Genomic DNA, 42,025 nt, shown 5'->3' with positions numbered 1-42,025 from the left:
GTCCATGTTCATCAAAGAAGATTCGTTTTAGCACGTTCGTCTCCATATCCTAACCTTACCAAAAACAAAAACGAGGCGGAAGCCCTGCCCACCCCAAAATTTTATAAATTCTATAATGTCAAAAAAAGCATTGGATCAAATCCAATGCCCGTGGGTCATCTTCAACCGCGTCGCTCGGACCGCCCCATGCTTTCCCGGACAAACCGGCGGTTCACTGCGTCTCGAGATATCGCAAATCCGCATGGACGAACGTATCTCATCATCGCATCGGAATCGCTCCTAAATCCGCCTGCTTACGAAAATCCCCCGGGGCTATCCTGTACAAAATACAACATTTTGCATCTTTTTCATGCGGCCAAGATGCCTATGCTGTAGTTTTTACAACATTTCGGGGTCAAAACGGGCCATACAGCCGTTCTACTAACGAAATTGTAGTAAATTGTACAACATAGCGGCCCATTTCGCCTTCTGCCCCGTCATCATGTTGTATTCCGTACAACTTGGACAGCACTGTGCCGGGAACGAAATTTCTCCGGTTTGAGCGCGCTCCAGGTCGCCGATCATTGCTTCGGGATCGATTGTCCTTCAATCCCAAGTAGACGACCGCATCCTCCTTGGCATCGAGCATGTAATAGCTTTCGTCCTGAGTGTAGTGCATACCGAATTGCTCGTAAATATATTCGTTCACGGATGAGCCTGAAGGCTCAAATTTTGTCCGCCCATCGTATCGAGGAAGTCGAACCGGATCGGAAATTCGGCGCCGAATCGCGTGTACAGATTCGACATAAATCCGAAGACGCGATCGTCGGTGGAACATGAAAAAGCGGCAGTTCACAGAAACTGCCGTTATTTGCTTGGTACCGTATGAACTTTAACGCCCGCATTGACGATTTGCTCGACGATATCCGCCGGAGCGGCATCGTCCGTAATGACGGCGTCGACTTCCTTCAACTGGAACGAAGTTAAGGAAGAGCATACGCCGAACTTGGTCGAATCGATCATCATGACCGTCCGTTTCGCGGAAGCTTTCATCGCCCGCTTGACTTGGCTTTCCATCAATTGGACACGATCTTCTTCAACGCGGAGGCGGTGTACAGGCCGTTCGTCACAATCAGCAAATCCCGGTATTGCCCGAGAAAGCCGGCCATGCCCGTTACGGTTGTGCCTCCCTCCAGGAAAATGACGCTGTCGTCGCGAACGAAACGATTGGCGGCATATTCGGCAATCCGCTCTTTCAAATCCAAATGCGCCCCTCGTTTCTCGTCAAAGGGCGGCTCCGGGTTCGGCGTTTGTACGAATACGGCTCCGCCATGCGTGCGCCATACGATGTCTTCCTTCTCCAATTCCTTCAAATCCCGGCGAACGGTCATCTCCGACACGTTCAGCAATTCGCTCATATTCGTAATCGTGCCCGCCCTTGTTCGTTTTTGTTAATTTTCGAGATCCGGAAGCTGCTTCACATAACTGTCCGATATATGCAGCAACTGCAGCGCCCGTTCATATTCGTCCCGGTACCGCTCCAATTGCTCGGCCAATCTTTGCTTTCCGAGCTCTTCATCCGTCTTCGCGCCGTCCCGATCGCCGGCTCCCGCCAGAACGCGGTCCCGGATTAAATGCAAGTCACCGTCCTCCACGCCTTCGCCGGGAATGAACACTCCTTCATCGTTAATAAACGAGCCCGAGGGCAAATAATAGCGCTCCGGCAAAATGTTATGCTTATTATTCAGCAAATTTTGCCCGAAGAACGTTCGCCCTTCCATCGGCATTCCCGCCAAATGAGCGACCGTCGGCATAATATCGACTTGTCCCCCTACTTGGTCGAACGCTTGCGGCGGCGGCCCGTCCGGAACGGAAACGATGAGCGGAATATTCAACATATCGGTATAAGAATAATCTCTTCCCAACATTTGCCGAAGCATCGCCAATTCCGGCTCGTTGAGCGAGTACATCGGAAGCCCCAAATGATCTCCGTAGATGACGATCATGCTATTTTCCCAAATATGGCTTTGCTTCAATTCTTCGATAAATTGGCCCAGCGCGGCGTCGGCATAACTTTGGGCACGAAGATAGTTGCCGACGAGCGTGTCCTTCATCTCATCCGGAATCGGCACGGCGTATTTGTCTTCCGGCAAATCGTACGGGTGATGCGCCGACATTGAGATGACATGCGCGTAAAATTTCTGCCCTTCTTCTTGATACTTGGCAAGCTCCGCCGCCGTTTTGGCATATAACACTTCGTCCGAAGCGCCGAAAGCGAGCTGATCTTCCTCGCCGAAAAACGCCCGGTCGTAATATCGGGTGAATCCCAGCGCCGGGTACATTCGGTTCCGGTTCCAGAAGGTCACGTCATTCGTATGGAACGTAAACGCTTTGTATTCATGCTCGCGCACCAGCTTCGGCAAGCTGGGCAAATCTTTGCCCGTATAGATATCCGCGGCGGCGCCGTTCGGCGGAATATAGAACGACGTATTCGTAATGAACTCGGCATCGGACGTATTGCCTTGTCCGGCTTGTTGATACATATGAGGAAAATAATAAGCTTCCTTCGCCAACCGATTTAGTACCGGCGTCACTTCATGCCCGTCCACCGTCAATCCGATCAGGAAGTTTTGAAACGATTCGAGTTGTATGATAACAATATTTTTATCTTTGGCCGCACTCCAATAAGGCCCTCGATCCTCGTTCCCGGACGCGATGCCTTTCAGCGTTCTGATTTCATCCCGGTCGATCGTATCGGGCGGGTCCAGCTCTTCTTTTTTCATATCCGCGAGTACGGTATAGACTTGATAATTAAGTATGCCCATCTGCTCGGCCTGCTTTATTTCGTTGACAATTCCGCGATTCATCCAAATGGTGGCGAGACAGAACAACAACGAAGCGGCGAGCATGATCGGAACGATGCGGCGCCCGGAACGTTCGAGCTCTTTGCCCCACCCGCGAATGTTCTTCGAGAACAGGAACATGACGAGCAGAACGACCACATCGAGATAGATGAGCAAATAGTAGGGATGCATTAAATCGAATACGCTGCTCTTGACTTGGACGACTTGTTTCGCTTGCTGCAGCGCGCGGTAATTGACAATGACGCCATAATATTTGTAATACATAATTGCCGCAAAATAAACCGACGTCATCGCGAAATTCGCAATCATATAAAATAAAATTTTACGTTTCTTAGCGAGCAATTCGATCAAGCCGAACACAACCCAAACGGACGGTACGCTGACAAGAAGAGCGGTTCCCGTATCCTTTGCGCCGAATATGACTAGCCAGGACAAGTTGATTTTCAGTACCATGAATACTGTAAAAACGAAGAACGGCCGGCTCATCCACCGTAATATCCCTTGCAAAACGATTCCCTCCCCTTTCGCGTTCAACAGTATATCACATGAACATGAAATGCAGCTTAAAACGTCACAAACTATATTTTACTACAAAACGATTGCAGAAGGTAATGGGCATGTTTTGTCGAATTAATGGTAAGACATTCTACCTAAACAATGCGAGTTCAAAAGTCAAAATGAGGACTTTTTGAACTACCTCTATTAAGGGACGGTGACATCATGTATTTCATCTTCGACCTCGACGGGACCATTTGCTACAAGGGGCTGCCCGTATCCCCGCAATTGACGAACGTTTTGCTTCGTCTCGAATCGCTTGGGCATCGGATCGGGTTCGCTTCGGCCAGACATTGCCGCGACATGTTGCCCGTATTGGACGACAGGCTTCACGGCAAGCTGCTCATCGGCGCGGGGGGAGCGATGACCCGCTTCCGCGGCGAAACGGTACGCATCGAAGCGTTTCCGCAGCCTGTGGCGGAATCCGTTCTCGCTCTTCTGCGCGATTGCCGCGCCACGGCACTAATCGACGGCGATTGGAATTATGCTTGCCTCGGCGACTCCGGCCATCCGTTTATACAACAGATCGATCCGCTGGGCTTGGCGGACAAGACGGAAATCGAACGGTTGGAACGAATCGTGAAAATATTGGTCCTCGACTGCGACGACGTGCCGACACTTCATGCAAAGCTCGAAACGGCCGGCGTCTCCATTCATTCCCATGCCGGGGAAAAAGTAGTGGACATGACTTGCCGCGGCGTTAATAAAATGACCGCATTGGAACATTTCGGCATACAGGAAGGGGAGTTCGTATGCTTCGGCAACGATATGAACGATATCCCGATGTTCGAGAAGGCGCGCCATTCCGTTGCGATCGGGGACCACGCGGAACTGAACGCGATCGCCAAAGAGCGCATTCCGCTTGACGGGCATGTCGAGGAACGAATAATAGCGAAGCTGGAGGAGCTTGCAAAAGCGGGTACTAGCGTATAAAATCCGGGGACTGAAGCCCCGGATTTTTTTTCGGCTTCAAGCGGCGCCCCCGGAAATGGTTGCGATGCAAAATCCGGCGTAGCGGTTGAAGCGCCGCGGGATCATTTCTGTTATTATGGAAGGATAAGCTTTTTCCGAAACGCCACATTTCCATAAAAGAAAGGAACCAGCTATGGGCATTCAGATGACGGAACGACTCATCGCGTTATTATGCGGTCAAATTTCATATAAAAAAGGAAAAGCCTTTAACAAGGCGGGGAAGGTGTCTTTTACCAAATTTGACGCCGAATCGCAAGTTTATGAAGCCGACGTTAAAGAAAGCTCCGTCTCCCGCGTGTCCGTCCACGTCGAGCAGGGCGGACGCGTGCATGCGGAATGCACTTGCCCCTCCCTTTCTTCTTATGACAAATACTGTTCGCATATCGCCGCCGTGCTGCTCGCCATCCGGGATCGCGAGCATGCCGGAACGGCGCCGGTTCGTTCGGGAGCTTCCCGGGCGTCCGCGGACGATTTGCGGCTTACGGACGACGTGCTGGAATTGTTCGACTACAAACCGATGCGCCCAAGCGGCGCGGGAATCGTCTACGATACCAGGCAACCGCTGAAAGTATCTTTTACATGCAAATGCCTGCCCCTTCGAGACGGAAAGCAGTTCTTCGCCATCGAAATCAAGGTTGGGCCGAAGCGGCTGTACTCGGTTCGCCGGATCGCCGATTTTCTCGATCGGGTTCAGCGGCGGGAAACCTGCGCCTTATCCAAATCGTTCACCTACGATCCGGAGGTGTACTGCTTCCAGAAAGAAGACGACGCGGTCATTCGGCAGTTAATCCGGATTTCGCAGCATGACCGGATGTATCGCGACCATTCGGAGCCTTATCCCGTCCATGCCGGACTTGCGGGAGGCGAAAGCGCCCTGCCCGTCCCCCCGGTGTCATGGGAAAGCCTCCTTCCTTTGCTCGTTCAGGCTCCCAGCACCCAGCTCGAACATGCAGGCGGCTGCTTTGACGGAATCCGCATATCCGACGAAGCGGTCCCGGTTCGCTTCGAGCTCGGCCAAGCGCCGACCGAAGAGACCCCGGAATATCAAATGGACGTGCAAGGATTGGAGAACATTACGGTGATGGAATCGTATGAAGCCGTCCTGACGGAAGGAAAGCTGATTCGGCTGCCGTCCGATCCGTGCAGGCGGCTCTCCCGGCTGAAACGGATGCTGGAAACTTCCCGTACGCATCGCATCCGGATTCCGCCGGAGCGGATGGAGCCGGTGATGGAACAGGTCGTGCCCGGCTTGATGAAACTGGGCAGCGTCCGCATCGCCCAATCGGTTTCCGATCGCATGCTGCAAACGCCGCTGCAAGCCAGGCTGTATTTGGACCGGGTGAAGGACCGGCTGCTTGCCGCGCTGGAATTCCAATACGGGGACATCGTGATCAATCCGTTGGAGAGCGGCGCCGGCAGACGCAACGGGCCCATCCTGATGCGGGACGGTGATCGGGAAGGACGGATTCTGGAACTGATGGAGCAGAGCTCCTTCGCTCGGACGGAATCCGGTTATTTCATGGAGGACGAAGAGGCGGAATTCGAATTTTTGTATCGCATCGTGCCGCAATTAGAGAAGCTGCTTCAAGTCTACGCAACCTCCGCCGTCAAGATCAGGCTTCATACCGGATACGTTCCGCCAAAGGTAACGGTGGATACGGACGAACGAACCGATTGGCTGGAAGTTCGTTTTGACATTGACGGCATTCCTCCGTCGGAAATCCGCGATTTGCTTCGCTCTCTCGAGGAGAAGCGCACCTATTACCGGTTAAGAAACGGTGCGCTGCTGCCGCTGGAAAGCGCCGAATTCCAGGAAATCGCCCGCTTTATTAACGAAACCGGCATGGCCCGAGGAGATGTGCTTGGAAACGAATTTCGCCTCCCCATCGTGCGCGGGCTCCGTTTGATCGACGACCCGCAGCAAGGAAGGGCCGTCAAGCTGGGCAAATCGTTTCGCCGGCTGCTGGAAAACATGCGAAATCCCGATCATTCCGATTTCCCTGTCCCGCAAAGCCTTGCTTCGGTGCTCAGGGAATATCAGAACGAAGGATACCAATGGATGAAGACGCTTGCCCGTTACCGTTTCGGCGGCATTCTCGCGGATGAAATGGGGCTTGGCAAAACAGTGCAAAGCATCGCATTTATCGCTTCCGTGCTGACCGAAATCAGAAGCCAAGGCCAGCCGGCGCTCGTCGTTGCGCCCGCTTCGCTCGTATACAACTGGTTGAATGAACTGAAGAAGTTCGCTCCGGACATCCGGGCGGTGATCCCAAGCGGCGGCAGTACGGAACGGAACCGGATGTTGACGGATGCCGTCCGGACGAACAGCGCCGACGTCGTGATCACCTCCTATCCGCTGCTGCGCAAAGATATGAAACGCTATGCCGAGCATTCGTTTCACACGCTTATTTTGGACGAAGCGCAATTTTTCAAAAACAGGACGACGCAGACGGCGCAAGCGGTCAAGCGAATTCAGGCCAAGTATCGGTTTGCCCTTACCGGCACGCCTGTAGAGAACGCATTGGAAGAATTATGGTCCATCTTCGACGCCGTGTTCCCGGAATTATTCCCGGATCGGCAGGCTTTCGTCGAATTGCCCCGGGAAACTGTGGCCAAGCGGATCCGTCCGTTTCTTATGCGCCGCTTGAAGAGCGAGGTGCTGAAGGAATTGCCGGACAAGATCGAATCCGTGCAAGCCTCGGAGCTGCTTCCGGAGCAGAAGAAGCTATATGCGGCTTACTTGGCCAAGCTGCAAAAAGAAACGTTGCGGCATCTGAACGAGGACGGTTTCGACAAAAACCGGATTATAATTTTGGCCGGGCTGACAAGACTGCGCCAGTTATGCTGCCATCCCGCCTTATTCGTCGAAGGATATGCCGGCGGTTCGGCCAAGCTGGAGCAACTGCTCGACATTATCGAGGAATGTTTGAGCGCGGGAAAACGCATGCTGATCTTCTCGCAATTCACCGAAATGCTCGGCATCATCCGGCGGGAACTCGGGTATCGGGGCGTTCAGCATTTCTACCTGGACGGCCAAACTCCCGCTTCCGAGCGCGTTGCGTTATGCAACAGGTTTAACGGGGGCGAACGCGAGTTGTTCCTTATTTCCTTAAAAGCCGGCGGAACCGGGCTCAACTTGACCGGAGCCGATACCGTCGTTCTATATGATCTTTGGTGGAATCCGGCCGTAGAGCAGCAAGCCGCCGACCGCGCCCACCGGATCGGGCAGAAGAGCGTCGTGCAAGTGATCCGCCTCGTCGCCCAAGGCACCGTGGAGGACAAAATGTACGAACTGCAGCAGAGAAAGAAAAACCTGATCGACGAAGTGATCCGGCCGGGCCAGGAATCGTTATCCTCGCTGACGGAGCAAGAGCTGCGCGACATTTTAATGATCTGACCGGACGGTCCCTCCTCCATTAAGGCCAAGCGGGATTCACTAATAAAGTGCTGTGCCAGCAATTACTGATGCATATTTTGTGCGAATTACGGAAAGGCGGCGAGAAGAAACCGACGGAGACCCGAAGCAATCAAAAGACCGTGTCGAAAATGATCCTAGTCAAAAATTATCTTGTCGATCATTATCACGAGAAAATCAACATGAAGGATATCGAGGAAATTTCCGGCTTGAGTAAGCGGATTGAAAAAGCGAAAGAACTCGCCATGCAGACCGATTTGTCTTTCGGCGAAATCGCGGAAAAGGTCGGTTATTCGGACATTCATACGTCCAGTAGAATTTTCAAGCGGAAGACCGGCAGCAGTCTGAGCCAATTTGCTCTTCCGTGACGACGGCCCGGGATCTTTAATCGGTCGAGGATAGCACCGACTTCCTATATTTCTCCGGAGACAAACCTGTTTGCTGTTTGAACACGCGGCTGAAATGAGCGAGATGCTTGAAACCGAGCTTGAAGCAGACCTCAGTCACCGACGCCTTCGGATCGAGCATAAACTCGATTTTCGCCTGGTTGATGCGCCGCCGGTACACGAATTCAAAGATGGTCACGCCGGTAATTTCTTTGAATATTTTCGCCAAATAATATTTGCTCAAGTGCAAATGCCGTTGAAGATGCTCCAGATGTAAGTCTTCCATGTAGCTGCGCTCCAGCAAAGAAATGATCCGCTGCACCGTTTTTTCTTTCTCCGAGAGAAGCTCCCCTTTGTCTTGCAACGGCTTGCGGCAATGTTCGTAAATGAAATACAGCAAGTCCACAAAAGCAAGCTGGCATCGGTTCATGCCGATGCGGTCGCCGCGCTTGTATAACACATGCAAATAATCGAGCATTCGCTCCATCTCCGCTTTGTCTTCGCCCCGCAGGCCGATTCTGACATTGCCCAATTCCTGAAAGGGCTGAAGGACGTTTAACGAATGATGAGGCTCAAGATACGGGCGCAATCCAGCCGGTTCGAAATGAATGATGGAACGGACGTATTTGACGTTCGGATCGATTTTCGGACAATGCAGCGTCATGCCGTTCATCAAGATGAGATCGCCGGGGGATAGAAAATAAATTTTGTCGCCGATGAGGTAATTGCACTTTCCCTCGACAAAATAGTAAATTTCGTAATGGGAATGGGAATGAAAAACAGGATCGATCGGGCTGTCGTTGCGATAGATAAAATCGATAATGCTCGGATGCGCGGCAGTTAGGGCGGACATTCGCTCTCCTCCTTCGTAGCTCGTTGTTCAAAGCATACCACGATCCTTCGAAAGAGTGAACCTGTCCCCTCCTCTTCCTTTTGTGGCGGATAGCGTGCGTTCCTTTTCGCGTTGTGTTATGCCGGACCACGATATCTGCTTTTTTCCGCCTTCGATTTCGAGTGATGCCAGACCATGGCGGTATCTGTTTTTTCCGCCTTCTGTCGAAATCCCGCTCGCTCAGGTCAGAAGTATCTGTCATGAATCTCTAGTGAAGTTAAAAAGTACTCTCACGGGCTCGAAGCTAAAAAATGTATTTCGAATGAAGTTGAAAAGAGAAACGAACGCACCTGAAAAGTGGTGCAAATCATACGATAATGCAAGTTAAATGAAAAAAACATTACCCTATCACAAACGTAACTAGAACGATGCATTTAGGACGCGATTTTATAATGAGTCATACCCGATTCGGCAGCACTGCCGACAAGCTCCCGATAGGTAATCGTTCGTGACTGCACACAGCTATTAAACAGCGGTTTGAGCAGAGACTCTCGGAAATGATTAAACATATAGCAAAATTGATTTAGATAAGCTTGCAAATGTTTGCTGCCAATGCCTCCAAACACAGCAGCCAACCACTTCTCAGCTTCCCACGCAAGTGAGATCAATCTGAGGTTGCGCCTGCGCCCCGTACAGCGCGTTACAACGGCATGGGCTGCCGCTTTCCTTTCCACATGACGATCGATAAAACCTTCAACCGAAAAAGGCGTATAGGGGTCTTTGATTTTTTCTTTCTTTTGCTTCTCTATTTTCAACTTGAGGATGGTTCCGTTGTCGTCCGTCGAGACACCGACCAAAAGAGGTTGTTCCGGCACATGCCATGACCAAAAGGGCCGCGTAAACCTTCTCGCGTAGATGGCTTCCGAAATGCGAACCAGCCCCGACAACAGCTCCGCTGATTCGATTTGAGACATGGCATGCCGCAGCTTATGGCAGATCAGCCAAGCTGTTTTGTAAGTAACCTCAATGATCCGGGCTAATTGGACAGCGTTGACGCTCTCCGGCCTGGCATGTAGATAGATCGCCTGAAACCATTTGCGCAACGAAGTGCGGCTGCCTTCCATGACCGTCCCCGCAATGAGCGAGGTCTGCGCCCTGCAGCTTTGACACTCATATAAAGGAAGCCTGCGGGTCTTGATAATGTAAGCGTTAGGATGCTGACACCGGGGGCAGCGAAAGCCGTCCGGCCATCTCATATCGAACCATGCTTGTACACACGTCTCTTCCTTCTCATAGTAAGTGGAGAACGCTTCAAAGGATAACAACTCGGACATGGCAATACCTCCCGAATCACCAAAAACAAGAACCTATGTTTGCATTTATTTTACCAAACATATGTTCCTATTTCAAGTATCATTTTTATTTTTTTGAAAAGTATAAAGCCTTTTTCCGTTCGAATCTGCAATCGTCCCTGAAGGAAGTGAATTTTTGGCATATACCTCTTACCTCTGGAAATAAACCTTGCTTCTGAACAAGAGGGATTTCGACAGAAGGTTTGAAAAAAAGATGTTGGTAAAAGGATCTGAATCAAAGGGATTCTGACAGAAGTCTGAAAGAAGGGGATATCGACAGAAGGGCTGAGCGAGAGGGATATCGGCAGAAAGATAGGAACAGCAATGGTGCCACAATGAATAGCGCTGCAACGGCTGCCATCCATTATAAGAGAGGCTCCTTCGGAGCCTCTCTCGAAAGTAGGTCCACCTTTGGGGTCCGAAAAACTATAACAGGCTGCGCAAATAAGCTGAGAACCGCATAAGCATGTCTCTCGACGCATATTCGCCGCTGAAGTCCTCCACGCCCAAATATCCGTCGTAGCCGACCGCCTTCAAGTCCTCGATCACTTGACTCCAAGGGACGATTCCACGCTGTATCGGCTGCCAGGAGACTCTCCAGGCTGCGCTCGCGTCGGACGCTTCCCCGCCAGGTTGCCATACGGCGTTCTTCACATGAACATGAGCCAAATACGGTCCCAGCAATTCCATACCCATGCGGTAGTTTTCGTAGCCTTCATGGACCATGTTGCCGGGATCGTACAGCACTCCGACCGTATCCGGGTCGAATTCCTCCACCAAGCGCAATGCCGCGCTGGCACTGGCCGCAATCGTACCGTGATGCGTTTCGAGCAAACCTTTGACGCCGTACCGTTTGCATAGCGGCGCCGCCTGCCGCAAATAGGCCAGCTCCTGCTCCATCAGTTCGCGCACATGCTTCGTCCGGTCGTAGCCAGGGACGGCAAGGCGGATGAAACTCGCTCCAAGCCGGCTCGCGGCCTGCAAGACGCGTTCCGTTCCTTCCACGTCGCCTACCGTCAAATACGGGGTTACGCTGACGGATACACGTCCATGCGCGGCGGCGGCCTGTCGGAATCGCTGCAGCAGTTCGTCGTCAGCGCGCGTAGAAATCGAGCAGCGGTTGTTGCGCCAATAGGACGGCGCCTCGTCCTTCGCGTCTTCCGGGACGTCTTGAAATCGCCATTCAATGCCTTCTATGCCCGCCTCTTGGGCCGCCAACGCCAATTCTTCCGGCGTCAAATCGGGGGTGGAAACGGTAAAAACGGATAGTTTCATACGCCTAACCCTCCAATGCTTATTCCGCTCTAATCGCCTGCTTCTGCGCGAGCAAGCATAGCTCCGCCGCCTTGAACGCATGCTCTTGCGTCATTGCGATTTCCGTGCGGTTGATACAGTCGAGAATCAGTTCGCCGAAATACGGATAACCGACTTGACCGCTTAATTCGTAATGGCGCTCGCCCGATCCGTTGACCAAATAGAGGTGGTCTCCTTGGGGATCGCGGGCGATATCGATATATTTGCGCAATTCGATGTAGCCTTCCGTGCCGAGAATGACGGTCCGCCCGTCGCCCCATGTGCCCAATCCGTCCGGCGTCAGCCAATCTACGCGGAAGTAATGGGTTGCCCCGTTATCGCCCAGCAGCGTCGCGTCGCCGTAATCCTCCAGCTCCGGATACTCCTTGGAACGGTAATTGGCAACTTTGCTATGCAGCACCTTGGCGTCTTTGCATTCGCTGTAATACAGGAACTGCTCGATTTGATGACTGCCGATATCGCATAATATGCCGCCGTACTTCTCGCGCTCGAAAAACCACTTCGGCCGCGAAGCGGCGTTGAGACGATGCGGACCGAGGCCAAGCACTTGGACGACGCGTCCGATCGCCCCTTCCCGAATGAGCGTGCCTGCGAACACGGCGCTCTCCACATGAAGGCGCTCGCTGTAATAGACCGCGTATTTCCGCCCGCTAGCTGCAACTGCCGCCTTCGCTTCTTCCAATTGTTCGAGCGTGGTGAACGGCGCTTTATCGGTAAAATAGTCTTTGCCGTGCCGCATCACTTCCACGCCGAGCGGTCCGCGTTCCACGGGAACGGCTGCCGCCGCGACAAGGCTTACCTCGGGATCCTGCAATATTTGTTGTGCCGATGTCGCCGCCTTAACTCCCGGATAGACGTTGCAAAAATTTCGGACTTTGTCCGGATCCGGGTCGAATACCCATTTCAACGTCGCCCCCGCTTCTACAAGCCCGTTGCACATCCCGTAAATATGCCCGTGATCGAGCGCCATTGCCGCAAAGACGAATTCTCCGCGGCTCACGACCGGCTGCGGCTTTCCTTTTGGGGCGTAATTCATTCCGTCTTGTTTTTGCATGTCCTTTCCCCCCTTAGTATGTGCCGCCGACATCCAGCGTTTTGTATTCGCCGGATTGGCCGGACGAGGCGGAAGTGCGTATTTTTTCCTGCAAATGTTGATAGAACAAATCTTCGTCGATCGGCAGATCGACCCAATCGTCCGTCCAAGTGGAGAGAAGCATCGCATTGGACAGCATCAATCCTTTGATGCCCTCTTCGCCCGGAGCGAGCAAAGGGGTACCGTGCAAGATCGCATTCGTCCAATTTTGCGTGATGCCTTGATGTTGCGGGTTATCCCCTTCCACCGGCACTTCGCATTTCCAATGCTCGGGCTCGCCGAATCCGCCCTGGAATGTTCGATTGAATTCCGGCTCGGAGACCCGCAAACGCCAAAACGTCAAACGTCCGTCTTCAATGACGACCTTGCCCCGTTCGCCGGTAACCTCGAACCGGTTCGTTCCCGGAGCTTCGCAGGTCGATGTCACGAATACGCCTGTCGCTCCGTTGTCATACTCCGCATAGGCGGTCACTTCATTCTCGACCTCAATGTTGCGATGCTTGCCGAACGAGCAGAACGCCCGAATCCGCTTTGGCATCAGACCTGTCGTCCATTGCCACAGATCAAGCTGATGCGGATCTTGATTGATAAGCACGCCTCCGCCCTCCCCAGCCCACGTCGCCCGCCAGCCGCCGGAATCGTAGTAGCTTTGCGAGCGGTACCAGTTCGTAATAATCCAATTCGTCCGCCGAACCTCGCCAAGCTCTCCGGAGGAGATGAGATCTTTCAATTTCGCGTAAAGCGGATTTGTCCGTTGATTGTACATAATGCCGAATACTTTGCCGGACTTCGCCGCCGCTTCGTTCATTTCCCGGACTTGCTTCGTATAGACTCCGGCCGGTTTCTCGACGAGCACGTGCAGGCCGCGCCGCAAAGCTTGAACGGCTTGTTCGGGATGATCGTAATGCGGCGTCGTAATCAGCACCCCATCGACCTGTCCGGAATCCAGAAGATCTTCCGCGCGCACATACCGTTTGACCCGTTCGCCCAGATTTGCTTCCGCCCACAGCAGCCGTTCCGGCCGATTGTCGCAAACGGCGGCAAGCTCCGCTCCCTTCACTCCATTCTCAATCAAATATTTCGCATGTGCCGTACCCATATTTCCTAGCCCGACGATGCCGATGCGCACTTTTTCCATAGCGGTAAATTCCTTTCATTAGCAATTATTGTAACATGTTTCGCTATGTTCATCGTAGCATGGCGGGGGTGCGATCTCTTCACTCACATTAACCAATGTTTCTTAAAAATTTAACTCTGGTTGTCATTTTACTGTTATTGATCCAAAATCGTATCGGGCAAGCTAAGAAATACGTCGACGTAATATTTGTCGAATTGCGTACCGCTATTGTTCCGCAGTTCATCCTTCGCCTGGCTTAACGACAGCCGTTTCCGGTAAGGACGATCCGAACGCATGCTCTCGAAAGAGTCGATAATGGCGCAAATCCGGGCGAACATCGGAATATCCGCTCCTTTTAAGCCGTAGGGATAGCCATGTCCGTCCCATCGTTCGTGATGGAATTCAACAATGTCGATAATATCCTGATCCACATTCGATCGTTTTCGCAACAGTTCGGCTCCAAGCGAAGGATGGCTTTTCATCGTCTCCCACTCGCTCGGCTCGAGTTCTTCTTGATTGCGCAATATGGTATCCGGAACAAACAACTTTCCGATATCATGCAAACAACAGCCGTTGTAAAGCAGACGCGTTCGCTTCTGGTCCAAATTCAAGTGAAACGCCATACTTAGCGCGAGTTTGCCTACTTTAAGGCTGTGGCGGTATGTATCGATATCTTTTTCCTTTAACAAGTCCAACTCTTCGAAGGTTACAATACTTTGCATATGACCCCTCTTTCGTCGCGTTTATGGCGACATTCCTATCAGACGAACAGGTAAAAAACAAGAAAATCCTCCGAAAAAACAGAAGGATTTCCTCTTCATTTCGGTAACTGGCTAGCATAACGTTTCCATGCGGACAACGCCTTAACCCCTATAGCTTTGCGACCCTATCTTTCGATAAGTGTGCCTTTTCGGTTATGCGATTTAATTAGGATGATCTTTTTCCCGTTTATAGTATTCCATAATTAAGCCGTCTAATTGAACGCTAACGTCGTAAACGCCAGAGTCCGACAGCGTACCCCCCCGCCGCTCCGCCAAATGAAGCTTTTGCCTCGTTTTCTCGATTTTTTTACGCAAATTGCGACGATTCCGGTCGGTATTTTTTTCCTCCTTCCCCTTCATCTCCAAACCCCCTCTTTTTTGAATTTCTCGTGGTAAAATATAGTTCGTACAATTTGCGTTGTTCGACAATTAACGATAAAATACTCTTTATTTCTACAACTTATTACCAATTTGTATTATAGTAAAAATGGACCAAATTAACAACTCTTTCCTCGAGGAGATCTAGGAACTAGTGCCTAGATCTTTCCCTTTAAGCAATCTTCGACATAGTCGGGAGCTGCTTTTTGAATTTGTTGTACCGTGTGAAGATAACGTTGTGTAGTGTTGATATGCGTATGGCCTAGCGATTCTTGGACTTGCTGCAACGACGCTCCGCGCAACAGGGCCAATGTGGCGTTTGTATGCCTAAGCCAGTGAGGGGTTACTTTTTTGCCTAGACCGCTGCGGTCGCGCGCTTTCTGGATGATTTTCTCTATTAACCGAACGGAATAGGGAAACAATCTTTGATTCGAACCTTTCCCGTATATTGGATCCTCCGTTGCCGAATACTGACCTAGTAAGTCCCATAACATCTGCGGTACTTTTACCTCGCGCTGCTTGTCCCCCTTGCCGTGTACCGTCAGCCAAATCGAAGTTTCCTCCGGATCGGTATGGAAATCTTCCCATTTTATAGCCGTCAGTTCGGAAACTCTGAGCCCCAGGAGAACGAGGGTTAGTCCGATAATATAATCCCGAAATCCTTGTTTTTTCAAATGCTCGAACAGTATAACGACTTCACGAACCGTTAAATAATGATTTTTGCTGGTCACCTTAATTTTCGGCGTACGAACGCAAGTTGTCGGATTGTGACTGAATATGCCGATGTTCGGATCGCTCCCCCAACTATACAGCGAACGCAAAGGAGCTATATGTATAGCTATAGTCGCAGGAGATTGAGGCTTGTTGTCTTTACTGAGATACCCTTCCATTAAACTAATCTTGTAAACCTCAATTTCCCTCCATGTCACATCTCTTAATCTTTTATTCGCGATAAACATGCGAAATTTATTAATGGCGTTACGATAATTTCGAATCGTATATTTGGAACGATTACCCGTGGAGATAAACATATTCACGATCTGGTCGTCGGAATACGACTCGCTGTTCGTCGTGTGATTAGGGAGATGAGGTAAGATTGCTTGAAGTTGCATGAGTAGTTCTGCCTCCTTTATTATTTCAAACAACGCAAATTGTACGAACACCATTATTTGCATTTTCAGGATGAAACAACCTTCGGTTATGTAACCGCTTATACATTCAGGACATCATATTCCCATTATTCCCATCCACTCTACCTCCGTCGGTTGCTTTTCGCTCTAACAGCTACCATTATACGTTAAAAAATGACCCAAAGTAACTCTATTTCCGATAAACTATGCCTTCGGTAGTAACCTTTCCCCAACTTAAGGCCAGTATGAAAAACCGCCCGGGGTCCGTTTCAAGAAAATCTCTCCGGCTCTACAATAAAGACATAAGAAAACAACAACAACGTTTAACGATAAATGAGAAGGAGACGATTCGAATGAACAAACTATATCGTTCAAGGATGGACAGCAAGCTGACGGGGCTGTGCGGAGGCGTTGCGGAATGGCTCGGCGTCGGTTCCGGCATCGTAAGGCTTCTTGTAATTATATCCGCGCTCTTCAGTTTCGGAACGGTCGCGCTGATCTACATCGTTGCCAGCTTGATTGTCCCGAAAGCGCCGTATGGGGAACCGTTCTATACGAATGATTACAGATACTATTAATTTCAAGCCCATTGTAAATATAAATGAATAAAAGGAGTGGAACAACATGGGAGTATTGAATAGATTGGTGGATTTGACGAAAGCGACGGCGCACGAGGTGCTTGGCAAGCTTGAAAATCCTGTCATCATGATGAACCAGTATCTTCGCGATATGAAAGGCGATATCGACGAGCTCAAACAATCGCTTCTGCAGCAGCAAGCGACGGAGAGAGCGATGGAGCAAAGAATCGTAGAATTGTCCCGGCTTGCGGAACATAGCGAATTAAAGGCCATGGAGGCTCTCCAAGGAGGTCAAGAGGCGGAAGCGCGGCTTGCGCTGGAAGCGAAAATGAATTATTCGGAAAAAATAACGGAATATACGGCTCGCCGCGAGGACGCCAAAGTGCAATCCGTAATGCTTGCCGAGCAGTTGGAAGCGGCAGAGACGGAATATGCCAAGCTGCAGGAGAAACGGACGGAATTGGCCGCGCGCCTGCAAAAAGCCGAAGCGCAAACGGCTGTGTCCAGTTTTTCGCGAGGGCTCGAAGGCGGAACGGCCGCGCGCGGTTTCGAACGAATCGAAGAGAAAATTATGCAGTTGGAAGCTCAGCATGAGCTAAGCAAGTATGCATCCGCGCATGCGGGAATCGCGCCGATTCCGGCTGCCGGTTCCGGCGAGCAGACGGAAGCTGCCGCGAAACGGGAAGCTTACATCGAAGAGCAACTGGCGCGGCTGCGCAACAAACTGCCGCAAGCGGAGTAATATACGGAAGGCTGCCTGACCCGTCAAGGTCGGCAGCCTTCTTGTATTCGATCATGTTCTTTTGCGCCCGTAATCAATTCATGATAAAATAAAGTCCCGCTAAAACGATACCGAATACTGCGGTAAATATTAGTGCGTTTCTTACATCGCGCACCATGATCATTTGCGCCTTATCCCATTCCGCCTGTTCGTCGTGATGCCTCCCGCGTTCGGTTACACCCTTTTTAACCGTCGGTTCACTATGCAGACTCACAACTTTTCATCCTCTCATATTATGATTCGATCCTTTTCTTACAGGTTTATCCCACTTAAACACTTTGTTCAGCAATTTATAGACCATTTTCGATTCCTTGGTGAGGAGCGGCCCTAATATAGCCAGAATCAAGACGTACAATGCCGCAAATGGCTGTAAAATTTCGAGCAGTCCGCCCGCTTTGCCCAAATTGGCGACAATAATGGAAAATTCGCCGCGGGATACGATGGTGAGCCCGATATTGGAAGACGCTTTGCCGGATAATTTGGCGCTTCGTCCGGCCAGCATCCCTGCCACGAAGTTCCCGACCAGCGTCAACGCTACCGCACCCAACGTCATCCATACGGCGCCGCCAAGTTCCAGCGGATTAATGGTAAGTCCGAAACTGAAGAAGAAGACCGCCCCGAAAAAGTCGCGAAACGGTAAAATAAGATGCTCGATCCTTTTCATATGTTCCGTCTCCGCCAGCACCAAACCGACAAGCAGCGCGCCGATCGCTTCCGCGACGTGGATCGTCTCGGAGAAGCCCGCCACGACGAACAACAGTCCGAAAATAACGAGCATAAAGACTTCGTTCGATCGTATATTAAGCGCACGGTTCAAAAGAGGAACTGCTTTGCGGCCAATAATGAGGAAAGCGAGCATAAATCCGAGCGCGATTCCGGCGGACAACAAAACCCCGCCTAAAGAAGAAGAACCGCTCAATACGAGGCCGGACAATATCGAAATATAAACGGCCAGGAAGACATCTTCAAACATGATAATGCCGAGAATCATCTCGGTTTCGGGATTCGCCGTCCGCTTCAGGTCGACCAACACTTTGGCCACGATCGCGCTTGATGAAATCGTCGTAATCCCGGCGATGACCAACGTCTCGCTTAAAGGAAAACCTAACGCCCACCCGAATATCAATCCCAATGTGAAGTTAATTGCGATATAGATCGTTCCGCCCACCGCGATGGAACGGCCCGATTTGATCAGGCGGCCTACCGAAAATTCCAGCCCCAAGTAAAAAAGCAAGAACAGGACGCCAAGTCTGCCCATAAATTCGATGAACGGCGCGCTTTCGATAAACCGAAGGTCGAATGAGCCGAATTTGGGGGCGTGGGGACCTACAGCCATGCCGATCAATATATAAAACGGTATGATGGAAAACCGTAGTTTAGCCGAAATAAGCCCGCCGATCGCGATAAGAATAATCGCAAGCCCGATCTCTAGTACGATGTGGTCCAATATCAATCACTCCCATACAGTATAATGTGCTTCAATGCTTTCAGTTGCTGCCTCTCACCTGCGACAATGAGTGTGGAGTCCGCATTTAGCCTGTAATCGGGCCCCGGGCTAATATATTTTTTGTGGTCTTTTTCCACGACGGCAATGACGGTCGAGCCTGTCTTTTGGCGGATATTCAATTCGCCGATCGTCTTGCCGACGCATTTGGCGTTTGCATCGACACGGTACCATTCCACGATCAAATCGTTCAGTTCGATTTCAATCGTCTCCAAAGCCTTCGGCTTATAGCTCATTCCGCCGACAATAGCGGCAACCGTCCTGGCTTCATCGTCTTCAAGCGTGATCGAGGAAATGCATTCTTCCGCATCGTCGTGAAAGAAATGATATAATTCTCTTCTTCCGTCATCATGAATAACAATGACTAACTTATCTCCGCCGCGGGTTTCAACCAGAAATTTCCGGCCAATGCCCGGCAAGTCGGATTCGCGAATATTAATCATACGCTGAACCTCCCAAATGAAATTTTACGCGCTCCGCGAACGTGAAATAATCGCGTTGCCTTACAACAACACATTCCAAATAATAACAGTATAGGGCATTCGCATCATTTGCATACAGTTTTTGTCATGGTATACCCGCAAACGAACTGAATATTATAGTTTTCAGCTTGTATAACTTGGATTTAAAAACGACTTTGTCGTACGAATAAAATATTGATTTTTGTAGTTAATGGTACTGGTTTTAGGAAAAATCATAGAGAAGGGTCGGTTTATCGGGCATGCGAAAACATCCCCCGAGCAAACCGGCTGTTAAGCGGTGCGGACGATATAGTAAGATGAGGTAAATTGTAAAGGGCGCAGCAAAAGTTGCCTAAGCAGTATAGGAACGAATACGGCAAGACGAAATCTTGGTATCCTGATTCTAGACAAGCTCATTAAACAATAAAGGCTGAAGAGCAGAACGAATTGCGCCATGGCGTGCAGTTTCGCGATTTGATGATGAGTAGCCCCTACCGAATGATGGACTGTGGGCTCTTTTTTCACGGAGAGCATTTCGTTCAGCAATGCCGTATTGTCGAATTCCAGGACGGGCACTAAGGAGGAAACGAGCAAAGCAATCATCGTTACAACCAGCAGCAGCACCCGATTCATGGTGCGTCTTTCGTACATTCCTTTCCCCCCTTTCAAAGTAGAACATTCTATTGCAGAATAACATAAATTTGTCCATGCTAGCAAACATAACATGAAGGCAAAACCTGCCTGCAGCGGCAGCTAAACGGAACCGTCCGCTTGACTGCTCTTCGCGGCATGGAGCAGCGAATCGAACAAATCGTCGTCCTGTTCGAGCATGTCCTCGATCGCAACGATATCCTCTTCTTTTCCCGATTCTTTGCCGAAGCTTAAACTATACCCCCAATCTTTCCCTTTCTGGCTATAGAACGTAATTTCATAGTCGGTCGGCTGTCCCGCAAGTTGAAATAGAACCCGGCCGACAAATCCGCTTTCTTGGTTATGCGTCATGCTTGCTTCGATCACTTTCAGTTTCATTTTCCACAACTCCTCGTATGTATTGACTAATAGAATCCTTTTATGTAATCGGCATCCGCCATATCAACGAACCGTTCTGCCTGCGGCGGGACAGGCAAGCCGTCGGTTTTCGAATAACAATCTCGAACGATTCGCCCGAAAGTGCGCGCGAAATGAATCGTCAATTCCGTTTGTTCGTTTACGCCAAGTTCCGGAACAACTCTGCGAACCATCGTCGCAAACCCCGCCAAAAACGATTCAGGCTTACATTGATGCGTGATCATAAGCTGTCCCCGGTCGGTCGCGCTATTGACAATTCCGAACATAAACGCAGGCTTTTCAAGGATAAAACATCCCGTAAATAACGTATACGAAGTTTCGTCGTTGGCGGCAAACGAAACGGTATCGATCGCTTCCGCCAGTAACGCCGGCGAAACTCTTATTTCCCGGATATGCGCTTCGATAAAGTCCCGATTTCCCTTTAGCATGTCGCTTCAGCCCCTCCCGCTTGGCCTTCCTAGCATGGCCCCCTTATCTTTTCATTATAACATATGATGGATGGGAAAAAGTTCATGCGCAAGTAGAGCGGAGCACGCCGGTCTCTCCAAATATAGATAAAAAACCGCGGCCGATCCATCAATCGGCCACGGTTCTCCAAGGTATCATTTATCGCTGCCATTTACGCTTCGATCGGTTGTCCGCCTCGCTCCGCGTAAACGGTCGTATCCAGTTCTTTCACCGCTTTGCTCGTAAGAACGCCCGCCGTCATGCTTCCGCTGACGTTAAGCGCCGTACGGCCCATATCGATCAACGGCTCGACGGAGATGAGCAGCCCCGCCAAGGCAACAGGCAAGTTCATCGAGGACAGTACGAGCAGCGCCGCGAATGTCGCGCCTCCGCCGACGCCCGCTACACCGAACGAACTGATGGCCACAATCACAATCAATTGCGCGATGAATGAAAACGACAGCGGATCGATGCCTACCGTCGGCGCAATCATAACGGCAAGCATGGCCGGGTAAATGCCCGCGCAGCCGTTCTGTCCGATGGAAAGGCCGAGCGACCCGGAGAAATTCGCGATTCCGTCCGGCACGCCCAATTTATCGGTTTGCGTCTTCACGTTGAGCGGCAGCGCCCCCGCACTGGTACGAGACGTAAACGCAAATACGAGAACCGGGAAAATTTTGCGCACATACGTGATCGGGTTCAGACCCGAAAAGGCCAACAAAAGCATATGAACGATGAACATAATTGCTAAAGCCACATACGAAGCGACGACGAATTTGCCTAGTTTCAAAATGCCTTCATAGTCGCTCGTTGCCGTCACTTTCGTCATCAAGGCAAGAACGCCGTATGGCGTTATCCTTAGCACGATCGTAACGACGCGCATAATGATGGTGTAGAACATTTCAACGAATTTTTCAAACAAATCCGCTTGTTCCGGCTTTTTCCGTTTGACGCCCAAGAAGGCAAAGCCGAGAAATGCCGCGAAAATAACGACCGCGATTGTTGATGTGGCGCGAGCGCCGGTCAAATCCGCGAACGGGTTGCTCGGCAAGAGTTCGACGATCTTCTGCGGCATCGTCATGTGTTGGATATCGCCGAGCCGTTGTTCGAGCGCCTCCCCGCGCGACGTTTCCAAATCGCCCGCCTCGATTTGGATCGCCTCCAGCTTGAATGTTGCCGTCGTGGCAATTCCGATTGCCGCCGCCACAGCGGTCGTGCCGATTAAGATCGCAATAACAAGAACGCCGATTTTCCCGAAGTTTTTGCTAAGCTTCATTTTCGTGAATGCCGATAAGATCGAGACGAATACGAGCGGCATAACGATCATTTGCAAAAACTTGACATAACCGTTGCCGACGATGCCGAACCAGTCCAAAGACGTTTTCAATACTTCCGATTTGGCTCCGTAAATGTATTGCAGCGCCAACCCGAATAAGACTCCCACTCCCAATGCAGTAAAAACGCGTTTCGAGAACGAGATATGTTTTTTCTGCATATAAAATAAGCCGGCGATGAATATTAGCATAATAACAATATTAATAATCGTCTGAAGCGCCACCGTTACCTCACTCCTTAACTTCATGTTTAATCTTAGGATAGCCAAACTTGAAATTTACAATGTAATCTATTTATAGTTCAACAATCCCTATCTGTCAAGTAGGAATTAATTATCGCTTTCTTCGTCCTGAAAAATTTTGCTATTTACAGCGATCTTTAAATTCGATAGTATAGAGCATTATAGTTGTATACAAGTATACTTGTATGATGAATATGAGAAGAAAAGGAGATGCTTTGACTTGAAGCTAGGTATGATAGGCCTTGGCAAAATGGGGTTTCATTTGGCTGAAAATATGCTGCGCCATCGCCATGAAGTCGTTGCATACGACGTTCATCCCGAGCCTGCTCAAGAACTGTCGGAACAAGGGGCCGTTGCCTCCAGTTCGATCGAAGAACTGGTCGCCGCATTGGAAGCGCCTCGAACCGTGTGGATCATGGTTCCGTCGGGCCCGGTCGTGGACTCGGTGATTGACTCGCTTATCCCGTTGCTCGGCCAAGGGGATACGATTATCGACGGCGGCAATTCCCATTATCAAGATTCCATCCTGCGGGCCGGCAAATTAAAGTCCCGCGGGATCCATTTTCTCGACGTAGGCACGTCCGGCGGAATCGAAGGGGCGCATCGCGGCGGCTGTTTCATGATCGGCGGAGAACGGCGCAGTTTCACGCTTGTCGAACCGCTGTTCCGGGATATCGCCGTGGATCGAGGGTATTTATACGCGGGCGAATCCGGCAGCGGACACTTTCTGAAAATGATTCATAACGGGATCGAATACGGGATGATGCAGTCGATTGCCGAAGGCTTCGAATTGTTGGAAAAAAGCAGCTTTCCATTCAACTTTGAAGAAGTGGCCCGCGTGTGGGCGAACGGTTCCGTCATTCGCGGCTGGCTTATGGAACTGACGGAGAGAGCGTTCTCGAAAGATCCGAAATTGGCCGGCATCCAAGGGGTGATGCAATCGTCGGGCGAAGGCAAATGGACGGTCGAAACGGCTCTTGACCTGCAAGCAAGCACTCCGGTGATCGCCATGTCCCTGCTGATGCGCTACCGGTCGCTCGAAACCGACGCCTTTCACGGCAAAGTCGTCGCCGCGCTGCGGAACGAATTCGGCGGCCACGCGGTTGGCAAATCCCAATGAGCCAAGCTTTCGGGGATGGAATTGCGGGAGGCATGTATGCTAAAATCGATGTATCGTCTTGGACGAAACGAAGTTCGATAGGAGCGTTATATTGGTATGCAATATCCATCCGCTTGGCTGCAAGGCTCATCGCTCGGCGAATCCATCGCCTGCGAATTAAGATTGCGAATTGTGAACGGAAGCGTGAAACCGGGAGAGGTCTTGTCCGAGAATCGGATTGCCTCCGATTTCGGGACGAGCAGATCGCCGGTGCGGGAAGCTTTAAAAACGTTGTCCGGCGAAGGCTTGATCCGTTTGGAGCGGATGGGCGCCGTCGTGATAGGCTTGAACCGGAAAGACGTCGAAGAATTATACGATGTCCGTTACCTGATCGAAGGCTTTGTCCAGCAGCGAATCGTCAGCATGCCCCAGGCCACGAATCCGGACGCCTTGCTGCAACAGTTGCAACAAATCGTCGACAAAATGGAGCTTGCGGCGAAACACGGCAATGCGGTCGATTTCTCATATCATGACATGTCATTCCACGAAGCGATCGTTTTGCGGGCCGGGCATACGCGAATGATTCACCTCTGGAACAGCATCCGCCATCTCGTCATGGCCGTTATGCTGGTTACCACGGAAAACGTTTTCTCGCAGGGAACCCGCAAAATAAGCGACGTCATCGAGAAACATCGCAAAATCATGCAAAGCATGGAATCGAATGACATCGAGCTCATTCAAAAAGGGGCTCGCGACTATTTTGCCGATTCTCTTGCCACCCTTCACCGCAGTTTTCCGTCTGGTTAAAGAAAGCTGCCGGATTGCGGCGCCTAAAGCTGTCGACAAGTATACACGAAACATGCATGTGATAGCTGCCGGATGAATGACAAATACTAAGGCATGCTATGAAAACATTATGTAAGCGTTGCAAACGTAAAAAAACAGCTCTGTTCAGTCTGAGCCCATCTTAGGAGGTTAGACAGCATGAATTCGCTTTTCGGGCTTAGTCATAACGTTACTTTATTAATGTGGACGCTCGTTGCCATCGTCTTTCTCATTGTGCTTATCTCGAAATACAAGTGGAACCCTTTCGTTACCTTGTTGATTTCGTCTATGCTGCTCGGGCTGCTTGCGGGGTCGCTACCGGTTCGGCTACGGTGGCTATGACTACGGCCGTCGGCATCGTCGCTCCCGTGATTGCCCTCAATCCGGGAACGAATATCGAGTTGGTCGTGCTGGCCACGGGCGCGGGGTCGCTTGTACTCTCGCATGTAAACGATGCCGGCTTCTGGATGGTGAAGGAATTTTTCAATATGTCCGTGCCGCAAACGTTGAAATCATGGACGGTTATGGAGACATTGCTGTCCGTAATCGGATTGATTTTTATTCTTGCGCTCGACGTTATTATATAAGCGCGATAAGCGCGAATTTTGCAGGCTTGTTGTTTTGGAAAGGAGAATTGCCGTTGAATCCAAAAACGTATATGATCGGTATCGACATCGGAACGACCAGCACTAAAGCCGTATTGTTCGAAGAGGGCGGAAGCATTGCGGCGAAGGCGGACGAGGAATATCCTTTGTTGACTCCGACGGCGTCCGCGGCGGAACAGGATCCGGATCAAATTTTTGCGGCCGTGCTTCATACCGTCCAAGCAATCATGCGCACCGGGAAGATCCGCCCCGAACAAGTCATGTTCGTGTCGTTCAGTTCGGCAATGCATAGCGTGATCGCCGTCGACGCGGACGGAAAGCCGCTGACCGGATGCATCACCTGGGCCGACAACCGCAGCGAAGAATGGGCCGCCCGTTTAAAACGGGAAATGAACGGCCACGAACTCTACTTGCGAACGGGAACGCCGATCCATCCGATGTCCCCCGTTACCAAATTGATATGGATGAGGCATGAGCTGCAGGACGTTTTTGCCCGGACCTATAAATTTATCTCGATTAAAGAATATGTCATTGCTAAACTGTTCGGCCAATATGTTGTCGACTACTCTATCGCCTCCGCTACCGGAATGATGAATCTGGAGCGGTTGGCATGGGACGAAGAGGCGCTGCGCCTTGCCGGCATTACGGAAGGGCAGCTGTCCCTGCTCGTGCCGACGACCCACGCCATGCATGGCTTGCGCCCGGAATACGCCCGGGAGATGGGGCTTGCGGCGTCGACCCCTTTTATCGTCGGGGCCAGCGACGGGGTGCTGTCCAATCTGGGGGTTAATGCAATCGCCCCCGGCGTCGTAGCGGCTACAATCGGTACGAGCGGAGCCATTCGCACGGTCGTCGATAAGCCCGCGACCGACCCGAAGGGGAGAATTTTCTGCTACGCGTTGACCGACAAGCAATGGGTGATCGGGGGACCGGTTAACAACGGCGGCATGATTTTTCGCTGGGTGCGGGACGAATTCGCGGCCGCGGAGATGGAAACGGCGAAGCGCCTCGGCATCAATCCGTACGATGTGTTGACGAAGATCACCGAACGGGTTCCTCCCGGAGCGGACGGATTGATCTTTCATCCGTATTTAACCGGCGAACGGGCGCCGTTATGGAACTCCCACGCGCGCGGCTCGTTCTTCGGATTGACCATCCGCCACAAAAAAGAACATATGATTCGCGCCGTCTTAGAAGGAATCATTATCAATATGTATACCGTGCTGCTGGCGATGAAAGAGCAAATCGGGCAGCCCCGCAAAATCCACGCGACCGGGGGGTTCGCCCGTTCGGCGGTTTGGCGGCAAATGATGGCCGATATTTTCGACCAGGAAGTGGTCGTCCCCGAAAGTTTCGAAAGCTCCTGTTTAGGGGCTGTCGTCCTTGGGCTGTATGCGCTCGGGAAAACCGATTCCTTGGATATCGTCGCCGATATGGTAGGAGTGACGCATTCGCATACTCCGATTCCGCAGAACGTGCAAATCTATCAAGAATTGGCTCCGATCTATATAAGCATCTCGCGCAAACTGCAGGAAGAATACGAGGCTATCGCCAGGTTTCAGCGACGCGACGCGGAACGCCGGCAATGATCGAAGGCCGTGGGATATCTGAATCCCGCGGCCTTTTGCTTGGGCGCTTGCCATGCCCGCGGGCCCGGTGATATGTTAGGTATACGGAAAGATCGATCTGAAAAAGATAAGAGAGATCGGCCAGAGACCATTTTCCCGGGAGGCAAAAAAAAGCGATGTCGACAACCGTGATCATTGTTGTTTCCGTAATAGCAATCATCGTTATTGCGCTTATCGCCGCAAGCCTGTTCTTCTATAAGCTTGCCATCAAACGAGCGAACAAAGATTTTTTGGCGGGAAATCCCGATTTGAAAGTAAACGAAGGGGCGGACGTATCGGTGTACGAATCCAAATGGGTCGATTCGCAAACGTTCGAGACACTGACTATTACATCCGATGACGGCTTGGCGCTGCGCGGCTGCTATCTAAAGGCGAAAAAACCGACGCTGCAAACCGTTATTTTGGCGCATGGATATTCGGGCAGAGGCAAAGATATGGCTTCACTGGCGGAACTGTATCATGAAACGATGGGGTTCAATGTCTTGATGCCGGATAACAGAGGCCATGGGGATAGCGAAGGGGACTATATCGGATTCGGTTGGCACGACCGCAAGGATTACATAAAATGGATTGATGAGATCGTTCGCCGGGACGGCAAAGACGCCCGAATTGTGCTTCACGGCATTTCCATGGGCGGAGCGACCGTGCTCATGACCAGCGGCGAACGGCTGCCCGAGCAAGTCAAATGCATCGTCGCGGATTGCGCCTATAGTTCGGTGAAAGACATCCTATCTTATCAACTAAAAAGAATGTACAAGCTGCCCCCTTTCCCGTTCATTCCCCTCACCAGCCTCGTCTGCAGGCTGAGAGCCGGGTACTTCTTCGGCGAAGCGTCGGCGATGGATCAAGTAGCCAGAAACGAAAAGCCGATCCTGTTCATTCACGGGGAAGAGGATACGTTCGTACCGACGGAAATGGTTCATCGGCTGTATGAAAAATCGAAAGGATACAAGGAGATTTTCCTTGTGCCGCAGGCCGGGCACGGGACGGCCTACGCCACGGACAAGACGGGCTACGCCCGCAAAGTGAAGCAGTTCGTCCAAAGATTCGTAGGGGCGGGCGAGAAGGAAACTTTTGCGTAGGCAGCCTGCCCCTCCAATGTATTCACGTTCGTGCATCCTACGCATTGCGGGATGCTTGTGTGCGTACGGTGCAACGCTAATGCCGCGCGATGTGGACAGAGATCCCTTATAGTCTCACAGATTGAACGCTCGTTCGAGCTCGGCAATTTGGGGCCGATCGATCGGTATAATTTCGCCGAGGCATTTGGAGGAAATAACGGCCTTGGAGCTATATTCCGCCACTTCCAACCGGTCGAAGGCGTTGAGCAGCCCGCTGCCGGTCACGATGACGCAATCGTTCTCCACCATGGCGATCGGCGTGTCAGGACGGAAGACGTCCGCGACGGCCTGCGGCTGTAGAAACGGCGCTCCGAACGGAAGCTTCGGAATATTCCGCAGCAAAATATAGCTCTCCGGTATCGTTCGCGAATCGAACGGTTCTTTCGTCGCGGCAAAAGCCATAATGTTGGGCGGATGCGCGATCACAATCGACTCGATATGCGGATGCTTCTCGTAAATCGATTGATGCAACAATACCGATCGGCTTGGTATTTTGCCGGCTTCCTTCCTGCCGTCGTCGATTCGGACGATATCGTCCGCCTCCAAATATTTGCGGTCCTTATCGCACGGAGTAATAAGAAACGACCGGCCTTCAAGCCGCTGCGAGAACGTTCCTTGCGTGCTCGTAAACAGTTTCTGGTCATAGGCGCGGTGAATGAGCGCGCACATCTCTCTCCTCGCTTCTCTTTCCCTGCTGCCGAACCGCGACGGTGCGAATTCCTCCATATCCGGGTGCTTCTTGCAGCCCGACTGCTCGATTTGCTCCTTCGTCAACGTGACAGGCTCGCCGATCCGGTTCGCTTTAATTTGCAGCCGCGCGCAAAATTCCAGCGTCTCGAACGCCATAAACGCTTTAAAGAGGTTTTCCCCTCCGACGACAATGCCGTGATTTTCCAGCATTACGGTATTGAATCCCCGCTCAAAGACGGAAGCGATGCGCTCTCCGAGCTGCGCGCTCCCCGGCAGTCCGTATTCGGCCATCCCTACTTCTCCGCAAATTTGCTTGACGCCCGGCAGCAGGTATATATTCGGCGTTTGGCGCACGATGCTGAATGCTACGAGGGCAGGCGGATGCGCGTGCAGCACGGCCTTAATATCTTTTCTGCTCCGGTAGATCAGTTCATGGAACGGAAATTCGCTCGACGGTTTGTAGTTTCCGACGACCGTGCCGTCAGGTTGAACGCAGACGATATCTTTTCGCGACAGCGATCCTTTATCCACCCCTGCCGGCGTAATCCAAATCGCGCCGTTGTCGTCGAGAATGGACAGATTCCCGCCGGATGTCGTCGTCATTCCATATCCATATATGCGCTCCATCATCATCATAATTTGGTCGGCTGGATGCAGCATGGCGAAGTTCATGGTTTGTCTCTCCCTCTTTTTTGAATTTGTCTGTTTGCATTTGTTTGTTTTTATTATACAACGTTCACACCCGTTTTTGTGTGATTTATATAACTTGATCGTGCAAAAAACACATGAATGGCATGTCCAGCGGGAATGATATCAAATATGATTCAGGAGGTGTCTTCATTTGGATCGATTCAAAGAGGAAGAGAAAGAACCGTATACCGATTTGGCGACTGTCGAATCGCAGCGCAACGATTTGACGGCTGAAGAGTTTCCCGAGGGGCCGTACGGGTCGAGTTTGGAGGTGGAGTCGCTCGGCAAAAGCTCGCCATGGCGCGAGGATCAGCGTCCTCCCAATACGTTTGCTTACGAAAATCGGGAACTGCACGAAGGATTGGAACGCGGCTATCCCGGCGATCATCCGACGCATGACGAAGACGCCGATAAGGAGTGACGCTTTCGACAACCGGCGGTGGCTGCGGTTTGCCATTCGCCGGAAGGTTGTCGTACCCGCCGACGAAACCCGCTATTGGAGTCAATTTCATCATACCGCTGGCGGATGACGACCCGCCGGGCGGGCTAACGAAACTAGAACACGCTAATTGCCTGTAAATTACCTTATTGCTGATTATGAAATTGACTCATTTGCTCGAATTTCACCGCAAACCGTCCCCTCCCCCATCGAAGCCATTAGCGTTGCATAGGCTTTTTCGTACCTTTCGTGCACTCAAGCTTTTTTTTCGACCCTTTGTGGAAATCCCCCTCGTTCAGAAGTGAAGCCTCATGGGAATATCGCATCCTAAATACCGTATGAGACTGGAGTTATTGTGCCGGACATCCCGTTTCACTCTGCTGAGCGAAGGGGATTTCGACAAAAGGGGGTTACGGTATCCCTAGATCTGCGAACGAATCGCTTGAACCTGTCCGCAAATGACTGTCGCGAGAAGCGCGGTAAACCGCTCAATGCAACGCTACCCCATCGAAGCGAGAAAAAAAGGGCATTCTCGCAGCAATTTCGCAGGCTTTGCCTGGCCGATCGGCGACATCAACGACTTTTGCAGGTTTGGCGGTTCGCGGCTAGACGTATGCGGCGCTTCGGTCGGAAGTACGGTTTGCGAACCGTTATCCCTTCAACCCGCCCAAGCTGATCCCCGACGTAATTTGCCGCTGCAGTATCGCGTACAGCACCATCGTCGGAATCATCACCGTCACGAGCCCTGCGAACAATGCGCCCCAATCGGTAGCGTACCGCTGCACTTCCATCAAATAAGCGAGCCCGAGCGTGAGCGTTCTTTTGCTTTCCGTAGAAATGAAAGACAGCGCCATAATATATTCGTTCCAGAACGCCATAAAATTAAAAATGGTGATCGTGACGACCCCAGCCTTCGCCATCGGCGCGATAATACGCAACAAAATGCCGAAGTGCGAGCACCCGTCAATCATCGCGGCCTCTTCATACTCCTTCGGAATCGTCACCAGAAATCCGGTCAACAAATAAATCGTGAACGGAATGGCATGCGCGGCATAGGCGATGCCGAGCCCGGCCAGATTGTCGAGCAGATGCAGCTTGTTAAGCAGCATAAATAACGGCACGATGCTGAATGCGATCGGGAAAAACAACGCCGACATAAACATCCGTCTCAGAAATCCGGAGAACGGAAAACGGAAACGAGTAATCGCGTAAGCGGCGGCAAACGAAATCGAATTGCAAATGAGCAGCGCTACAATCGTAACAACGGCCGAATTGATGAAATAATGGCCGATTTGCGCCTCCGTAAACGCTTTGACAAAGTTTTCGAAATAGAATTGCTTCGGCAGCGCCCAGGGGCTGTCGTAAAATTCGTTTGTCGTTTTGAACGAAGTATACACCGTCCAGATGAGCGGATACAAAACGACAATGCTGTACAGCATCAAAATCATTCTTGTCGGCAACAGCGATAAGAACGGGTCCGACTTTCGTTCCGTCTTCATAGGCATACTCCTTAATATTCGACGGATTCTTTGTCCGTCAATTTTTCGCTAAGCCAAGCGAGCGTTATGGTCACGATTAAGGTAAAAACGCCGATCGCGGCGCCGTACCCGAAATTGCCGTTTTGCATCGCTTGTTTGTACAGATAGGTCATCAACACGGACGATTCGTTGTCGGGTCCGCTGTTGGTCATCACTTGAACATACGTAAAGCTGTTGTTAAACACGCCGATCAGGAAAAAGACGATCGTAATCCGCACGACGCTCCAAATAAGCGGAAACGTAATATGCAGAAATTGCTGCATTTCCGTCGCCCCCTCCAGCACGGCCGATTCGTACAAATGAGCAGGAACCCCCTCCATCGCCGCAATATAGATGATCATATAATAGCCGACCGCCTGCCACACCATCGGAAACACAAGGGCCCACAGTACCGTGCCGCTCTCCCCGAGCCAGGCATGCGTCAAGCTTTGGAGCCCGATCGCTTCCATAAAGGAATTTAAAATGCCGAACGTCGGATGGTAGATGAAAGACCATAAGATCGAAATGACGACGAGCGCAAGCACGTTCGGAAAGAAAAAGACGGTACGGTAAAACGGCCGTTCCCGAAACCTTTTGCGTGTCAGCAATACGGCGAACAGCAAAGACAGCGCCATCGTGACGACCGGGACGACGAGAAGCAGGAAAATATTGTTGCGCAGCGATTTCCAAACGATCGGATCCTGTGCCAGCGTGCGGAAATTGTCCAAACCGATAAACTCGCTCTCGGCCGAAATGCCGCTCCAACTGTAAAAGGCCATCGTAATGGCCCGGAGAAACGGATACAGCGAAAAAATGCCGAAGACGATCACGGCGGGAAGGACGCAAACCGCAATAAAAACATTTTTGCTACGGTTGGTCATGAATTTACCCCCTGGAAGCGATGTCCGGGCGAAGGCGGAGCTTCGCCGGACGGATAGGAAGAATACTTGCCTGAATACCTGCTTTTACTGGGAAGACTTCGCCATTAAATCGCGCAGTTTGGCCGAAGCTTTCTCCACGCGGTCCATCCACTCGTCAACGGTCGATTTCTTGTTCATAATATTGTTGAGCGGATTGTACAATTCGTCATTGATAATAATTTCCGTCTTCGGCGTGACCGTCCATTGGAACAGAACCGGTTTGACGCCGTTATCGAATACCTTAACGGAATTGTACATCGATTCCGAAATATACGGTTTCGCCAGTTCGGCCCCGTTCTTCACCGCCAGAACCCCCATCGACTTCTCGGCGTTCGACTTCACGCTCTCTTCCGTATATTGATATTTCAAAAATTCTTTCGCCAGCTCCGGATTTTTCGCTTTGAGCGGAATGTACAGACCTTCAAAGCTCGTTTGCGCATAGCGCTGATCTCCCGCATTTTTGACCGGAGGAGCCATAAATCCGAATTTGAAACCTTCCTCGCGCGGAGCGTCCTTCATCTCCCCTTCGAACCAGTTGCCGTTCGGAATGAACAGCGCCTTGCCTTTCAGAAACTCGGTTTGCGCCTGCGTATGGTTCAAGGCGACCGTTCCCGGCATTAAGTACCCTTTTTGCGCAATTTGATTGTAAATTTCGAACGCCTGCTTTACCGCATCCGATTTAAACGCGTTTTCTTCGTAATTTTCGATTTTGGCAATCGCTTCGATGCCGCCGAACGAAGCGATCGTAGGCACGACTACGCTTTCGTTATAGGACGGATAGATGCCCTGATAAGTGAAAAGAGATCGCCCTTCCTGCTTGGCCGTTTCGCCCAGAGCGAAAAATTCGTCCCAAGTTTCGGGAGCTTTCCAACCTTTTTGCTCGAATAACGTCTGGTTGTACCACAAGCCCAACGTCGAAACGTAGAACGGGGCGTAATAAATTTTGCCGTCTTTATAAGGCTGGGCATACTCCAACATGCCGTCCGTGATGACATCTTTAAGCGGGACATCCTGATCGAGCGTTTTGCTGTCGAACACATCGTTCAGTTCCAGAAACGCCTTTTCCTTGATCATCGCCTGGATCGTATGCGTATTCTCGGTTAAAGGGGCGTAGATGAAATCGGGCGGATTGCCCGCTACCAATTGCGGTTTGATGACATCCATAATTTTCGGATTGGACGTCAAGTTGACTTTGACCCCTGGGTAATCGGCTTCGAACCGTTTAATGACTTCTTCCCAATAAGCTTTGCCGTAGCCGCCCTCAAATACGGCGACGTTCAGCTCCTTGTTGGCAAATTCCTTTTTCTCTTCCGTCGGCGCAGGCTCTTCGCTCTTCGGCGCTTCCTCCTGCTTCGCCTCCTCTTGCTGGGCGGCCGGCTGCTGCGGTTGTTCCGGCGGCGCCGCCTGATTGCCTCCGCATGCCGATACGAAAATGACGATCAGCGCCAGCATGGATAAAAGTACTGCGTGTCTCAACAGATTATCTTTCATCTAGAACCCTCCGTTTTTCGAATCTTGCGTTCCCGGTTCCATCGTAATATAGATAAGAGGGACTTGGTATCAATTGTATTTACCTAAACATCAACTATTTTGACTATCGGGGAAAAGAACTTTTTTCTTAAACTCGCTCGGGCTTTGCCCGTAATATTTGCGGAACATGCGATTGAAGTAAAACTGATTCTCGATGCCGATGGAAGCCGCGACTTCGCGAACGTTCAGGTCGGGATTGGTCAGCAGCTTACGCGCCCGCTCCATCCGGTAATCGTTCAAATAATTGATAATGTTCTTGCCGGTCTCGTTCTTGAACAAACGGCATAAATAACTTTCATTCATGCTCACTTGTTGGGCGACCATTTCCAACGTTATTTTTTGACAGTGATGCTGCTCCAGGAAATCGATGATCGCGTTCACTTCTTTGCGGTATTTGCGCCGTCTCGGCTCGTTCGCTTCCGCTCGGCTTTTTGCCAGCGATTCGTACGCCGGCCTCATTCGCTCCAAACCGTTGAAAGGTTCGCTAAACGCCGCGCTGACCGTCAAATTCAGATACATTTGCAGCATGGCGGGAATTTTGCGCAATAGATGCCGCTTGCGCCGTTCCGTATCGGCATCGCCGCCCGCCGCCGGCATGAGCACGACGTATTCCTTGCTGTGCAAATCCACCACTTCGATCGGCTCGAACTCGCTTAATACGTCGCGAACGATGTTCCCGACCGAGAAGCCGAGAAGTTCCTTATCCTTGATTTTCCCTGTCGATAAAGCGCTCTCAAAACGCTCGATCTCGATCCGCAGCAGGCAACTGTCGCCCGGAACGGCTGCGATGCCGAGTTCCTTCGCTTTCCGCTCGATATAGGCCGGAGGATAGGACCCGTCATGCAGCAGATCGTATAGAAACTGCCTTTTCAAGAGCAATTGATTTTCCTTCAAGGCGAAATGCACTTGCAAATGAAGTTGTTTCTGCTTTCTGTCCTCCGCGATTCGTTCCGCCGCTTTCCTCAGCAATTCCAACAATTCATCCGGTTTCAACGTAATTTTGAGCAAATAATCGAACGCCCCGAGCTTCATCGCCTTTCTCACCAATTCGTACTCCCCGTAATTGCTAAGCACGATCGTTTTCCCGGGAAAGCGGTTTTCCTGCAGCTTGGCGATGAGGCCCAACCCGTCCAGCTTCGGCATTTTCAAGTCGGTAATCACGATATCGGGCTGTTCCCGCTCAATCAGCTTTAACGCCGCGAGCCCGTCCGACGCCCCTCCGATCAGTTGAAACCCATAGTCTTCCCATGCCACCATCGTCTTCAGCGCGATTCTTACAATTTTCTCGTCGTCCACGATCAATACTTTCATTGCCGACACCCGCCTTTACTGAAATATGAGGGGAAGCTTCATCGTAACCTTCGTCCCGGCGCCGGGTTCGCTCTCGATCCGCAAACCGTACTTCTCGCCGAAGTTCAACCTGATCCTTTCCTGAACGTTCGATACGCCGATATTCGCCAGCCGCTCTTCGGAATCGTATTTCGCCTGCAGCAATTTGCCTAGTTGCCGCTCGTCCATCCCCTTCCCGTTATCCTGAATCACGATTTGCAAATCGCCGCCCTCCTTCGAGCAGGCGATGACGATTTCCCCTTCGTAGTCGATCTCCTCCAAACCGTGAATGATCGCATTCTCAACGATCGGCTGCAAAATGAACTTCAACACTTTACATTGCCATAGATCTTCCTCCGCCTCGATCGTAACCTTGAATGCATTAGCGTACCTCATCTTCTGGATCACGATATAGTTTTCGACGTTGCTCATTTCCTCGCGCAGGCCGATCATTTCTTTTTGATTCACAATCGTACTCCGCAACAGTTCGGCGAGCGCGCCCAAACCTTCGCTCACGCTGTGGGCCTGGCTTAAATGAGCCGTCCATTTTAAAGAATTCAACGTATTAAACAAAAAATGGGGATTGATTTGCGCTTGCAGCATTTGCAGCTCCCTTTCCCTGATCATTCTTTGCTTTTCTTCCGATTCTCCCATCAAACCGCGGATTCGTTCGATCATCTCGTTGAATTTCCGGGTCAAATAGCCGATTTCGTCTTTGCTGTCGTCTTGCAAATGTACGTTGAAATTGCCGGCCCTAATTTGATTCATGCGGCGAATCAGCCGTTTCAGCGGGGTAGATATGCTGGATGAAATGAATAACGTCATGACGATGCATAACAGCAGGCAAATCCCGGAAACGAGCAAAATCCCCTCTTCGATCCGGGAAGTTTCTTCATTCAGATAGGCAAAAGGAATCGCCGCCACCAAATACCAATCGTAGTTGATGTCGTATGAATACACCGCCAGTACGTCGTTTCCCAGCATCGTCGTGCGGAAGGAGCGCTTGTTCTCCAATTGATTGGCGTTCAGCGCGTCGATGAAAGCTTGTTCGGCATACCGCGTGCCGATTGGGACTTGCGGATTCTCGCTCGACAGGACAAGCCCTTCGGATGTCACGATCATAAACGCGGCATCCTCGCCCAATTCCACATCCCGATAAAAGGCCTGATGAATAAAATGTTCTTCCATGGCGACAAAAACGTATCCGAGCTTTTGCGTCCAATCCGTCCGCGAAAAAATGCGTTTGCCCGACATGATCGTATGCGTCCCGCCATTCGTCAGCGCATACGTCCATAGGTCCCTGCCTTCCTCTTCCCTTAAACGCTTCATCATGCCTTCCATGGCCGATTCCTTTAAGGAATCGTATCCTAGATCGAAAAAGATCTCTCCGTCTTCGGTTAAAATTTGGAAAGCTTTAATATGGTTCAACAATTCGAATTTATCGCCGAGCAGCTGAAAGATATGCATTTGTATTTCCCAGCGTTCGCCGCTGTCAAGCGAATCGAAGTTCGCCAACTGGGCTTGGACGGTTTTGTCCATCATAATTTGGTTGCCGAGCGCTTCGATGCTTCTCATTTCGCTGCCTATGTTTTTGCGCAACTGGTCGATCAACGCCACGGAGTAAGTGCTCGTTTTGTTGCGGATCGCTTCGCTCGACTTGTGATAGGAGAAAATGCCGACGCTTAGCAGCGGAAGAATCGATAGAACGAGAAACGAAACGATCAAGCGATTTTTAATCGTGGAGTGGCGCAATAATTTCCTCTCTCCCCGTGATATCATTCGATCTTCTCCCCCGGCACGATCTGTATGTATTCCGAAATATCCCGTTATGCCCATCATACGTGCCGAAGGCCGGATATCGATATGAAAAATATTGATCTATGTATTCACTATTTTTACTTTTGGTACAATATAGCTATTATAATATAAAAATTGGAAACGAAGGAGAAGCGGATTTATGATTCGATCGATTGCAACGGTGGCGGTATATGTGGAGGATCAACAAAAGGCGAAGGAATTTTGGACGGAACGGGCGGGATTCGATGTCGTGGCGGAGTTCCCGATGGGACCGAATGCCGTCTGGTTGGAGGTCGCGCCGAAAGGAGCGCAATCCCGGCTCGTCATCTATCCGAAATCGATGATGAAGGATTGGAACCAACGAAAGGCGTCGATCGTGTTCGAATGCGACGACGTCGGCCAAGCTTATGAAACGATGAAAGCCGCCGGAGTCGAATTTGCGGACGAACCGAAGCAGATGCAGTGGGGTACGTACGCTACGTTCAAAGATTCCGACGGCAATGAATTTTTACTGAAAGGTTAACTTTTTCATGTCCGCTTGAACTTGATTTTTACGCATCGTGATGGTGTACGATCAATGATTGGCGCCATCACGCATGTTCTGCTTTTTTTGTTTCAGTGTTATGATTGCCACCAAGATGCCAAGCAGCGCGATCGCAGCGCAAATGACGAAAGCCGTGCGGATCGCTCCTGTCAGCCGTATAGGATCCATGGTTCCTAAAGTCGCGCTTGTACCTAAACCGGAGGAGATCATCGCCAGGATGACAGCCAATCCAAGTGCAGTGCCAATTTGTTGGCCGGTATTGACGATCGCGGACGCGACTCCCTGCTCTTTCATATCAATGCCGTAACCGGCCGCAATGTACATGCCCGTAAATACAAACGATTGACCAACGCCAATCATAAGCATGCCGGGGATCATTTCCCAAACTGCCCCCGCTGCGGATAACCGGGCGAATAACATAAAGCCGGCTGCGCCAAGTCCCATTCCAATTGCTACTGTACCGGCTAAGCCGAAAACCGCGATCAATTTGTTGACGAATCTTGTGGCAAGCAAAGAACTGAACGTCAGGGGCATAAAGATCAATCCCGATTGGACGACAGAATAATGCAATACCTCTTGTGTATATAAAGTCATAAAATAGTATAAAGCGCCAAACGACCCCGAACATAAAACAGCAGTTAGCGTAGCACCCGTTAAGTTGCGAATACGAAACAATCGGAAGGGAACCAATGGTTCTCGCGTACGAAGCTCAATCGCTGTAAATAACAAAAGTAAGCCAACCCCTGCCAAGCCTGGTATAAAAGTTGTTAGGGCAAACCAACCTTCAACCGGAGCCTGAATCAGATAGTACACAATGAAAAGCATTCCTGCCGTCACTGAAAAAGCTCCGGCCGCATCGTAATGGCGGCTTTTCGAAGAAAACCTGCTCTCTGAAAGAACGACAGGCGAAAGAATCATAACAAGAAGAACGATGGGTACATTCACAAAGAAAATAGCTTCCCATCCGATATAGTTCGTTAACACCCCGCCTAACAGCAATCCGAGCGACAACCCTACACCGCCCATTGCCGACCATACGGCCATTGCACGATTGCGTTCCGCCCCTTCTTCAAAATTTGACATGATGAGGGATAACGTCGCCGGAGATAGAAGAGCTCCCCCGAGACCTTGAACCACCCTCGAAAAGATAAGAAACAGTTGAGAGTGTGCCAAACCGCCAAATAGAGATCCTAAACCGAAAAGTCCCATGGCAATGATCAGCATGCGCCGTCTTCCCGCCAAATCCGATAATCTTCCCCCAATAAGCAAAAATCCGCCATAGAATAAGGAATACGCACTGACTACCCACTGAAGATGGTTGGTTGAAAAACCTAAATCTGCTCCAATGGAAGGCAAGGCAACAAACACAATCGTGTAATCAAGAGCAAGGATGAACTGGGATACTGCAAGCAGCATTAACGCAAGTCCTTTATGTTTATTCCGATTCATAACAGATAGTTCCTTCCCATTTCAGACTGTTTGGTCTAGATTAAACAAAAAAATAATCGTTATTTCCGGATTTATTGCATAGTGAGCACCCCTCCTTTCCAGACTGAATGGTCTAAAATAAGCAAAATGATAATGAAGCGGTATCGCTTCATTACGAATCAAGCGCGGAGAGGATGATGGCAACATTATCGTCCAATACTTCGGGATCCGAGGTTAACTTGGCAATTTGGGTCAGCGAATATCGGGCATGATTCAAATATCGGGCGAGAGCATACAGGTTTTTGTGTCGGCCGCTAAGTTCGCCTTGCCCTTGGGCGCGGACTAATGCTTGATAAAAAGCTTGTTCTAAGAGCGACCTATCCTGCTCGAAAAATTTTGCAATTTCCATATCGTGCGGAACTTGATCAATAGCGCTGTGCAGAATAAAGCATTCCTTGCGCCGGTGTTCATCTTTCAGTACGGCAGCCCCTTCATGAAAAATAGCGGCAATTGCCTCTTTTACCGAACCTGGCTGTTCCAGACGTGATATGACTGATGCGGTTTTTTCTTTTTCATAATGTTTGACGGCCGAGATAAAGAGATCTTTTTTGGTTCCATACGTATCGTACAGACTTTGACGCGCTATACCTAAACCATCGAGTAAATTTTGCAACGAAGTGCCCTCATAACCGTAATGCCCGAATATCTCCATCGCTTTACGCAATACAAGTGTCGTGTCGAATTCTTTATTTCTTCCCATCCCTTGCCCTCCTCCCCCAAAAATTATATTCTTTCCCGGACTGAACAGTCAAGAATTACGCAATTATTCATTTGTTACTGAAACGATATCGATTCACTCCTATCGAAACCATTCCTTGCAATTTATATTCTTATATCGTAATATTAAGATATAGCGTTATAGATAACCGAAAGGATGCTTGCCATGGACAACAATTTTAAAGCGTATGAGGAAGCGGCCGAGCTTTTGAAAGCTTTGGCGCATCCGGTGCGCCTATGCATCGTGAAAGGCTTGCTGGAGCAAGGCGGCTGCAATGTGAGCCATATGCAGGAATGTTTAGGCTTGCCGCAATCCACCGTATCCCAGCATTTGCAGAAATTGCGCAGTATGGGGATCGTGGCGGCGGAACGCAAGGGACTTGAAATCAAGTATACGGTCGCAAACGAGCAAGTCATACAATTGATCCGAATATTATTCGAGGAGGAATCGCCATGAGCAGAAAAGTTGTCATCGTCGGCGGCGTAGCCGGCGGAGCGTCCGCGGCGGCACGGCTGCGGAGACTGGATGAGGAAGCGCATATCGTCATGTTCGAACGGGACGAATATATTTCGTTCGCCAACTGCGGACTCCCATACTATATCGGTAATTCGATCCAAGACCGCAGCAAGCTGCTCGTCCAAACGCCCGAAGCGATGCATCGGCGTTTCAATATCGACGTGCGAACGAGAAGCGAAGTGATCGCCATCGATCCGGCCGCACAAACCGTCACCGTTCGCAGCGAAGAGCGGGGCGTCTATGAGGAAAGCTACGATTCGCTCATTTTGTCCCCGGGAGCGAAGCCGATTCGCCCGAATCTTCCCGGCATGGAGAGCGACAAAATCTATACGCTGCGCAACATTCCGGACACCGATAAGATCAAAGCGAAAGTGCAAGAAGAAGGAACGCGGTCCGCGGTTGTCATCGGCGGGGGCTTTATCGGCGTCGAGATGGCCGAGAATTTGCGGGAAATCGGATTGGAGGTGACGCTGGTGGAAGCCGGGCCGCAAATATTGGCTCCGTTCGACCCCGAAATGGCCGGCGCGCTGACGAAGGAATTGGCGCATCGCGGCGTGCGAATCGTACTGTCCGACGGCGTACGCAGCTTTGAAGAAACCGGCGGCGGCATCGCGGTACGGCTCGCTAGCGGCATGACGCTGCACAGCGATATGGTCTTGCTCGCCATCGGCGTCGCGCCCGATACCGGGTTCTTGCAAGGAAGCGGCATCGAGCTCGGCCCCCGCGGCCATATCGTCGTCAACGACCGGTTGCGGACGAGCGCGGAGCATGTGTACGCGGTCGGGGATGCCGTCGAAGTCGTCGATTTCGTCAACGGGGATAAGACGGCCGTTCCGCTCGCGGGTCCGGCGAATAAGCAAGGCCGGATCGCGGCCGATAACGTCTGCGGATTGAATGCCGTCTACCGCGGCTCACAAGGCACGTCCATTATTAAAGTGTTCGGACTGACGGGGGCGGCGACGGGAAATAACGAGAAAACGCTGCGGAAGCGCGGCATTCCTTACCATACCGTATTCGTTCATCCAAGTTCCCACGCCGGTTATTACCCGGGAGCGACGCCGATCACGATCAAACTCATTTTCGGCCGCGACGGCCAAGTATTGGGCGCTCAGGCGGTCGGATACGACGGGGTCGACAAGCGGATCGACGATATCGCTGCGGTCATTCATTTCCGCGGGACCGTCGCCGATCTAACCGAGTTGGAGCTTGCGTACGCGCCGCCGTATTCTTCGGCCAAAGATCCCGTGAACATGGCCGGCTATGCGGCGGAGAACGTATTGACAGGCAAGACGGACGTGTTCCTGCCGCGCGATTTGGAGGACCGGGACGCAGCTTCTGTCGTGCTCGTCGACGTCCGAACGGAAATCGAGCATCGGAACGGCCATATCGAAGGCTCGATTCTCATCCCCGTCGATGAGTTGAGAGACAGGCTGCATGAACTCGACCCGAACAAAGAAATATGGGTTTACTGCCAGGTCGGATTGCGCGGCTATACCGCTTCGCGCATATTGCAGCAAAAAGGATTTCGGGTTAGAAACTTGACCGGCGGATATAAGACGTATCTGATGGCGCAGTATCGCCCGGAGCTTGAGGCAGACGGAGCGGCCCCGGGACCCGATGCGGGCCGAACGGATTTTGCCGGTTCGCCGGCCGGAGCAAGCGCCGAAACGGCCGCGGCCGCAAGCGAGCAGGACGGGAAAACCGCGCTAGCGGAGCCGCGCGAACCGGACTTGACCCTTGACGCCTGCGGGCTAAGCTGCCCGGGGCCGCTCATGCAGGCGAAGCAAGCGATGGATCGGCTGCTGGAGGGGCAGACGCTGCATATTACAGCTTCGGATCCGGGCTTTTATGAAGATGTGCAGGCTTGGACGCAAATGACCCGGAACCGGTTGCTCCGCGTGACGAAACGGACGGACGGCGCGATCGAGGCTCTCATCGCCAAATCGGCGGAGGGCGACCGGCCCTCGGACGCCGCGCCTCAAGAAAAAGACGAGAGCCAAGACGGC

43 protein-coding genes, 1 pseudogene and 1 riboswitch (1 of these 45 only partly in view) are annotated in these 42,025 nt (G+C 51.2%); of the genes and pseudogenes, 16 read left to right on the top strand and 28 right to left on the bottom strand.

The genetic code is table 11. The features are described from left to right. Positions 1–375, top strand: a 375-nt coding sequence (locus tag KQI79_RS04850) for a hypothetical protein (protein WP_216537091.1), incomplete at its 5' end; no start/stop codon positions are given. A 19-nt stretch (positions 376–394) separates the two neighbouring features. Here KQI79_RS04850 and KQI79_RS28440 read toward each other — a convergent pair. The 4 genes from KQI79_RS28440 to KQI79_RS04830 form a co-directional block, all read right to left on the bottom strand. Next, positions 395–658 carry a hypothetical protein gene (locus tag KQI79_RS28440; protein WP_483311367.1) on the bottom strand — a complete coding sequence of 88 codons (264 nt, stop codon included), beginning with the start codon at positions 656–658 and terminating at the stop codon, positions 395–397. Between the two features lie 188 nt (positions 659–846). After that, positions 847–1,056 carry a DeoR/GlpR family DNA-binding transcription regulator gene (locus KQI79_RS04840; RefSeq protein WP_253297952.1) on the bottom strand — a complete coding sequence of 70 codons (210 nt, stop codon included), beginning with the start codon at positions 1,054–1,056 and terminating at the stop codon, positions 847–849. Further along, positions 1,056–1,397, bottom strand: coding sequence for a DeoR/GlpR family DNA-binding transcription regulator (locus KQI79_RS28160; RefSeq protein ID WP_216537109.1), 342 nt, complete (start codon positions 1,395–1,397; stop codon positions 1,056–1,058). Before KQI79_RS28160 ends, KQI79_RS04840 begins: the two co-directional genes overlap by 1 nt. A gap of 33 nt (positions 1,398–1,430) precedes the next feature. After that, the gene (locus tag KQI79_RS04830; RefSeq protein WP_367398136.1) at positions 1,431–3,350 is read right to left on the bottom strand and encodes an LTA synthase family protein; all 1,920 of its coding nucleotides are present in this window, start codon (positions 3,348–3,350) and stop codon (positions 1,431–1,433) included. Positions 3,351–3,563: 213 nt separating this feature from the next. Here KQI79_RS04830 and KQI79_RS04825 point away from each other — a divergent pair, with 213 nt between their 5' ends. The 3 genes from KQI79_RS04825 (at position 3,564) to KQI79_RS04815 (ending at position 8,153) form a co-directional block, all read left to right on the top strand. Beyond that, entirely contained in the window at positions 3,564–4,331 is a 768-nt protein-coding gene (locus KQI79_RS04825) for an HAD-IIB family hydrolase (RefSeq protein WP_216537089.1), read from the top strand. Positions 4,332–4,503: 172 nt separating this feature from the next. Continuing rightward, the gene (locus KQI79_RS04820) at positions 4,504–7,767 is read left to right on the top strand and encodes a DEAD/DEAH box helicase (RefSeq protein WP_216537088.1); all 3,264 of its coding nucleotides are present in this window, start codon (positions 4,504–4,506) and stop codon (positions 7,765–7,767) included. A 47-nt stretch (positions 7,768–7,814) separates the two neighbouring features. After that, positions 7,815–8,153, top strand: coding sequence for a helix-turn-helix domain-containing protein (locus tag KQI79_RS04815; RefSeq protein WP_216537087.1), 339 nt, complete (start codon positions 7,815–7,817; stop codon positions 8,151–8,153). Between the two features lie 16 nt (positions 8,154–8,169). Here KQI79_RS04815 and KQI79_RS04810 read toward each other — a convergent pair whose 3' ends face one another. The 9 genes from KQI79_RS04810 to KQI79_RS04770 form a co-directional block, all read right to left on the bottom strand. Continuing rightward, on the bottom strand, positions 8,170–9,024 hold the full coding sequence (locus KQI79_RS04810; RefSeq protein ID WP_216537086.1) for an AraC family transcriptional regulator: 855 nt from the start codon (positions 9,022–9,024) through the stop codon (positions 8,170–8,172). Positions 9,025–9,437: 413 nt separating this feature from the next. Then, a complete protein-coding gene (locus tag KQI79_RS04805; protein WP_216537085.1) occupies positions 9,438–10,337 on the bottom strand; it encodes a transposase in 900 nt (299 codons plus the stop codon). A 50-nt stretch (positions 10,338–10,387) separates the two neighbouring features. After that, positions 10,388–10,720, bottom strand: coding sequence for a hypothetical protein (locus KQI79_RS04800; RefSeq protein WP_216537084.1), 333 nt, complete (start codon positions 10,718–10,720; stop codon positions 10,388–10,390). 61 nt (positions 10,721–10,781) lie between these two features. Continuing rightward, positions 10,782–11,630 carry a sugar phosphate isomerase/epimerase family protein gene (locus KQI79_RS04795; protein WP_216537083.1) on the bottom strand — a complete coding sequence of 283 codons (849 nt, stop codon included), beginning with the start codon at positions 11,628–11,630 and terminating at the stop codon, positions 10,782–10,784. 19 nt (positions 11,631–11,649) lie between these two features. Then, positions 11,650–12,723 carry a Gfo/Idh/MocA family protein gene (locus KQI79_RS04790; protein WP_216537082.1) on the bottom strand — a complete coding sequence of 358 codons (1,074 nt, stop codon included), beginning with the start codon at positions 12,721–12,723 and terminating at the stop codon, positions 11,650–11,652. 13 nt (positions 12,724–12,736) lie between these two features. Continuing rightward, positions 12,737–13,900 carry a Gfo/Idh/MocA family protein gene (locus KQI79_RS04785; protein WP_216537081.1) on the bottom strand — a complete coding sequence of 388 codons (1,164 nt, stop codon included), beginning with the start codon at positions 13,898–13,900 and terminating at the stop codon, positions 12,737–12,739. A gap of 134 nt (positions 13,901–14,034) precedes the next feature. Then, positions 14,035–14,601: an HD-GYP domain-containing protein gene (locus tag KQI79_RS04780; RefSeq protein WP_216537080.1), complete on the bottom strand. Its 567-nt coding sequence runs from the start codon at positions 14,599–14,601 to the stop codon at positions 14,035–14,037. Positions 14,602–14,700: 99 nt separating this feature from the next. Continuing rightward, a riboswitch (cyclic di-GMP riboswitch) is annotated at positions 14,701–14,796 on the bottom strand. Positions 14,797–14,802: 6 nt separating this feature from the next. Next, positions 14,803–15,000: an aspartyl-phosphate phosphatase Spo0E family protein gene (locus tag KQI79_RS04775; protein ID WP_216537079.1), complete on the bottom strand. Its 198-nt coding sequence runs from the start codon at positions 14,998–15,000 to the stop codon at positions 14,803–14,805. 176 nt (positions 15,001–15,176) lie between these two features. Next, positions 15,177–16,130 carry a tyrosine-type recombinase/integrase gene (locus tag KQI79_RS04770; RefSeq protein ID WP_253297951.1) on the bottom strand — a complete coding sequence of 318 codons (954 nt, stop codon included), beginning with the start codon at positions 16,128–16,130 and terminating at the stop codon, positions 15,177–15,179. A gap of 371 nt (positions 16,131–16,501) precedes the next feature. On the opposite strand from KQI79_RS04770, the gene KQI79_RS04765 reads away from it, so the two are divergent. Together KQI79_RS04765 and KQI79_RS04760 are read left to right on the top strand one after the other, a co-directional pair. Beyond that, the gene (locus KQI79_RS04765; protein ID WP_216537078.1) at positions 16,502–16,726 is read left to right on the top strand and encodes a PspC domain-containing protein; all 225 of its coding nucleotides are present in this window, start codon (positions 16,502–16,504) and stop codon (positions 16,724–16,726) included. 46 nt (positions 16,727–16,772) lie between these two features. Further along, positions 16,773–17,468 carry a PspA/IM30 family protein gene (locus KQI79_RS04760; RefSeq protein ID WP_216537077.1) on the top strand — a complete coding sequence of 232 codons (696 nt, stop codon included), beginning with the start codon at positions 16,773–16,775 and terminating at the stop codon, positions 17,466–17,468. A gap of 73 nt (positions 17,469–17,541) precedes the next feature. On the opposite strand, the gene KQI79_RS04755 is transcribed toward KQI79_RS04760, so the two are convergent. The 7 genes from KQI79_RS04755 to KQI79_RS04725 all read right to left on the bottom strand — a co-directional run bounded on the left by KQI79_RS04755 (position 17,542) and on the right by KQI79_RS04725 (position 22,512). Continuing rightward, positions 17,542–17,721: a hypothetical protein gene (locus KQI79_RS04755; RefSeq protein WP_216537076.1), complete on the bottom strand. Its 180-nt coding sequence runs from the start codon at positions 17,719–17,721 to the stop codon at positions 17,542–17,544. 6 nt (positions 17,722–17,727) lie between these two features. Continuing rightward, positions 17,728–18,954, bottom strand: coding sequence for a cation:proton antiporter (locus KQI79_RS04750; RefSeq protein ID WP_216537075.1), 1,227 nt, complete (start codon positions 18,952–18,954; stop codon positions 17,728–17,730). Positions 18,955–18,956: 2 nt separating this feature from the next. Further along, positions 18,957–19,454: a cation:proton antiporter regulatory subunit gene (locus KQI79_RS04745; protein ID WP_253297949.1), complete on the bottom strand. Its 498-nt coding sequence runs from the start codon at positions 19,452–19,454 to the stop codon at positions 18,957–18,959. 309 nt (positions 19,455–19,763) lie between these two features. Further along, positions 19,764–20,123 (bottom strand): hypothetical protein, encoded by a 360-nt coding sequence (locus tag KQI79_RS04740; RefSeq protein WP_216537074.1) that lies wholly within the window; start codon positions 20,121–20,123, stop codon positions 19,764–19,766. A gap of 102 nt (positions 20,124–20,225) precedes the next feature. Then, positions 20,226–20,501, bottom strand: a complete 276-nt coding sequence (locus KQI79_RS04735) for a hypothetical protein (protein ID WP_216537073.1) — start codon at positions 20,499–20,501, stop codon at positions 20,226–20,228. Positions 20,502–20,527: 26 nt separating this feature from the next. Beyond that, positions 20,528–20,968 carry a hypothetical protein gene (locus KQI79_RS04730; protein WP_216537072.1) on the bottom strand — a complete coding sequence of 147 codons (441 nt, stop codon included), beginning with the start codon at positions 20,966–20,968 and terminating at the stop codon, positions 20,528–20,530. A 191-nt stretch (positions 20,969–21,159) separates the two neighbouring features. Beyond that, on the bottom strand, positions 21,160–22,512 hold the full coding sequence (locus KQI79_RS04725) for an L-cystine transporter (RefSeq protein ID WP_230192347.1): 1,353 nt from the start codon (positions 22,510–22,512) through the stop codon (positions 21,160–21,162). A 271-nt stretch (positions 22,513–22,783) separates the two neighbouring features. On the opposite strand from KQI79_RS04725, the gene gnd reads away from it, so the two are divergent. The 6 genes and pseudogenes from gnd (at position 22,784) to KQI79_RS04695 (ending at position 27,802) form a co-directional block, all read left to right on the top strand. Continuing rightward, positions 22,784–23,683 carry a phosphogluconate dehydrogenase (NAD(+)-dependent, decarboxylating) gene (gnd, locus tag KQI79_RS04720; RefSeq protein WP_216537070.1) on the top strand — a complete coding sequence of 300 codons (900 nt, stop codon included), beginning with the start codon at positions 22,784–22,786 and terminating at the stop codon, positions 23,681–23,683. A 96-nt stretch (positions 23,684–23,779) separates the two neighbouring features. Next, positions 23,780–24,469, top strand: a complete 690-nt coding sequence (locus KQI79_RS04715) for a GntR family transcriptional regulator (RefSeq protein WP_216537069.1) — start codon at positions 23,780–23,782, stop codon at positions 24,467–24,469. Positions 24,470–24,646: 177 nt separating this feature from the next. Then, positions 24,647–24,829 carry a GntP family permease gene (locus KQI79_RS04710; RefSeq protein ID WP_216537068.1) on the top strand — a complete coding sequence of 61 codons (183 nt, stop codon included), beginning with the start codon at positions 24,647–24,649 and terminating at the stop codon, positions 24,827–24,829. After that, positions 24,793–25,074, top strand: a pseudogene (locus KQI79_RS04705) (GntT/GntP/DsdX family permease); the annotation flags it as partial. The gene KQI79_RS04710 and the pseudogene KQI79_RS04705, both read left to right, overlap by 37 nt. Before the next feature lie 71 nt (positions 25,075–25,145). Further along, complete coding sequence (gntK, locus tag KQI79_RS04700; protein WP_483311368.1) at positions 25,146–26,681, top strand: gluconokinase; 1,536 nt, start codon at positions 25,146–25,148, stop codon at positions 26,679–26,681. A gap of 155 nt (positions 26,682–26,836) precedes the next feature. Further along, positions 26,837–27,802, top strand: a complete 966-nt coding sequence (locus tag KQI79_RS04695) for an alpha/beta hydrolase (RefSeq protein WP_216537066.1) — start codon at positions 26,837–26,839, stop codon at positions 27,800–27,802. Positions 27,803–27,916: 114 nt separating this feature from the next. On the opposite strand, the gene KQI79_RS04690 is transcribed toward KQI79_RS04695, so the two are convergent. Beyond that, a complete protein-coding gene (locus KQI79_RS04690; protein ID WP_216537065.1) occupies positions 27,917–29,203 on the bottom strand; it encodes a class II aldolase/adducin family protein in 1,287 nt (428 codons plus the stop codon). Positions 29,204–29,372: 169 nt separating this feature from the next. Between KQI79_RS04690 and KQI79_RS04685 the strand changes: the two genes are divergently transcribed. Further along, positions 29,373–29,642 carry a hypothetical protein gene (locus KQI79_RS04685; RefSeq protein WP_216537064.1) on the top strand — a complete coding sequence of 90 codons (270 nt, stop codon included), beginning with the start codon at positions 29,373–29,375 and terminating at the stop codon, positions 29,640–29,642. A gap of 668 nt (positions 29,643–30,310) precedes the next feature. Here the strand turns inward: KQI79_RS04685 and KQI79_RS04680 are convergent. From KQI79_RS04680 to KQI79_RS04660, 5 genes are all read right to left on the bottom strand, one after another. Beyond that, entirely contained in the window at positions 30,311–31,159 is an 849-nt protein-coding gene (locus tag KQI79_RS04680) for a carbohydrate ABC transporter permease (RefSeq protein ID WP_216537063.1), read from the bottom strand. A gap of 11 nt (positions 31,160–31,170) precedes the next feature. Beyond that, positions 31,171–32,058 (bottom strand): carbohydrate ABC transporter permease, encoded by an 888-nt coding sequence (locus KQI79_RS04675; RefSeq protein WP_216537062.1) that lies wholly within the window; start codon positions 32,056–32,058, stop codon positions 31,171–31,173. An 84-nt stretch (positions 32,059–32,142) separates the two neighbouring features. Next, positions 32,143–33,588 (bottom strand): carbohydrate ABC transporter substrate-binding protein, encoded by a 1,446-nt coding sequence (locus tag KQI79_RS04670; RefSeq protein WP_216537061.1) that lies wholly within the window; start codon positions 33,586–33,588, stop codon positions 32,143–32,145. A gap of 90 nt (positions 33,589–33,678) precedes the next feature. Then, positions 33,679–34,938 (bottom strand): response regulator, encoded by a 1,260-nt coding sequence (locus KQI79_RS04665; RefSeq protein ID WP_216537060.1) that lies wholly within the window; start codon positions 34,936–34,938, stop codon positions 33,679–33,681. Between the two features lie 15 nt (positions 34,939–34,953). After that, positions 34,954–36,735, bottom strand: a complete 1,782-nt coding sequence (locus tag KQI79_RS04660; protein WP_216537059.1) for a cache domain-containing sensor histidine kinase — start codon at positions 36,733–36,735, stop codon at positions 34,954–34,956. A 178-nt stretch (positions 36,736–36,913) separates the two neighbouring features. On the opposite strand from KQI79_RS04660, the gene KQI79_RS04655 reads away from it, so the two are divergent. Next, positions 36,914–37,276, top strand: coding sequence for a VOC family protein (locus KQI79_RS04655; RefSeq protein ID WP_216537058.1), 363 nt, complete (start codon positions 36,914–36,916; stop codon positions 37,274–37,276). A gap of 51 nt (positions 37,277–37,327) precedes the next feature. On the opposite strand, the gene KQI79_RS04650 is transcribed toward KQI79_RS04655, so the two are convergent. Further along, positions 37,328–38,746 carry an MFS transporter gene (locus KQI79_RS04650; RefSeq protein WP_216537057.1) on the bottom strand — a complete coding sequence of 473 codons (1,419 nt, stop codon included), beginning with the start codon at positions 38,744–38,746 and terminating at the stop codon, positions 37,328–37,330. A gap of 151 nt (positions 38,747–38,897) precedes the next feature. Continuing rightward, positions 38,898–39,485 (bottom strand): TetR/AcrR family transcriptional regulator, encoded by a 588-nt coding sequence (locus tag KQI79_RS04645; protein ID WP_216537056.1) that lies wholly within the window; start codon positions 39,483–39,485, stop codon positions 38,898–38,900. A 183-nt stretch (positions 39,486–39,668) separates the two neighbouring features. On the opposite strand from KQI79_RS04645, the gene KQI79_RS04640 reads away from it, so the two are divergent. Both KQI79_RS04640 and KQI79_RS04635 read left to right on the top strand, forming a co-directional pair. Continuing rightward, positions 39,669–39,959: an ArsR/SmtB family transcription factor gene (locus KQI79_RS04640; RefSeq protein WP_216537055.1), complete on the top strand. Its 291-nt coding sequence runs from the start codon at positions 39,669–39,671 to the stop codon at positions 39,957–39,959. Next, positions 39,956–42,025 carry the 5' portion of an FAD-dependent oxidoreductase gene (locus KQI79_RS04635; protein ID WP_216537054.1) on the top strand. Its footprint extends 462 nt past the window's final position, so the window shows 2,070 of its 2,532 coding nt (coding positions 1–2,070); it begins with the start codon at positions 39,956–39,958; its stop codon lies off the right edge, out of view. Before KQI79_RS04640 ends, KQI79_RS04635 begins: the two co-directional genes overlap by 4 nt.

The organism is Paenibacillus sp. MSJ-34 (genome assembly GCF_018918005.1).
Classification (GTDB): domain Bacteria; phylum Bacillota; class Bacilli; order Paenibacillales; family Paenibacillaceae; genus MSJ-34.
Note: the sequence above shows the minus strand (reverse complement) of the source record. Positions and strands in the feature narration are given on the sequence as shown.

Excerpts from the sequence above, each read along its gene's own strand:
- KQI79_RS28440 (WP_483311367.1), bottom strand. The coding sequence starts at position 658 with ATGCACTACACTCAGGACGAAAGCTATTACATGCTCGATGCCAAGGAG.
- KQI79_RS04840 (WP_253297952.1), bottom strand. The coding sequence starts at position 1,056 with ATGGAAAGCCAAGTCAAGCGGGCGATGAAAGCTTCCGCGAAACGGACG.
- KQI79_RS28160 (WP_216537109.1), bottom strand. The coding sequence starts at position 1,397 with ATGAGCGAATTGCTGAACGTGTCGGAGATGACCGTTCGCCGGGATTTG.
- KQI79_RS04825 (WP_216537089.1), top strand. The coding sequence starts at position 3,564 with ATGTATTTCATCTTCGACCTCGACGGGACCATTTGCTACAAGGGGCTG.
- KQI79_RS04820 (WP_216537088.1), top strand. The coding sequence starts at position 4,504 with ATGGGCATTCAGATGACGGAACGACTCATCGCGTTATTATGCGGTCAA.
- KQI79_RS04810 (WP_216537086.1), bottom strand. The coding sequence starts at position 9,024 with ATGTCCGCCCTAACTGCCGCGCATCCGAGCATTATCGATTTTATCTAT.
- KQI79_RS04805 (WP_216537085.1), bottom strand. The coding sequence starts at position 10,337 with ATGTCCGAGTTGTTATCCTTTGAAGCGTTCTCCACTTACTATGAGAAG.
- KQI79_RS04800 (WP_216537084.1), bottom strand. The coding sequence starts at position 10,720 with ATGGATGGCAGCCGTTGCAGCGCTATTCATTGTGGCACCATTGCTGTT.
- KQI79_RS04795 (WP_216537083.1), bottom strand. The coding sequence starts at position 11,630 with ATGAAACTATCCGTTTTTACCGTTTCCACCCCCGATTTGACGCCGGAA.
- KQI79_RS04790 (WP_216537082.1), bottom strand. The coding sequence starts at position 12,723 with ATGCAAAAACAAGACGGAATGAATTACGCCCCAAAAGGAAAGCCGCAG.
- KQI79_RS04785 (WP_216537081.1), bottom strand. The coding sequence starts at position 13,900 with ATGGAAAAAGTGCGCATCGGCATCGTCGGGCTAGGAAATATGGGTACG.
- KQI79_RS04780 (WP_216537080.1), bottom strand. The coding sequence starts at position 14,601 with ATGCAAAGTATTGTAACCTTCGAAGAGTTGGACTTGTTAAAGGAAAAA.
- KQI79_RS04775 (WP_216537079.1), bottom strand. The coding sequence starts at position 15,000 with ATGAAGGGGAAGGAGGAAAAAAATACCGACCGGAATCGTCGCAATTTG.
- KQI79_RS04770 (WP_253297951.1), bottom strand. The coding sequence starts at position 16,130 with ATGCAACTTCAAGCAATCTTACCTCATCTCCCTAATCACACGACGAAC.
- KQI79_RS04765 (WP_216537078.1), top strand. The coding sequence starts at position 16,502 with ATGAACAAACTATATCGTTCAAGGATGGACAGCAAGCTGACGGGGCTG.
- KQI79_RS04760 (WP_216537077.1), top strand. The coding sequence starts at position 16,773 with ATGGGAGTATTGAATAGATTGGTGGATTTGACGAAAGCGACGGCGCAC.
- KQI79_RS04745 (WP_253297949.1), bottom strand. The coding sequence starts at position 19,454 with ATGATTAATATTCGCGAATCCGACTTGCCGGGCATTGGCCGGAAATTT.
- KQI79_RS04740 (WP_216537074.1), bottom strand. The coding sequence starts at position 20,123 with ATGTACGAAAGACGCACCATGAATCGGGTGCTGCTGCTGGTTGTAACG.
- KQI79_RS04735 (WP_216537073.1), bottom strand. The coding sequence starts at position 20,501 with ATGAAACTGAAAGTGATCGAAGCAAGCATGACGCATAACCAAGAAAGC.
- KQI79_RS04730 (WP_216537072.1), bottom strand. The coding sequence starts at position 20,968 with ATGCTAAAGGGAAATCGGGACTTTATCGAAGCGCATATCCGGGAAATA.
- KQI79_RS04725 (WP_230192347.1), bottom strand. The coding sequence starts at position 22,512 with ATGCTAATATTCATCGCCGGCTTATTTTATATGCAGAAAAAACATATC.
- KQI79_RS04715 (WP_216537069.1), top strand. The coding sequence starts at position 23,780 with ATGCAATATCCATCCGCTTGGCTGCAAGGCTCATCGCTCGGCGAATCC.
- KQI79_RS04710 (WP_216537068.1), top strand. The coding sequence starts at position 24,647 with ATGAATTCGCTTTTCGGGCTTAGTCATAACGTTACTTTATTAATGTGG.
- gntK (WP_483311368.1), top strand. The coding sequence starts at position 25,146 with ATGATCGGTATCGACATCGGAACGACCAGCACTAAAGCCGTATTGTTC.
- KQI79_RS04695 (WP_216537066.1), top strand. The coding sequence starts at position 26,837 with ATGTCGACAACCGTGATCATTGTTGTTTCCGTAATAGCAATCATCGTT.
- KQI79_RS04690 (WP_216537065.1), bottom strand. The coding sequence starts at position 29,203 with ATGAACTTCGCCATGCTGCATCCAGCCGACCAAATTATGATGATGATG.
- KQI79_RS04680 (WP_216537063.1), bottom strand. The coding sequence starts at position 31,159 with ATGAAGACGGAACGAAAGTCGGACCCGTTCTTATCGCTGTTGCCGACA.
- KQI79_RS04675 (WP_216537062.1), bottom strand. The coding sequence starts at position 32,058 with ATGACCAACCGTAGCAAAAATGTTTTTATTGCGGTTTGCGTCCTTCCC.
- KQI79_RS04670 (WP_216537061.1), bottom strand. The coding sequence starts at position 33,588 with ATGAAAGATAATCTGTTGAGACACGCAGTACTTTTATCCATGCTGGCG.
- KQI79_RS04665 (WP_216537060.1), bottom strand. The coding sequence starts at position 34,938 with ATGAAAGTATTGATCGTGGACGACGAGAAAATTGTAAGAATCGCGCTG.
- KQI79_RS04660 (WP_216537059.1), bottom strand. The coding sequence starts at position 36,735 with ATGATATCACGGGGAGAGAGGAAATTATTGCGCCACTCCACGATTAAA.
- KQI79_RS04655 (WP_216537058.1), top strand. The coding sequence starts at position 36,914 with ATGATTCGATCGATTGCAACGGTGGCGGTATATGTGGAGGATCAACAA.
- KQI79_RS04650 (WP_216537057.1), bottom strand. The coding sequence starts at position 38,746 with ATGAATCGGAATAAACATAAAGGACTTGCGTTAATGCTGCTTGCAGTA.
- KQI79_RS04645 (WP_216537056.1), bottom strand. The coding sequence starts at position 39,485 with ATGGGAAGAAATAAAGAATTCGACACGACACTTGTATTGCGTAAAGCG.
- KQI79_RS04640 (WP_216537055.1), top strand. The coding sequence starts at position 39,669 with ATGGACAACAATTTTAAAGCGTATGAGGAAGCGGCCGAGCTTTTGAAA.